Source organism: Glutamicibacter sp. MNS18, assembly GCF_026107515.2.
In the GTDB taxonomy this organism is placed as follows: domain Bacteria; phylum Actinomycetota; class Actinomycetes; order Actinomycetales; family Micrococcaceae; genus Glutamicibacter.
The window spans coordinates 1-57,671 of sequence record NZ_JAPCHW010000009.1 but is presented as its reverse complement, the minus strand read 5'-3'; the positions used below and the strand labels follow the sequence as shown (position 1 = coordinate 57,671).

The following is a 57,671-nucleotide window of genomic DNA, read 5'->3' as shown; positions in this document are numbered from 1 at the left end:
GCCAAGAAACTACCGTTCACACCGATTACGCCGTCCAAGCTCGGGGTCTGACCAAGACCTACGGGCATGATTCAACCCGGGTTGAGGCCCTGAAGGGTGTCGATGTCTCCTTCGCCCGTTCACGCTTCACCGCCATCATGGGCCCTTCGGGATCGGGCAAGTCCACCTTGATGCACTGCCTGGCCGGATTGGACAGCGCGGACTCCGGTGAGATCGTGATCGGGGGCAAGAACCTGATGCAGCTCAGCGATGACCAGCTGACCGAAATGCGCCGTGAACAGATCGGATTCGTGTTCCAGTCCTTCAACCTGGTGCCGACCATCAACGCCCGCGAGAACATCCTGCTCCCGCTGGCGCTGGCCGGAAAGAAGCATGACGAGCAGTGGTTCGAACAGGTGGTCGGGATACTGGGCCTGGGCGATCGCCTGGCCCACAAACCCCATGAGCTCTCCGGCGGCCAACAGCAGCGTGTGGCCGTGGCCCGCGCGCTACTCACCCGTCCCGAGGTGGTCTTCGGTGACGAACCGACCGGCAACCTCGACTCGCGTACCGGAGCCGAAGTCCTTTCCCTGTTGCGCGCCTCCACCCGTGAGATGGGCCAGACCATCATCATGGTCACCCACGATCCGGTGGCCGCTTCCTATGCCGATGAGGTGTTGCTGATGAAGGACGGCCAACTGGTGGGCCGGCTGGCCGAGCCGACCGTCGCCTCGGTCACCGATGCCCTGACCTCCCTGGCCGAGTAGGACACATCATGCTTCATGTCGCATTAGCAAATATCAAGGTGTACGCGCGGCGCTATATCGCCGCGATCCTGGCGGTCGCCATTGGCACCGCGTTCCTCGGCGCCAGCCTGGCCGTGGACACCTCCACCCGCGCCACGCTGAAGAACAGCGTGGGGGAGTACTACAAGACCGCCGACCTCGTGGCCTTCCGTGATTGGAAGAGCAGCGCGTACGGGGAGGACGGCGACCAGCCGCTGACCATGGACGTGCTGGAAGCCGTTCGGGCTCTGCCCGAGGTCAAGACCGCCTACGGGTCCAGCAGTTACGCGGTGAACCTGCGTACCGACAATGACATGTACAACGCGTGGCTGATTCCGATTTCCCCGGAGCACCGCTATTCGGGCGTGAACCTGATTGAGGGACGCGCCCCGATGAGCGAATCGGAAGCCACCATCGACCAGAAGTACGCCGAACAGACCGGGCTGGGCATCGGCGACCAGGTGGCCATCGAGGGGGCTGGCGAGGAAGGCGGCCTGCAGGAGGTGCGCATTGTCGGGCTCAGCGCGGCAACCAACGACCCCTTCAAATCGGCCATGATGCAACTGGGGGTCTCGGAGGGCAGCTGGGAATTCCTGCTCGGTGAAGGCGCGGACCTTGACGAGATCATGGTCAACGGCACCGGTGATACCGCCCAGACCCGCAGCGCCTTGCAGCAACTGCTCGGAGACCAGTCGGTGCGCAGTGCCACCGTACTCACCGCCGATGAGAAGGTCATCGCCGATGTGGCGAACCTGACCAACGGCACCGAACAGCTGACCATGGTCCTGCTGATCTTCGCCTTGGTGGCCCTGGTGGTCACCGGGCTGGTGGTGATGAACACCTTTGCCGTGGTGATCGCCCAGCGTACCCGGGAACTGGCGTTGCTGCGCACCCTGGGCGCCAAACGCAAGCAGATCCGGTCCTCGGTACTGACCGAGGCCCTGCTGATCGGTATCGTCGCCTCGGCCATCGGGGTTGCGGCCGCCGTGGGGCTGATGGCCGGGTTGGTCAAGCTGCTTCAGCTGATGGTCCCGGAGATGTCCTACGCCACCCTGGGCGTGGACTGGAAGGTCGTGGCCATCCCGCTGCTGATCGGCATCCTGATGACCGTGCTGGCCGCCTGGTTGCCGGCACGCCGTGCCATGAAACTTGCGCCATTGGCGGCACTGCGTCCCTTCGATGCCGCCAGTGTGAAGAACCGGTCGGGCAGGATCCGCATCGTCTTTGGGGCATTGCTGGCCATTGCCGGCAGCGCCGGGCTGGTGGCAGGTGCATTGATCGAGTCGCTGCCGGTGGCCTTCCTGGGTGGCTTACTCTCCTTCCCCGGCATCCTGATGCTCGCCTCCCTGTTCGTGCCTTCGACGGTATACGGTATCGGCAAGCTGTTCGCCGGAAACAAGGTGGCCGGGAAACTGGCCGCACTGAACTCCGTGCGCAACCCGGGACGAACCACCGCCACCGCCACCGCCCTGCTGATCGGCGTCACCCTGGTGTCGATGATCATGGTGGGTGGACAAAGCGCCAAGACATCGCTGAACCAGGGGATCAGCGAAGAGTACCCGATTGACCTGATGGTGCAGACAGGGGTGCTGGATGACTCCGAGGTTACCCGGCTGGCGGCGATCGACGGGATCGCGGCCGTGGCCCCCTACGAGGTCACCCAGGCGATGATCAACCTGGATGACGGGGAACTGGACGACTCCTACCTGCTGGTGGTCGACCCGCAGGTGCTGGCTACGGTGATCCAGGACGAGTCCGCGATCCCGCAGGACGGGGAACTGGTGTTCACCAACTGGTCGTACACCGAAAGCGAGACCGCCCAGGTGGCAGGCCATGACTTGCAAGTGAAGGTCTCCACGGCCAGCTACCTGTCGAATATGATCACCCAGAATACCGCCCGGGATCTCGCCTTGCCCACCGATGACCTGAACGGTGGGGCGATGCTCCGCCTGGATGACGCGGTGAGCGCGAACCAGCTGTCGGATATCGTCGAGCGGATCGCCGAGGTCCTGGACGTGGAGAGTGCCTCGATCTTCGGTGGGGCCATGGAAAGCGCGATGTTCTCCCAGATCATTGACGTCCTGCTGATGATCGTCTCCGGCCTGCTGGCAGTGGCGGTTCTGATCGCCCTGATCGGTGTGGCCAATACGCTCAGCCTCTCGGTGCTCGAACGCACCAGGGAGAACGCGTTGCTACGCGCGCTGGGGCTGAAGAAGAAGCAGCTGCGGTCCATGCTGGCCGTGGAGGCGGTCCTGATCGGCGGGGTCGCGGCCCTGCTGGGGCTGGTGCTGGGCACGATCTACGGATTGTTCGGCGCCTACAGCACCCTGGCCCAGATCGGCCAGGTGCGGTTCGACATCCCGTGGCTGCAGCTGGCCCTGGTGATCGGCGTGAGCATCGTTGCCGCCTTGCTGGCATCGCTGGCCCCGTCGCGACGTGCCGCTCGGCTTTCCCCGGTGGAAGGCCTGGCAACCGAATAGTCCGACCGGCAGCGCGACACACCACGAGGGCGCCAACGTCAACGGAACGGTTGACGTTGGCGCCCTCGTGTCTGCGTTCGGCTCAGGAATCCTGGCGCAGGTTGTTCCCGGCGGTCTCGCCGCCGTCGATCGCGATGGCGGCCCCGCTGACAAACCGGGACTCGTCCGAGGCCAGGTAGAGCACCAGTGAGCTGATCTCCTCGGCCTGGGCTGCCCGTCCGGCCGGCACCTGCCCGAAGCCGCGTTTGAGCCCGGCCGTCAGGGGGGTTTCCACGCTTCCCGGGTGGATCGAGTTCACCCGGATGCCATCGGGGCCCAGATCCATGGCCGAGGTCTTGGTCAGTCCCTGGACACCCCATTTGGCTGCTGCATAGGCGGCCCGGTTCTTGAAACCCGTCAAGCCCGCGATCGAGGAGACATTGATGATCGATGAGCTCTGCGCGCGGCGCAGTGCCGGTACCGCGGCCTTCATGCCCAGGAAGGTTCCGGTCAGGTCGATGTCGATGGTCCGGTTCCAGTCCTCGATGGACGCTTCCTCGACATTGCCCGGAGTATAGATTCCGGCGTTGTTCACCAGCACATCCAGTTTCCCGAAGATATCGACGGCGGCGCCAACCGCAGCGGTCCAGTCCTCGAAGCTGGTGACATCCAGCTTCACGAAGTGCGCTGCGGTACGACCCAACGAGTTGTTCAGTTCCCGGGCCAGCGCAGTGCCCGCCTCCTGCTGCAGGTCCCCGATCACCGCCCGGGCCCCGGCTGCGGCCAGTACCCGGGCGTGGGAGGCTCCCATGCCCTGGGCTGCACCGGAGATCAGGACTACCTTGCCAGCGACGCGACCGGAAGTGTTGAATTCAGTGGTATTCATGGTTCACAGGCTAGGCAGCTGGGGCCACCATCTACACGATGTGTTCCGTTCAACGGTATGATGGGGGCCACATGCTCAGGGCAGGAGGAACAACCTATGGCCAACTCGCCATCCGGGGAATCGGTGATTCATCGCGTGGTACGCATCCTTTCGGCTTTCCGGGATGAGAACCCCGCACTGCACTTGAGGGCCCTGGCCCGGCAGGTCGATTTGCCGGTGTCCACGGTGCACCGGCTGGTGGGGGAGCTGGAGGTCGAGGGATTGCTGGTCCGTGATGATTCCGGCCAGCTGCGCCACGGGCATCGCTTGTGGGAACTGGCCTCGAGCGGGTCACGGGCCTCATCACTGCGTGAAGCCGCACTGCCGCCGATGGAGGACCTGGTGCAGCAAACCGGAAGCCACGTCTCACTCGGAGTCGTGGAGGGCACCGATGTGTTGTACCTGGAGCGGCTTGCGGTGGACGACGCCACGGTGAACATCACCAAGGTCGCCGGACGGCTGCCGGTCCACGGTTGCTCGGCAGGGCTGGTGTACATGGCCTTCGCTCCGGCGGACGAACAGGAGCGCTTCCTGCGCCGCAGGCTGGAGAAACTCACCCGCGATACGGTGGTTGACCCGGGGCAGCTGCGTGCCCTGTTGGCCGGGGTGCGGCAGAACGGGTACATCTCGATGGCCGGGATCATCGTTCCCGAATCCAGTGGCATCTCGGTGCCGATTTTTGCCCAGCGGCGCAGGGTCGTGGCCATGCTGACCCTCATCGTGGGCCGTGGTGAGGAGCACTTGCAGGCGAACCTGCCGCAGCTGCAGTTCGCCTCCCGCGCGATCTCCCGGCGGTTGGGCTACGAACTGGAGGGGCGCGATATGACCCGTCACAGTGCGCCGATGGATACCTAGGGGCGAAACCCTCTCCCTAATGTTCTGTTGAACGGAACACCCTATTCGAACGCATTGTGATTGGTGTCACGATCGTTTGCAGTCAACCACCTGCAACCGATCCACGAAGGACCGACCCGATGCGAATTCTCAATCCCGACACCACCACCCCGGACCTCAGCTACGATGTCGCGGTCGTGGGATCCGGTGCCGCCGCGCTGACCACGGCCGCCACCGCCGCCCGTTCGGGCCTGAAGGTGATCGTGCTGGAGAAGAGCCAGCTGCTCGGCGGCACCTCGGCAGTCTCCGGAGGCATGCTCTGGGTGGTGGACAACCACCATGCCCGCGAAGCCGGACGCAGCGATTCCAAGGCGGCGGGACGCGAATACGTCCAGGCCGTCGCCCGTGGCCGTGGACGCACCGAACTGCTCGATGCCGCCCTGGACTACGGGGATACCATGTTGCGGTTCGCCGAGGACGAGCTCGGCGTTAAATTCATCTTCCTGGACAATTTCCCGGACTACCGCCAGGACCTGCCGGGGGCAGTGCTGGGCGGGCGGACCGTGGAGCCGGAACTGTTCAACTACCGTGAAGCGCTGGGCGAGCTGGCCGAATATGTTCGCACCGATGGCCGCCACCCGTACACCATGCAGGAATACGAAAACTGGGGTGCCTTCACCAGGTTCCCGTGGGAGCAGCTGAGCAGCCGCCAGGATGCCGGGTTCGCGGCCAAGGGCCACGCGCTGGTGGCGATGCTGCTCAAGGCCTGCCTGGACAACGGAGTCACCCTGGCCGTGGACGCCCGGGTCGAGAGCCTGGTGAGCACAGCGGACAAGATCGGCGGTGTCATCATGGACGACGGAACCCGGATTGCTGCCGCTACCGGTGTCATGATCGGCGCCGGCGGCTTCGAATGGGACAGGGAACTGGCCGATTCCATGCTCGCCTCGCGCCTGTACACCATGTGCTCGCCACCATCGAACACCGGTGACGGGCTGAAAATGGCCCAGCGAGTCGGGGCCATGACCCGCGGCACCCGCGAGGCCTGGTGGGCACCGATGTCACTGACCGGAACCCTGCGGGACGGCGAACAGGTCGGATCGCTGCTACGCTTCGAACGCCAGGGCCCCGGATCGATCATGGTCAACCGCCACGGGCAGCGTTTCGCCAACGAGGCCCAGAACTACAATGACCTGGCCCGGGTGCTGCAGTCGTGGGACTCGCCGAACAACCAGCCCCTGAACACCCCGGCCCATGTGGTCTTCGACCAGTCCTATCTGGAGCGCTACGGCGTGCTGGATCACCGCGCCGGAGAACCTACCCCCGCGTGGCTGATTGAGGCCGACACCCTTCAGCAGCTGGCCGCAAAGCTCGAGGTCCCGGCCGAAAACCTGGTCGCCACCGTGGAACGCTTCAACACCCACGCGGTGGCGGGCCAGGATCCGGACTTCGGACGTGGCGTGTCCGAATACGACCGGTACTGGGGAGACGCCGACAGCGACTGGCCCAACCCGTCACTCGGCCCGCTGCAGTACGGCCCGTACTACGCGCTGCAAGTCGTCAACGGGGCCTTCGGCACCTGCGGCGGGTTGGCCACCGACGGCAACGGCCAGGTGTTGGACGTGGACGGGAAGCCGATCCCGGGCCTCTTCGCGGCCGGAAACACCACCGAGAACCCGTTTGCGGCAGGCTACCCGGGCGCCGGGGCCACGCTGGGCCCGATCATGACCCTTGCCTACCTGGCCGGACGGGCACTGTCCGGGGCCAGCGCCGATTACCAGGCATCGGCCCTCGAAGGGGCGGGAGCACGCTAGATGATCCGCCACATAGTGATGTTCCGTTTCTCGGCAAGCTTCACCGAAGGGATCCGTGAGCAGTGGATTACCGGCCTGGAAGCCATGAAGGGCAACATTCCCGGAATGCTGAACCTGGAGCACGGGCCCGATGTCATGGGCACCGAGCGCTCCTGGGACCACGTCATCGTGGCTGACTTCGCCACCAAGGACGACATCGCGGTATACAACACGCATCCGCTGCACGAGGCCATCAAGCCGTTCTCGCTACCCAACGTCGAGGACCTGGCCTACGTCGATTTCGAAATGGAAGATCCGGCCGCCGGATCCTCACGCAAAGGATAAGAACCATGCGTCATTCAACCACCTCCGTTGGCACCCCTGCAGGGGCGACGGCCACCGAAGGGCCCAAGCGCACCCCGCGCAAGGCCGCCCTGGCGTCCTTCCTGGGCTCGACCCTGGAGTACTACGACTTCTTCATCTACGGCACCGCCGCAGCCCTGATCTTCCCCCGACTGTTCTTCCCGGAAAGCAATCCTGCCGTTGCCACCATCGGTGCCTTCGCCACCTTCGGTGTGGCCTACGTGGCCCGGCCTCTCGGCGGACTGGTCATGGGTCACTTCGGTGACCGGCTGGGACGCAAGAATGTCCTGCTGTTCACGCTGCTCCTGATGGGGGTGGCCTCCCTGGGCATCGGCCTGCTGCCCACCTATGAACAGATCGGTCTGTGGGCCACCGCGCTGCTGGTGGTCGGGCGGCTGGCCCAGGGATTCTCCGCCGGCGCCGAATCGGCCGGGGCCTCGTCACTGACCCTCGAGCACTCGCCGGACGGGCGCCGCGGGTTCTTCACTTCCTTCGTGATGACCGGGTACGCCTCGGGCATGGTGCTCTCCACCCTGGTGTTCATCCCGGTGGCAGCGCTACCCGAGGAACAGATGCTCAGCTGGGGCTGGCGTGTTCCGTTCCTGCTCTCGGTTTTCGTGCTGGTCCTCGCCTTCTGGGTACGTACCAAACTGGATGAAACCCCGGTCTTCGAAGAGGAAGTTGCCGAGGCCGGTGAAATCAAGAAGCTGCCGGCCACCGAGGTGCTGCGTTACCAGTGGGCCGATGTGCTGCGCGTGGTGCTGATGTCGATCTTCTCGGTCATGCAGACCCTGTTTACCGTCTTCGGGCTGGCCTACGCGGTGGACCAGGGAGGTTTCGAACGCACCCAGATCCTGACCGTCAACGCGGTAGCGATCGGACTGTCCATGGTATTGATGCCGTTGGCGGGACGCCTCTCGGACAAGGTCGGCCGCCGCCCACTGATGCTGACCGCGATGTTCGGCTGCACCATCATGCTCTTCGTCTACTTCCTGGCCCTGGGGACGGGCAACATCTGGCTGGTCTTCGGCGCCAGTTTCCTGTTCATGACGGTGCTCTACTCCGGGTTCAACGGGGTCTGGACCTCGTTCTTCGGTGAACTGTTCGCCGCACCTGTGCGCTACACCGGCATGGCCATGGGCAACCAGCTCGGACTGGTCGTGGCAGGATTCGGCCCACTCATCGGCGGGTTGCTGCTGGCCGAGGGTGCCTTCGGCTGGGTCCCGGTCGCGGTATTCGGTGCGGTCTGCGCACTACTGGCCGCCGGTGCTGCCATCAGTGCCCGGGAAACCGCACACACCCCTGTCAACCAACTTGGCGAACCCTACCTGCGGGCCACCGGCAGGCTCTGAGACATCCCCAACGACAGAAGGACAGCATGAAAAAGAAACGTGAAGACAACACCTACCGTTGCGACCTGTTGATCGTCGGTTCCGGGGTATCCGGCATGGCAGCGGCCATCCGGGCCGCCCACGACGGGCTGAACGTGATCGTTGCCGAGAAGGCGCCGCATTTCGGTGGCACCACCGCCCTGTCCGCCGGCTGGTCCTGGGTGCCGGGTACTACCAAGGGTGCGGCCACGACCGGGGATACCCGTGAGGAGATCGAGACCTACCTCAAGGCCCTGGCCCCGGACACCTACAACAAGGCCGGGGTGGCCGGGTTCCTGGACACCGTACCCGAAGCCGTGGACTTCTTCGAAAACGATACCGACGTGGTCTTCAGCTACCCGGACAAGGCCCCGGACTACCAGATGGATCTGCCCGGCGCGAAGCTGGGCGGCCGGGCGATCCTGCCCGCGGACGCCGATGCGCGGATACTCGGCGAACGCCGCAAGGAACTGCAGCCGTACCTCAGCTCGTACACGGTTTTCGGTTACATGCCCCAGGTCGGCCCGGACCTGGTCCAGTTCCTGCACGCCAACCAGTCGATCAAATCCTTCGGCTACGTGGCCACGAAGCTACTGAAAACCTGGAAGGACATCGCGGTGCACGGCCAGCCGCTCAAACGCACCAACGGGTCGGCCCTCATGGTGCGCATGGTCCGCTCGGCCCTGGACGCCGGGGTACGGGTCTGGACCGGCACGCCGGTCACCGACCTTGTCACCGACGCATCGGGTGCCGTGACCGGCGCAACGCTCGGCGGGAAACAGGCGGGCAACGTGCAAGCCCGGCTCGGTGTCATCCTGGCTGGCGGCGGGTTCTCAGGCAACGAGGCCCTGCGCCGCAAGTACTTCGCCCATGACCGAGCCGGGGGACAGCACTTCACCCCGACCCAGGGCCATGATGGGTCCTCGGCCGAGATGGCGCTGGCCGTGGGCGGGCGGATCTCCACCGATGTCTCCTCGGTCTGCTCCTGGGCTCCGGTCACCGTCTTCAACTCCCTACGCAGCGGCGCCGAGCGGCTCTTCCCGCACCTGCGCCAGATCGGGCTGCCGGGCATGATCACCGTGGACCGCAACGGACGGCGCTTCGGCAACGAGGCGCTAAGCTACCACGATTTCGGCCGGCAGATGATTACCCACCACGAGAACCAGACGGATCTGTTCGCCTGGATCATCGGAGACAAGAAGCTGATGGACAAATACGGGATCGGCTACGCCAAGCCGTGGCCGGTGCCGCGAGGCTTCTTCCACCGCAACGGGTTCCTGCACAAGGGACGCACCGTGGCCGAACTGGCGGCCAGTATCGGTGTGGACGCCGCTGGCCTCGAAGCGACCATACAACGCTTCAACAAGGATGCAATCGCCGGAACCGACACCGAATTCGGTCGTGGTTCCACGGCATACAACCACTTCCGTGGCGACATGGAGCACACCCCGAACCCGAATCTGGCGCCGCTGGACAAGGGCCCCTACTATGCGGCCAAGGTGAGGATGGGGGACCTGGGAACCTTCGCCGGCATCCAAGTCGATGAACGCTCCCGGGTCGTGCGCCGGGACGGATCACTGGTCCCGGGCCTGTACTCGGTGGGTGCCGCGGCGGTCTCCGTCTTCGGCGGCGGATACCCGGGATACGGTTCGCACATCGGACCGGCCCTCGTCTTCGGCTACCGGTTGGGCCGCGACATCGTGGATCTCGCCGCCGAATCGGGCAACAGCGTGGCCCTGGAACGTGCCTTGGAAGTCCATGCATGAGCCTTCAAAAGGCCTCCTTCGCCGGCCGCACCGTCCTGGTGACCGGTGCGGCCGGCGGCATTGGCGAGGCCACCGCCCGCATGTTCGCCTCCCGTGGGGCATGGGTGCTGATCGGGGACGTGAACCCGGCGGCCGAAGCGGTGGCAGCGGATATCACCAAGAACGGTGGCCGGGCGCTGTCCGTACGCTGCGATGTCACCAACGGGGAATCGATGGCCGGATTTATCCGGCAGGCGGTGGATTTCGCCGGCGCGGTGGACGTGTTGGTGGCCAACGCGGGGATCGCCGAACACAAGGGCCCGATCCACGAAATGGACATGGACCACTGGCAGCAGGTGGTGGACATCAACCTGACCGGGGTGGCCTTGAGCATGAAATACGGGCTGAAGCAGATGGTGGACCAGGGGCACGGCTGCGTGGTGGCGCTCGGCTCCATCCTGGGTTTGGTAGGCCAGGCCCAATCGGCAGCCTACAGCGCGTCGAAGGCCGGGGTCACCAACCTGGTGCGCTCGGCCGGGCTGACCTATGCCCGCCAGGGTATCCGGATCAACGCGGTGGCCCCAGGCTACGTGCAGACACCGCTGACGGACGGGCTGGACGACTCGGTGCGCGCCCAGATGCTGGCCAGGCAGCCCATGGGCAGGTTGGGGCATCCCGAGGAGATCGCCGAGGTGATCTGCTTCCTGGCCTCGGATGCGGCCAGTTTCATCACCGGGACCACGGTGTCGGCTGATGGAGGCTATACCGCCCAATAGCTTCGGAAATACACTGGGACCATGAACGTTGAACTGATGCGTTTCAGGGTGTTGCCGGGCAAGGCACCGCTGGTGGATCAATGGCTGGACTTCCTGAACCGGAACATGCCAGCGGTGCTGGAAACCCTGGACGGCGAGAAGATGTACGTGGAGACCATCTTCAGCGAGACGCTGGACGGGGTCGACTACCTGTATTGGTACAGCATCCAGGGGGAGAACGGCATCGATGTGCATGAGTCCGGGCATTGGCTGGACGTCAAGCACCTTGAGTACTGGGAAGCCTGCATCGATCCGGGGTTCACCCCGGTGGTGATCAGCCCGCGCGTGAACATGATTCCCGAGCGTATCAGGGCCCAGATGACCTAGACCGTCCCATGGACCGGTTCGGCACATGCCGGACCGGTCCATGGGCGCTAGTCGCGCAGTGTAATGGTGGTGGCCATGGCCGGGGAACGTCCGGTCGTGACGAAACCGGAAATATTGGACCCGGGGTGCTTGATGATGTCGGTGATCGAGCCCAGATGGCGACTCAGGTCGATCTTATCCTCGGGGGCCGCCAGCACCAGATGGAAACCGAACTCCTGCAGGGCACGTATACCTGCGGCGGCATACTCCGAGTTCGCCTGGATAAACGCCTCGTCGATCATCACCGTGCCATAGGAGGTGAAGCCCGCGGAGGCGAAACCCAGCTGGTATGCCAGGGCAGCACCCATGACGAACGAGGTGAAGCGCTGACCCTCACCACCGGAGAGCGTGCCAGGCTCCAATCCGGTTTCCACTTCACCGTTGGGCTTGTGCTCATCACAGCGGATCTGCACATGGTGACGCACATCCAGTACGGTGGAACGCCAGGCGGCACGACCCGGATCACCCAGGGCCTCGACAATCGACTCCAACGCCGCATAGGAGCGTTGCAACGTACCCTCCTCACGGGTGGTATAGGCCTCGTTCAGGGCTTCCTTCAGCTGGTTGCGGAAGGCGCCAGCCTCAACGGGGATCAGTTGTTCCACCTCGAAGCGCAGGATGGAGCCATGTTCGAACTGCACATCGGCCAGGATCTGATTCAGCGGCTTGATACGTTCGGCGATCATCCGGCGTTCCTCATCCAGCAGCTGTAACAGGTCGCTGAAACGTTCGTAGGAACGGTTGGCGAAGTACTCGCGGAACTGCGCCTCGTGATGCGGCAAACCGTCGGCCACGATCTGCGCATGCAACCTGGCATAGTGTTCGGCAGCTTCCGGGCTGGTCCCATGGGTTTGCGCATGGGAGGTCCCGAACTCGCGGGCGAAGCGCTTGAAGGTCTCGCTCAGTTCGCTGCCAACCATGGTGCGGTCGCTGGTCAGCTTCGAGATCTCGGCGGAAAGCTGCACCCGGGCCTCGGCGAAAGCGGTGGTGATATGTGCCGAGTCAACACCCTGATGTTCGGAGACCGCTTGCAGGATCCCGCGTAATTCCCCCATTGCGGCGAGTTCGTCCGGCAGCCGTTCCAGCCAACGGGAAGGAGCCAGGTGTTCCTGACCGGTTGTGGCCAGTACATGATTGGCCTTGGTGATCTCGCTTTCCAGTGCGTCGATCCTCGAACGGATCAACGCCAGCCGTCCAACGATGTCCTCGGACTCGGCGGTGGCCTTGCTGATGTCACGGCGCAGTTGCGAGGTGTCCCCGGAGCGGGTCAGCGCATCACCGAGCCGCTGCTCGCTGGTACGCAGGGCCTGCAGGGCCTCGGCCGCGTCCAGCTGCCCGAAACTGCGCTCATCGGCGGCCAGGGCCTTGAGCAACCGGACCTTGGAAAGGATTTTCTCCTTGGCTGCGGTGCGTTCATCGGCTCCGCTTTGGGCCACCTGGATCTGCTCGGCCAGCCGAGCCGCCTTGGATTGGAGCTCGGCGATCTTTGACTCGTTGGTGAAGCCCAGCAGGTGCTCGGAGACGGACAGCCCACCGGTATCGCGTTCAAAGACTCCGGCCCCGGTTTTGATGGTACCGGCCGGGGTGATCGCCTTGGCATGCATGTGCAGGGACGCATCATCGGGAACACACACCAGTGGGTAGTCCGAGGTGATCTTGGCACGTAACCAGCTGCCAGCGGCCGAGGACATGAACTCGAGCTTGCTGACCAGATCCGATGGTCCGGCCACGGCTTGTTTCGGAGACTGGGACATATCGATCCAGCGGATCCGTCCCAGGTTGTCCAGCTGATCGATGGCATGGGTGACGGCACCGAGGTGTTCCCCGGGGACCAGGATGGTCCGCGCCAAGGTACGCAGCGACTTTTCCGCCGCAGTGCGCCACCGTGATTCGGAAGATGCCACGTCCATCAGCTCACCGGCAAAGGGCAGGTCTTCTTCGCGCAACCCGCAGCTGGAGATGATCGCCCTACGGGCGGCCACTGCACGGTCATCGATATTCGTCTTGCGGCGCTGGTAGGAGGAAATGTCCTTGTCCAGGGCGGTCGCGCGTTGACGAAGATTCATCAACGTCGCCATGGCCTCGTACTCCACGGTCTGGGCATCCTGGGTGATGGACTCGAGCTGTTGCAAGGTGCGGTGCGCATTGGCCCGCAATTCGTCAAGTCCGGTGGCCGTGAAGTCGAAGGTCAACCCGGCTTCCTCCGCCTGGGACTGCAATTCACGCAGGACCTTTTCCTTCTCGGACAGCGCCTTGCGGGCAGCGTCGGCCTCGCGCTCCAGCAGCATCAATGCCCGGGAGCCGGTCGAATCCTGTGCCTGCTGCAACTGCGCCAGCTCTTCGCCGAGTTGTTCCTTGCGGGCGAGCAGGGTGCTTTGCTCGGCACGTAGGCTGGCCAGCTCTGCCGTATGAAGTTCCAGGTCGTTGCGCAAGAGAACGGCACGCAGGTCCTGTTCGGCCGACCCGAGCTGGGTATTGACCAGATCCTCGGTTTCCCGGATGCGGCTTGCCAGCCGTTCGTATTCGGCGCTTTTGGCAGGAACCTCGAACAGCATGTCACGTTGCCGACGGGCGGTATCCAGTTGTCGATAGATTCCGCGCAGGTGCGCGAAGTCCTCGACCGCGGCGGCCGCGGCCTTCAGCGTGGCCGGTTCCTCCAACACCTCGTGGCGGAAGAACTGGTTGACGCCCTTGGCCAGCCCTTTGCCGTTCTGCAAGGTGCGTAGCAGTGCGAAGGCCTTGTCGTTTTCCACCCCGAGGCGGCGACGCAACCGTTCAACAAAGGCCTTGTGCGTGTCAAAGGCCTCTGCCGGTTCCAATAGTTTCTGTAGGGAGGAAACCGTGAAGCGCCGGGCACCGTGGTGCTCCAGTTCGGAAACCTCCAGATCGCCTTCGCTGAGCAGATAGTGCTTGGACACCTGGTTTTCCAGACCGGCCTCGGGCAGGTCGAAGACCGCGGCGGCGGTAACGGTGTTGCCCATCCCGTCCTCATAGCCCAGGCTGACCGCACTCCAGGTTGCCCCCGGGCGTTGGTAGACGGTTCCGGAGCCGGTCTTGAACTTTCGTCCACGCATATAGGAAAAGGTGGTGCGCCGGTCCTCCCGGGTGGCCGCGTCGTTGGCCGACTCGTTGAGTTTGGGGGTGGCAAAGAAGATGTGGCCCATCGCGTCGAAGAGCGTGGACTTGCCCACCCCGGGGTGGCCGGTGATCAGGGTTCCGGCACGATCCACGGTGAGCGTGTGCAATCCGTGGAAGGTTCCCCAATTGACGATCTGGATCCGCGTCAGCCGGTGCTGGCCTGCGTTGATCGCCTCGCCGAGGGGTAACGTCATTTCAATGCTCATTCGTTTACTCCTGGACCTGGTCAGCTGGATCGTCCAGTTCTGCGTTGGACGATTCCTCGGGCAATACCGGTTGGGCTTCGGTGTTGTCTATGGCCGCGATGTGGGCGGGAATATCCTGGATGCTGGTGATCGGCAAAGCCATGGCCAACGCCGGTGAAATCCTGTACTCGTCCGCCAGCTCGGTGCTGGTGACCAGCCGCAGGGTGTGCAGGCGGGAGATCGCCGCTTCACAGGCTTCGGCGAAGCGCTTGTCATCACGGTCGCTGGATGTCCGGTGTTCGGCCAGGATGTCGTGCATCGCCGAACGCGAGATCACCGCGTCCGTACCGCTGCCGGCATGCTGTTCCAATAACAGCCGCAGCCGCAGGGCGAGCAGAGTCTCATCCCGTTTCAGCCCACGTCGAGGGGCGATGGGTGAGGTGTGGGCCTTCTCCAACTGGACGGGAGTGAGCATCGCGATCTTGCGGTCCTCATCCAGGCTGATGGTCAGGAAGATCTCCGCGACGTAGCGGCTGATGGCCTCACGCTGATCCAACAACAGTTGCCAACCAGCGGCGTCCACCGCGCCATCCAGATACGGACCGCGTAGCAGCTTGACGATCAGCTGGCGCAAGTGAAGGGGGAAGGAACCGCTGTCACCGTCGAAGAGGGGTTCAACGGTCGGGGCGGTGTTGGGCAGGCCGGGACTCATAGCGGCTCCTTGGTAAAGCTCAGTGCGGGCAACAGCGCGGTACGGGTGCTGCCGTCCACCTGGAAGAAATCAACGGGGTGCAGTTCGGCCGGGGCGAGCGATTCACCATTGGTGCGCCCGATTTCCACCAGTGCGCGGATGGTATTCAGGTGCCGGTGCTCCGCGGGCAGCTCCGTGTAGAGCTGGTGCATCGGCACCGGGGAGTTGGCGGTCTGCTCCAATCGGGTCCGCACCGCCTCACGCAGAAAGGCCATATCGGCCTTGGGGGTCACCGGGCTCCGGACGATATCGCTGGCATCGAACCGGGGCGTGTCGGCCAACGGAGGTGGTGCGACGTGATCCGAGGGATCGAAGATCCCCAACCCGGACAGGGTCACGAATTGCGGGGCGTGGAGTTCCACCGGAGCCAGGGTGGAACGCGGTTTCAGGTTCACGGAGCGGTTGATGGCCAGCTCCGCTTCGCGTATAGCTTGTCGCAGCAGCTGCGCCTGCTGGAAATCATCGGATTGCACGAAGTTGTGCAACGACTCGGAGAGCTTGCCGTAGGACTCGTGCACTTCGCTGGCCTGGCGGCGCAGCTCACGCAGCAGGTTGGTCAATGTCTGGCGTTCGGCCGCTTCCAGGCCGTCAACGAAGTCGCGTTCGAGCACCTCGTTGACCGCCACCCGGAAACGCTGCTGCGCTTCGGGGGATCCCAGAAACCGGGTGAAGCCGCTGAAGGTCTCGCCCTCGGCGGTGGAACGCAATTGCTTGTCGGCTTCCAGGACCTGTCCCACCGCGACCCCCTTGGCGGTGGAGGCATCCAGGATCCCTTCGCGCAGGCTGTGCAGCATATCCCGCACCCCGTCGCGCATCCGGCGGAAGTCGGCCGGAAGACTGGAGGCCAGATCCAGCACCGATCGGGTGGCCGACAGGGCGGAGGCGCTACCGAGCACTGCCGGGTCCTTGCCGGAGCGCAGTTCCTCGATCTTGGTCTGGCGTTGGGCGATCTCGGCCTCCAACGCGCGGATGCGCGCCTCGGGATCCGGGTCGGTCTCGTGGGCCAGCGACTCCAGCGAAGTCAACAACGTGTTCAACCGGGACGAGTTCAATCGCGCGTCGTCCGTGGACATCTCATCCAGGAAACGCAACACCCGCAAGGTGGCCGCGCTGGGTTCGTAGACGAAGCGTCCGTCGATCAGCGGCCGGGCGAGGATGCCCTGCCGCACCCATGATTCGGCGAAATCCTCGGCCGAATAGGTGCCCGGAACCTGTTCATCGCTCTGCCTGGCAAGTTTCAGGAAGGATTCCAACGAGGCATGGAACAGTTCCAACGCCACGCGGGGACGATCTGCGGTGAACTCGGCCCGGATAAAAGCCACGGCCCATGGCTGGGCCGATATCAGGCGGTAGGCTGCCGACCTGCGGAAATGCCGGGACTGGTGCCACAAGCGATTCGCGCGGTGCGAGGGCTGCATAAACTTCCTTCGTCGAGGGGCCTGCCTAACCTGTCCATCCTAGTTCATCGGACATCGGGGGAACTGGGAGTTGTGCGGGTGTCTGCCGGAAAACCGCAGACTGACCAGTGAACTACCGGCACGGTGGGGACACGGGGTTGTCCGAAATTACATCGCACGGTGTAACTAACCGATCCAGCTGTGTAGTGTCGGGAACAGGAAAGACGTTTCGGATCGCCAACGGCGCGACCCCGAAGCAGAAGGCAGCATGTCGGAAGGACCCCTAACCGTGAAGCGAACCACGATCCTCTCCTCGGTGGCGATCCTCTCAATGGTACTCGGCGGCTGCAGCGCCGCGGAGCCGGGCCCCACCGAGGCCGAAACCAAGGCCGAGCAGCAAAGGCAACAGGCTGAAGCCCAGGAAACCGAACGCGTCCAGTCGGTCAAGGCGGAGGTGAACCGCCTAGCCGATATGTACGACTTCAATGCGGCTATCAAGCTGGTACAGGATGATGCGAATGAACAACTCTCCTCCATGGTTGCCGGGCTGGAAGAGGAAAAGGCCGCGACCGTTGCCTGGGAATCACCGGACCGCATCCCGCACCTGTTCTTCCACTCGCTGGTAGTGGATACCCGGCGCGCCTTCGACGGGGATGGGCAAGCCCAGGGGTACAAGGACTACATGGTCACCCAGGACGAATTCGCAGCCATCCTCGAAGAACTCCATGAACGCGACTACGTACTGGTCAAACCCACCGACTTCGCCCGCCCGGACAAGAACGGGAACATGAAGTACCGCGACATCATGTTGCCACCGGGCAAAAAGCCGCTGGTACTCTCCATTGACGATGTGAGCTACTACGAGTACATGGACGGGGACGGGTTCGCCGACAAGCTGGTGCTCACCAAGGACGGCGACGTGCGTAATGTCTACACCGACGCCGAAGGCAAGGAACACACCGGTGCATATGACGTGAGCACCATGGTCGATGACTTCGTCGAGGAACATCCGGAGTTCTCCTACCGCGGGGCCAAGGGCCTGCTGGCCATGACCGGCTACAACGGCCTGTTCGGCTACCGCACCTCGGACAGCCAGTACCCGGATAACAAGAACATGAAGCAGGACAAGGAAACCGCAGCCCGAATCGCCGAGGCGATGAAGGAGGACGGCTGGGTTTTCGCTTCCCACTCCTGGGGACATATTGCCACCGGAACCGTCAGCATGGAACGTCTCAAACGCGACACCAAGCTGTGGACCAAGGAAGTGCAGCCGATTCTGGGTGATACCCCCCACCTGATCTACCCCTTCGGATCCGACATCGCCCGGGTGGGCAAGTACTCGGGCGCCAGATACCAGCTGTTCAAGGACGCCGGGTTCCGCTACTTCTACGGCGTGGATGGCACCACCACGGCGTGGATGCAACAAACCGATGACTACCAGCGGCAGATGCGCATCAATGTCGATGGGCTGCAATTCGCGAAGGAACAACGCGGGGACCGGCCGGTTCTGTCGACCTTCTTCGATGTTGACGAGGTGATCGACAAGGCCCGCTAGGCGGTCCGTGCGTAGGTCGGTTATAGGCTCAGGAACGCCCCGAGCTGCGACAGGCTGGTGATGGTTGCCGGCAGGTAGTCGGTCAACCGTGGCGAACGCACGATCACCGCGCGCCACTGGCCGCGGGATATCGCCACATTCACCCGGTTGCGGTTGAGCAGGAAGTCGATACCCCGCGCAGCGTCATCGGCGCTGGAGCACGCCATCGACATCAGTACCACCGGGGCCTCCTGGCCCTGGAACTTATCCACGGTTCCCACCCGGACACCCCCGTAGCCGTGCTGCCCGAGGACTTCATGCAGCAACTGCACCTGCGCGTTGTAGGCCGCCACCACCAGGATGTCCCCCTCCTGCAACGGGCGCGGAGCGCTGCCGGGGGTCGCTACCCAGTCAAGCCCCAGGTGCTCGTGGACCAGTTCCACGATCTGTTCGGCCTCCTCGCGGCTACTGGTCGTATTGCCGCAGTGGCCGACCAGCCGGGTCTCCACCCCGGCGGGCGGGCCGGTGAGCCTGCGCTCGCCGGCTGCCGGGGCGGAGAACAACTTCCCGTCATAGCTCAGCTCCGAGACCTTGGCACACAGTTGCGGGTGCATCCGCCATGAGGCCGCCAGGAAATACCCCAGCTCGGCCGGCAGGATCGGGTGCCCGGCCGAAAGCCATCCCAGCGCCGATTCATCCACCGGCTGCGGGTGCGAGCCCTGGGTTACCTGGGGCAACTGTTGCGGATCGCCCAGCAACAGCAGGTTTCGTGCCGCCACCGACACCGCCAGGGTATTGGCCAGGGAATACTGCCCGGCTTCATCGATGACCAACAGATCCAGGCTTCCGGCCGGAACCTGCTTGCCCGTCAATGTCCAGGCGGTACCGCCAATCAGGCAGCCCTCGTCTCCGGCGAGCAACTCGGTCACAGCGGTCGCCCCGGTCCCCAGCCAGTTCACCGGGCGGTCGTGGTTGGTCTTCTTCGCGACCAGCTGGGCCGGGACCCCTGCGTCCACAGCCTTGGTCAACACGTTCTCGACCACGGCATGGGACTGGGCAACCACACCGATCTTCCAACCGTGCTCCACCAGTGCGGTGATGACATGGGAGGCGACGAAGGTCTTGCCCGTGCCTGGAGGGCCCTGCACGGCCAGGTAGGAATTGTCCAGATCCAGTAGCGCCTTGACCACCGCCTGATCGACCTGGGCCGAACCGTCCACACGCTCCGGGGCCGGGGGAACCTGGAAGGTCTTGAAACGGGGCGGGATGCGCCGCAGGATATCGATTCCGGCGGTCTGCGGCAGGGCCGGGACCATGGAGCCCACCCGGTTGGCGATTTCGGACAGGGCCTGCTCGATGCTGGCGGTGCGGATCGGCTGGTCAGGGGTCAGTGCCATCGGCACCGAACCGTATGCCGGGATCCGGGTAGTGGACTTCTCCTGGATCACCAGGTGGTCCTCGGCCACCTCCAGTACGGTGGTGTTGAACGCCCCGCCACGTGTTGTGTCCTCGGATTCCATGCCCTCGGGTAGTTGGCCGTCGAACATGGCGAAAAAGCCGGTGCCGGGTGAGACGAGTGACCCTTCGGCCAGTGTGCCGTAGACCTTGGTGGTCCGGGCCAGGGTCCGCGAGCGCGCGGTGGGCTTCTCCCAGTCGGTTACCGGTTCCACCTGCTCCACGATGAATACCCCGCGGGTTTCGGACCAGTCCTCGACCGGGGCCGCGAGCCGGTCGAAGTGCTCCCACCAGAATTGCTTCCGTTCTCGTCGGTGGTAGCCGGTGGCGGCAGCCACCATGGCGATCGCCCGGTCGTCGTCGCTCAGCGGCTGCCCCACGGGAAGACCGGCAATGTACTCCTGCAGCCGCTTTTCCTCCGCGGTGGGTTCGGCCACCACCTCCGGCAGCGGGGGTTCCATTACCGGTTCACGCGGTGCGCGCCGGGTGCCCGGAACCAGCGACAGTAGCCAGTCGCGCAACCGCAACGTGGACAGGCAGTCGTATTCGTTGTAGTCGGCAATGGACGCCAGGATCCGTTCGGCCTCATCCCGGTGACCGCTCTGCTGGGCCTGCACATAGTGGGCGTAGGCCACCACCGAGGCGCCGGCATCGGTGACATCGCCGCCACGCAGATGATCACCCATGTAGAGCGGTTCGAGCTTCTTGATGGAGTAGGAACGGGTCGAGAGTACCAGCGAATTGCGTACCGCCTCGTACAGGTCAACCAGCAACCCCTCACGCAACCACGCGTCTATGGCTTCCTCCCCGGTGACATGGGTCTGCGACAGGTTACGCAAGGCGGTCTTCTCATACGGGGCATAGTGGTAGATGCGCATATGCGGGAATCGTCGGCGTCGCTCGTTGACATACTGGATGAACTGCAGGAACGCGCCACGCTCCTGGGCGCGGTTGTGCGCCCAGAAGGGTCGGAACACGGGGGAGCCGGTGTCGATTTCCACGACACCGAACAGGTACTCCAACCCCCAGGAGCCATCGGAAGGCTCCTGGTACATGGGGTCCCCTTCGAAATCGAAGAAAATATCCCCTCGATCCGGCTGCGGGAGGGAGCTGATGGTTTCGGTGGAAGTCTTGAGCTTGTAGGACACCCCGTGAACCGAACCATCGATCTCGCTCAGCCCCAACTGCATCCGGGCCTGTTCCACATGGCGGGCCAGTGAGGTGCCCTCGGGGACGGCAAGCTGTGCCAGCTGATGCATGGTGCGGATGCCGCGTTGGCGCAGTTTGGAACGCTGGACCATGGACATGTTGGCCACCTGCAGTACGTCATCGGTGGCGCTGACCTGTTCGGCACAGTAATCGCAACGTCCGCAGACCTTGATGCTCCCGGAATCCCACTGCACCGGCTGTCCCGATTCCCGATGCCCCGCGGTCAGCTCCAGGAACTTGGCACGCTGGGCCCGGAAAACCGGCAGGATCTCGGTTATGCGGTGTACCGAATGGGTGCCGTCGCCCAGGACCAGGGTGCTGTGCGGATCCACCGTGATCCCCTCGGCCAGCATCTGGTCGGCATAGGCACCAAGCTGGAGTAACGCGCTGACCCGTGCATGACGGGCCAACTTGGTATCCCACACGGCCCAGGAACCATCGGGTTGACGCACCAGGAAATCCGCGAACCCGACAAAGGACCCGTCGTAGAAGGTCGCCTGGAAGACGACGTCGGCCCCGCTGCGCAGGGCCTCGATGGTCCGGCGATGGGCGTTGCCCAAGGCTTCATGGGTCATCTCCGGGCGGTCGGTGAACTGGATGACGCCGCGGCCCGTGGCCGGGTCGTAGTTTCCGAACCGGGCCACCAGGTCGGCCAGGACGCGTTGTTCGTGAACGTCACCGAGCTGTGCGGCGCGTTCGAGCATCTCATCGGTTCCGAAATCGGGGACCGCGCGGCGACCGAGTTTGATATCCAGCAGATACAGCGACTGGTATTCACAAGCAACGGCGATGCTCAGGTCGCTGGCGGAGAAGATGAAGCGCTCCTGGAGGAAAAACACGGGGCGGATGCCTTTCGTTGGCCCGATCTGTCTACCCAGTCAACGTAGCACCCGCCCTCGACTGTTTGGTCCCCTGGACTCACTGTTTGCCGCAGGAGCCGCGACCGCTAGCTACTTCCTGCGGCGCCCGCCAAGGAGCAGGGATGCCAATCCCACACCGGTGCTCACGGTGTTGACCGCAGTCCACGGGCCCACGTTCTTGGCCAGCGGGTGGGACCCTCCGAAGGCCGCCAGATAGGCGAGAGTCAGGACAATCGCCCGTCCGGTACCGGCGTCCTTCCTCCACACCAGGAAGGCCCCGGTGCCCGCTGCCGCGAGTACTGCACCGCCCAGGGGACGGTTGCGGGTGCCCCGGGCCGTGGCGAAACCGCCGGTGAGCCCGCCAACAGCCAAAGCGGTTGAAACAAGACGTGACATGAAAAACTCCTACGGGTCGTGGCCAATGGTCTTCTACCCCCAATCCTATGCCGGGGGGCAGAAATCCTATCCCGCCACCCGATTGAACTGCCGCACCAGCACTCTGGCTACCGGGCAGGCGGCACGCCGGGCGCCAGGCTGGCCGCACCCGGGCAACGGATCGGTGCTGGCCCGAAGCCGATCAACACCGCGATAATCCGCCTCATCCCCGGTACCGGTGCGTAAGCTCGGAACAGGTGCACACCTGGTGCACCGACGTGGGAGATCGGAAGGCATGCAGTGGGCGAAACCCTCAGTGAGCTGTGGCTTCGGCTGAGTCTTCATCAGCCGGTGGAACTTGACGGATGGCAGTGGCTTATCCTGGCTGCTCTGGTGGCACTGCTGGTGCTGCCACGACCGTCCTGGCGGTTGACCGGAATGTACTCCACCCTGGTCCACGAACTGGGGCATGTGATCAGTGCCTTGTTCACCGGACGGTTCGTCACCGGCCTGCGTCTGGGCTGGGACCACTCCGGTGAGGTGGTCAGCCGCGGCCGCGGGAAGATTTCGGTGGTCATCTCCGGCATCTTCGGCTATCCGGCACCCATTTGGTGCGCCGCCGGGTTGCTGGCTGCCGCCGCGGCGGGATATCCCGGAGCGGCGTTGGGGATCTACGCCCTGTTCTTCTGTCTGGCGCTGGTTTTCGTGAGGAATTTTCCGGCGCTCGTGGTCTGCGTGGCCAGCGCGTTGCTGGCTCTTGGCGTGGTCTTTTTCGCCCCGACCGACGCCTTCGTCTATGTGACGATGCTGCTGGCGGGTTTTCTCCTGGTCGCCGGGTTACGTGATTGCCTCAAGCTCTTGTCGGTGCATACCTGGAGGCGAACCGAGATCGGGAGCTCGGACGCCTACCTGATTGCCGCTTCCACCCGAACCTTTGCCAGCCTCTGGTTGCTGGTGATCCTCGCCTTGGCCGGTGGCGGCCTATGGTTGGCGGTCGCGAGCCTGCTGCGGATCATCTGACTTCCGGCCGCCACCGCTATTGGCACGATTGATCGACCAGCGACGTATACCGAACCAGGCTGTGATTCCGGCCGCAATGACCACAACGGTGTTGCGGTTCAGCGTCGATTTGCCTTTCGGATCCGGGGCCGAGGTCGTGGTCAGCAGCGGGTCGCCGCCATGATCGATCCGGATCTGCTGGGCTCCCACCAGATCCTTGAAGTTGCTCAGTTCCTTCTTTGCGAACAGCGAATCGTCGCGGACCGGATATTGCAATTCCTCGTCGGCCGCGATGCCCTGCCGAAGTTGCGCCAGTCGGGCGAACTCGATATCCACGATCGCTCCCATGAGCAGGGCCATATTGCTGATCCAGCATGCGATGACCAGGATGATCACACCGCCAATGGCCCCGTAGGTCGCCGAGAAGGAGGCGAAGCGCGAAATATAGATGGAGAATCCCACCACGGACAGCCCGAGTACCGCCAACGCGCTGATGGTCCCGGCCGAGAACCACTTGAATCTGGGTCGTTTCACATTGGGGGTCAGGTGATACAGCAGCGCAACCACCAGCAGGGCCATCACGAACATGGTGGGGGGTTTAAGCCAATTCAGCAGCACCACGAACTGTTCGCCCATGCCGATCATGTTGCCGATTGCCTGGGCAACCTGGCCCGAGGTGACCAGCAAAGTGAAGGAGACGACCATGACGATCATGATCAGCAACGTAATGCCCATCATCTGTGGACGGCGCTTCCACTGGGGACGTCCTTCCTGCACCTTGTAGAGGCGATTCATGGCCCGGCTGAAGGCATTGACATAGCCAGAGGTACTCCATAGGGCACCGGCTACACCGATCAGGATGGTCAAGGTGGTTCCGTTGGTTTCCGCGGCAAGTCCGGTGAGCAGCTGCTCGGACATACCCAGGATCTGTTGGGCATCCTGGCCCAATTCACCCTCGCCTTGCGGATCGAGTGCCTGGTGCATGACATCAAGGATCCACTGGGTGGCTCCTTGGCTTGCGCCGACCAGGGCGAGCAAGGACACCAGCGCCAGCACCCCGGGAAAGAGGGCGAGCACCATGAAATAGGACAGGGAAGCGGCCGAATCCAAGCCGCTGTTTCTGAAAAATTCGCGGGTGGCACGTGAAAAAGCCTGGAGGATCTCGGACCGCTTGCTCGGTGTTGCCCTAGAGCTCATCTAGACCCCCTTCGATTCAAGTCGGAACGGGGTCCGGCCAGGTACGTTGCTTGAGTTCCAGCCTACCCAAGTATCGGAGTCCAACGGGCGATGGTGCGGGCACGTTGTGCTTGCCGGTAGTGGATGACGGATCCTCCGGTGATTGCGGAAAGCCCAGCAGGAGACTTGGAGGAAACCATCGGATATATCACAGGAATGCGAGCAACGGCCACTCGGAATCGTCGGATCCGGATAACATTTTCATTCCAATACCAGGCAGTTTTCCTCCCCGTGGGGCCCGTTGGGCAAAATTTTTTTCCGGGGTCTGACAGCTGAAAACGTTGATTCTGTGAGGATCCTGAATTGCCAAGGCGGTGTTTCGGCCCCTATCGTCGTCTATAACGTTTCGATAACACTCGCAGTGTTATGGAAAAACAACACACCACCGGGACTTCTATGACGCCCACCCGGGTGGGTGCACGTAATGTCGAAATGCGACGCTGGGCGCAACGCCAAGATGGCTTGGACAGCCTACGCGTGGAAGAGCACTGGAGAACCATGATCCAGCAGAAGAGCAAGAAGAACATCCACCGCGGCGCCGCCGCCCTGGCTGCAGTCGCCGTCGCTGGCGGGGCCCTGGCGATGACCGCTGCCCCGGCTTCGGCTTCAAGCACCTGGGACAAACTGGCCCAGTGCGAATCCAGTGGCAACTGGTCGATCAACACCGGTAACGGCTACTACGGCGGCCTGCAGTTCTCGCTGTCGACCTGGAAGGCATTTGGCGGTTCCGGGATGCCACACCAGGCTTCGAAGGCCGAGCAGATCCGTATCGCCACCAAGGTGCAGCAGGGCCAGGGCTGGGGTGCTTGGCCAGCATGCTCGGCCAAGCTGGGTCTGAGCGGTTCACCTTCCGGAACCCCGACACAGGATACCCAGAAGAAGACCACCACGCAGAAGAAGACGGTCACGCCAACGGAATCAACCCAGAAGAAGCAGGCCACCCAGCAAGCCGCACCAAAGCAGCAGGCGACCAAGGCCAAGTCGGTTGAACGCACGGCAGTGAAGAGCCAGGCAAAGCATGCGGCTCCGGCAACCCAGGCTCCGGTCTACAACGTCAAGGCCACCGACTCGGGTAAGGACTACACCGTCAAGTCCGGTGACACCCTGTTCAAGATCGCCCAGGACCTTGGGCTGGAGGACTGGCGCGCATTGTTCGTCCTGAATGACAACCAGTTGACCAACCCCGACCTGATCTTCGTGGGCCAGACCCTGAACGTCCCCACCAAGTAGTCCGCACCACTTGGAATTCAACCCCGCAACCGCCTTGAGGTGGTTGCGGGGTTGAACGCGTTGAGGATCGATAAAGATCTCATGCCGCTGAGCGGCAGCGGTACAGGTCAGCTACTCTCCGACCCCAGCAGGTGGTCCGCGTAGTCCTGCGCGGCCTGCTGGTGGGCAGCGGACAGCGCGAGGAACAGCTCCCGGCTTCGCTGTCCGGGCCACTCCTTGGGCAACATGGACTCGGGCAACCCGGGATCGAGATAGGGGATGGCACGCCAGGCGTCGATCAACGTGACGTAGCAGCAGTAGGAGTGTGCCGGACTGCCGGATTCGATCCCCAGATGGGCTACCGTAGCGATGAAGTCCTCATGGCGCTTCCCCAGCTTTTGCAGGTCCCACCACGAGCCGGCCGCAGCGGCTGCGGAGTGAGCGAACTCGGGCCTTCCGGTCACGAAGAGGGTCGCGTTCTGGCGTACCTCCAAGGACACCAGCACCTCCAGCACCTCCGCATGCAGGTATTCCGGGAAGATCCACAGCCCGGCGGAGACCTGGCCGCCGCCAAGCTGGGAGAAGTGCTTGCGCAGTTGATGCCGTGCCGGACGCATGGTCTCGGGCAGCGAGTAGGTAACCAATACCCACTGATCGTCGGCGCTCATCTGGCGCGGGGTGAAAATGCGCCGCGTGCCCCGGGCGAACATGGCCAACGCGGGGCTGCTGATCGAGACCATCCCGTCCTGCGGTGTCTGCAGCAACCCGCGGTCGGCCAGCCGGGTAATGGCCGTTTGGGCCGCAGCCTGTCCGACCCCGGCGGATGTTGCCAGGGTCAGGACCCGGGTGCGGCTGACCGGGGAGCTGGCATGGCGCAGGTACAGGCCGGCAATGGTGCGCAGGATCGAGGTGGCGCTGCCGCTCCTGGATTCGAAGTCATCCAGGGTAAATGCATCCAAGGGATTACTTCGTGCCAATTTCTGTCCGTACGGCAAAAAGCTCCGGGAAGAAGGTCAGGTCCAGGGCGCGCTTGAGGAAGGAGACCCCTGAGGACCCGCCGGTGCCGGTCTTGAAGCCGATGGTGCGTTGCACCACCCGCAGGTGGCGGAAGCGCCAGGCTTGGAAGTTGTCTTCCACATCTACCAGGTCCTCGCAGGCCTGGTAGAGGGTCCACGTTGTCTGCTCGGACTCGTAGATCTGCTTGAAGACCGGGACCAGTGCCTCCTGGAACTCCCAGGGCTTGGTGACATCGCGCTCGAGGATGGAAGCCGGGATGTCATAGCCCTGCCGGGCCAGGGCTGCCAGGAACACATCGTAGATCGAGGGCTCGTTCAGCAGGTTCTCCAACATCGCATGGGCGACCGGGTCGGCCTCGTGCACTTTGAGCATGCCGGCGTGCTTGTTGCCCAGGATGAATTCGACACCACGGTACTGGAAGGACTGGAAACCCGAGGAGGAGCCGAGGGAATCGCGGAACTGGGCGTATTCACGCGGCGTGAGCGTGGCCAGTACCGACCACTGTTCGGTCAGTGTCTTCTGGATGTGCTTCACGCGGGCCAGGCACTTCAAGGCCTTGCCGAAGTCGTCCACGGTGAGCAACCGGCGGGCTTCGACCAGCTCATGCAGCATCAGCTTGAGCCACAATTCACTGGTTTGGTGCTGGATGATGAACAACATTTCGTCATGGTGTTCTGGCATGCTGACCGGGTGCTGGGCCGAGAGGATCCTGTCCAGGTCGAGGTAGCTGCCATAGGACATGGTGTTGCGGAAGTCGGTGCGCACGCCGGGCTCGATATCGCGCTGGTTCGGATTCTGCTGCGGTTCTGTGGTCATGGACAAGAGTGTATCAATATCATGGCGATCGTCACAATAATGAAAATCAGGAAGGGTGGCCGGGTTTTGGCCGCTGTCCGGCAAGCGGGGAATGAAAGGCGGTGGTGGGCCGTTATGTATGCAAATGCATGAAACCAGAAGGGAACTCCTCATGAGCAAGTCGATCGTCGTTGTCTCCGGTGGACTCGGTACCCCCTCAAGCTCCGGGCTGCTGGGGCGCCAATTGGGTGGGGCCGTCACCCGGGAGCTGGCCGCAAACGGGGTGCAAGGTGAGCTGAACGTCGTGGAGTTGCGCGATTACGCCATGGATATCACCAGCAACCTGCTCACTGGCTTTGCGCCGCCGAAACTACAGCAGATGGTGGACGCCGTGGTGGCGGCCGACGTGCTGATCGTCGTCACGCCGGTCTTTACCGCTTCCGTGTCGGGGCTGTTCAAGTCGTTTATCGATGTGTTGGATCCGAGATCACTGGAGGGCAAGCCCGTCGTGTTGGCCGCCACCGGTGGAAGTGCCCGTCACCAGTTGGCCATCGACTACGCCATGCGTCCGATTTTCTCCTACCTGCGCGCGGATCTCATGCCCACAACCGTCTTCGCTTCCTCCGAGGACTGGGGAGGGGACCAAGGGGCCGGTGCCCTGTCGGAGCGTGAGACCCGGGTGGCCCACGAGGTGGTGCGGGCATTGTCGGCCGGCCAGGGACTGGGCGCGGATGCGGATCTGGGTGACACCCGTTCCATCGCACCCCGGGTCAGCGAGCACGCCACTGCCCGGGACGAGCTGACCTCGCTGCCCTTCGAGCAGTTGTTGGAGCAGGTGCGTTCGGGGTCCAATAGCCAGGCTTGAGGATGGCGAACGGGGCGGTGCCGGATCTAAGTACGATATGCCAACTGGCGGCAAGCCCGGTAGCATGCCCCTAAAAGCCGTGGAACGATAGGTCCGTCCGGCTAGGTAAGCGAACGCGAAAGGTATCCCCGTCGATGCTCCCCGAGGAAACGATCACGGCCATTGCCGATGAACTGGTACAGGCTGGTGCCACCCGCACCCCCGTGCCCCGACTGACCGCCCGCTACCCGGATATGACGGTGGAAGATTCCTACCGTGTCCAGAACCTGTGGCGCCAAAGATCCGAAGCCAACGGCCGTATCCTTGCCGGACGCAAGATCGGGCTGACCTCCCGGGCCATGCAGATGGCCACCGGCATCACGGAACCGGACTACGGCATCATCTTTGATGACATGGTGCTGGAATCCGGGTGCACCGTGAAGTGGGAGGACTACACCCACCCGCGTATCGAGATGGAGCTGGCCTTCAAGCTCAAGAAGGATATCGAAGGCCCGAACGCCAATATCTTCGATGTGCTAGAAGCGACCGATTACGTGATCCCTGCCTTGGAGATCCTGGATTCGCGCATCGAGATGGAAGGGCGCACCATTGTGGACACCATCAGCGACAATGCCGCCATGGGGGCGATGGTGATCGGCGGCAACCCGGTCAGGCCCGATGCGTTGGACCTGCGCTGGGTCTCCGGAATCCTGTTCAAGAACCAGACAGTGGAGGAAACCGGGGTCGCCGCCGGGGTGCTGAACCACCCGGCTGCCGGCGTGCACTGGCTGGCGAACAAGATCGCACCCCACGGGGACAAGTTGCAGGCCGGGGAAATCATCCTGGCCGGATCCTTCACCCGCCCGATGTGGGTCTACCAGAACGATACAGTCTTCGCGGACTACGGACCGTTGGGAACCGTGACATGTCATTTCGAGTAGCAGCCGACCCCTCCTTCAAGGATTTCCTGACCACCGCCGACCGTTCCCTGCTGGGAATCTGGGTCTGCTCCGGATCGGCGCTGAACGCCGAGATCTGTGCCGGTGCGGGGTTCGATTGGCTGTTCATCGACGCCGAGCATTCACCCAACGACTTATCCAGCATCCTCGCGCAATTGCAGGCCGTGCGCAGCTACCCGGTCGTTCCGGTTGTCCGTCCGCCGTTCAACGACACCGTGCTGATCAAGCAGTACCTGGATCTGGGGGTCCAGTCGCTGATCATCCCGATGGTCAACAACGCCGAGGATGCGCGCAAGGCGGTCGCCGCCTGCCATTACCCGCCATTGGGCGTGCGCGGGGTCGGCTCCGCGCTGGCCCGTTCGGCCCGCTGGAACCGGATCGGGGGCTACCTGCAGAATGCCTCGGAAACCATTACCGTGATGGTGCAGATTGAATCCGCCGAGGCGGTGGCCAATGTGGAGCAGATCGTGGGCACCGACGGAGTGGACGGAATCTTCATCGGCCCTTCCGACCTGGCAGCCTCGATGGGCGTGATCGGCCAGCAGAACCACCCGGACGTGGTGGATGCGGTCACCTCATCCATTCGAGCCGGGCTGGCCGCCGGAAAGTACGTTGGGGTCAATGCCTTCGACAAATCCACCGCGCAAGGCTATATCGAGGCGGGGGCGCATTTCGTCGGCGTGGGGGCCGACGTGGCCTTGCTGGCCCGGGCCAGCGAAGCGCTGGCGATGTCCTTCGCCGGTGAAAAGGGAACGGATACCCCGGCCAGCTACTAGACCGGCGGCAACCCCAGCTGTTGCCATCATTGCGCGTCGCACTGCCGTGTGCGACGCCAATGGTGGCAACATTGTGTTTAATGACCCGCGAAAAGAAACCCATGAAAGCAGTGATGCTTCGCCTGCGCAATGGCTGGCCGATGCCGTTGATGCTCCAAGGGGTATTTGAAATCCTGCAATCGGTGGTGTTTGTCGCCGCCATTCTGCTTGTCCCGATGATCGCCGTGTACTTCAGTGGCGGCTTCAGCGAAGAGTCCTTTGAAGTGATCATGCAATTCGGGGGCATCATCTGGCTGGCCATCCACGGAGTGCCGATCCAGGTGCATAACCTGGGGCCGGTGGCCGACCCGAGTGCGGTCTCCGGGTGGTTCACGTTGATCCCGCTGGGCTTGAGCCTGATCCCGCTCGTTTTCGCCATGCGCGCCGGGCGGCGGATCGCGCGCGCCTCCTACACCGATCAGCTCTGGCAGGGTCTGCTGGGCGCCTTTGCCGCCTATGGGGTGGTGGGCTTGGGAACGGGTTTCCTGGTCAGCAACCAGCATGCCTCGGTCAATGTCGTGGCTGCGGCCCTGGTACCTCTGGTGATCGTCTTCATCGGGCTGATCATCGGGGCACGCCGTGAATCCGGCTCCTGGGGCCGGTTGATCGGAGTGGACACCGCCGCCTATCTGGGCAGCCTTTCACCCCACCGACGGTGGGCTGGATCCTATGTCTGGCATGTGATTGTCGCGGGTTTCGTCGGCTACGTGGCCGCTGTCGGCATCAGCGGGATCGTGCTGTCCGTGGCGGTGGGATCCCATTGGGTGGATGTGGCCAACGTTTACCAGGAACTGCGTCCCGGCGCCATCGGTTCCTTCGCCTTGACCCTGCTGCAACTGGGGTTCATCCCCAACGCGGTGTTCTGGACCCTGTCCTGGATCAGCGGCGGCGGGTTCGCCATCGGCACCGGAAGCACCCTGTCCACCTTGGAAACCACGGTTGGTCCGCTGCCTTCCATCCCGCTCTTTGCCGCGCTGCCCAGCGGTGAGCACGGAACGATGTGGCTGTTCATGCTGTTGCCGGTCCTGGCCGGCATCGCCGCCGGATGGTACTTCCTGCGGGTGGGGGAGAACCACCTGGAGGACTGGTTCAGCCGCCGTATCCCGTACAACTGGCTGGCCCTGTCGGCTTCGACCACCGCGTTGGCGGTGTTCACCGGGCTGGTGGCCGGCCTGTTGAGCTTGGCCGGTGCCTGGCTGTCCTCCGGGTCGCTGGCCATCGGCCGGTTGGCCGAGGTTGGCCCGCATATGTGGTCCAGTGCGGGGTTGCTGGCCTTGCAGGTGGGTTTCGGAACGGCACTTGGCTACCTGATCGCACCGCTATTCGAAAGCGATCCGGTCCTCGAGGGCTAGGATCTAGCCCTTCACATCCCAGAGGTGGTGCACAACGTCATGCCAGGCGTACTGGGCCAGCGAGACGATGGTGAAGGCCGCACCGTTGGAGCGCAGGCCCTTGCGATGGTAGTCATGAGGGGAAATGCCCTGCAACCGGGCAGCGAAGTCGGTGGCGGATTCGCGCAGTTCGGTGGCGGCCTGGTAGGGAGCGAGCAGGTTGTAGTTACCCTTGATGGCATCCTGGTCCTGATCCCAGTTGGGGAAGACCGGATCGTCCTCGGTGAGCATCAGGTTCAACCGATGGACCATAACCTGGAGCATCCGGGCCACATGGACCACATATTCCTGTTCACTCCACCGGGCGGGGTCTAGGCGTTCGCGTGCCGTCGACCGGTCCAGCACGGATAGCAGCCGATCGACCTTCTGCGGAAGTTGCCCAACGATGTCCTCAGGCGTTGCCGAACGAACGTCCTGGGCGCATTCATGGCAGGGCTCCTTGAGCACCACGGTCCAGTCCTTGTCATCGGGAATGATCTGGCTCATTTGTTCCTCCTGGGCGGTGCGGGCTTCGGGATCCCAGTCTAGGCCGAACTCCGGGACGGATCCGAGGCCCGGCCAACGAAATGTCGTGTAAAGGGCGGACGGCTCACCGCAGGGTGGAAGCCACCCATTGGACTTCCTCGGCCAGCAACTGCGCCCCGGTGTCCACCGGCCGGTAGCCCAGTGCGGCGGCCGCGCTGGTATCCAGGACGCAGGGATGGGTCGTGCTCCACGGGTTGGCAACCGTTGCGGCAAGGGCCGGGCCGTTCTCAATGGAACCGGACCAGCCGAGGTGCCCGGCGATGGCCTGGACGATTTGCCGAGCCGTGGGGGTATCGGGATCCGCGCTGTTCAGGATCCTGGCCGCAGGACGGTCGGCGAGCTGGTGGATGAGCGCGGCGATATTGGTGGCCGCGCTCAGGTGGTCGATGCTGTCCCCCTGGGGCAGGATGATATGTTCCGCCCCGGAGCACATGGCCTGCGCGATGTCCCGGGTGCGTGCATTACGCGCCCTACGGCCATGGACCTTGGACGGGCGAAGGATCGTGATGGGCAGACCGCTGTCCAGAGCGGCCTGTTCTACCGCGACCTTGGATGGGGCGTAGCCTGCACGGCTGAAGGGATCCACCCCGTCGATTGCGGCCGCCACGGTAGGCTGGGATTCGGTCAGCGGAATCGGGAAGTGCGGGATTTGTCCGCCATTGAGGTGCCGACCCTGGCCATCGACATACACGGCACGACTGGAAACCACCACCGGGCATTGCACAGCGGCCAGCGCCGGGAACAGGGCGCGCAGCTCCACAGCGCGGTAGGCCAACAGGTCCAGCAGCAAAGTGGTGTCCGCGGCCACCAGCGCGTTGATGGCTCCGTGTTCGGAGCGGTCAAGCCGGTGAAAGCGCACCCCGAGAGCCACCAGCTCAGGCGGCATGGCCTGCGGGTTCCGGCCGGTGACCTCAACCCTCCAACCGGCACGGCCCAGCCGTTGGGCCAGCGCTACTCCCAGCGCTCCGGTGCCACCCAGGATCACGGCTCGCATCCTCTGATATCCCTCCAGATCGTGTTTCCAGCCACCGCCCCGATCCTATACGGGCAGGTGGTGATCTGTTTCTCAGTCGGCCCTCGGCACTGGAGAACGGGCACGCGCTGGCCTAGGCTGGAATCCAAGACATCGCTGATATTCCGGACGGGACGACCCGTTCGTTCATTCGACACGGGGACGACCTCGTGGAATAGGCCCTGTACCCTTGAACACCACCCTGACGCGTTCGATCATTACCCCGACCGCGGTGATCCGCCTTGCCCTGGGCTGGGGCACCTTCCTGTTGCTGGCACTGTCCGGATCCCTTCTTGAACCACCATTACCCGGATGGCTGCTGCTCACCGCCCTGCTGGTCATCATCGCGGTCATCCTGCTCTGCGCCTTCGGCGTGGTCCACGAGGCCGAACAGCTGGCGCGGCGGATGGGAGATCCCTACGGCTCGCTGGTACTGACACTATCGATCGTCATGATCGAGGTCATCCTGATCTCGGCGGTCATGTTGGGTCCCGGGGAGCATGCAACCATTGCCCGCGACTCGGTGATGGCCGTGTCGATGATCATCCTGAACCTGGTCATCGGAATCTCGTTGCTGGCCGGTGGAATGAAGCACGGGGCGATGGCCCCGAACCGGACCGGGACTTCGGCCTACCTGGTGATGTTGCTGGTATTGCTGTCCCTGGCCTTTGCGCTGCCCGGTTTCATCGGCGCGCAGGGCACCTTCACTGCCGGGCAGCGGTGGCCGCTGGTGGTGCTGACCCTGGGGCTGTACGCCTTTTTCCTCTTCCGGCAGATGGGCGCCCAGGCGGGGGACTTCACCGAGGTGCAACCCGTGCGTCCGATGAACCGGGAAGACGCTGGCGGGTCGGGCGGCCCCACCCCGATCAAGCGGATCCTGGCCGAGCACAGGAAGGAAATCGGGTTGCGCCTGGGGTTGTTGGTGATCACCGTGCTGCCCATCGTGCTGCTCTCCCATGACATGGCCAGCCTGCTGGATGACGGTTTGGACAGGGTAGGCGCACCGGTGGCGCTCTCCGGGATCCTGATCGCCATGATCGTGTTCCTGCCCGAGTCGATTACCTCCGTCCGCGCGGCCCTGCAGGGTGAAATCCAGCGGGTTTCCAATCTGTGCCACGGCGCACTGGTCTCCACGGTTGGGCTGACCATCCCCGTGGTTCTGCTGATCGGGGCATTTACCGGGCAAAGCGTGGTCTTGGCCGAGTCACCGGTGAATCTGATGCTGCTGGCGATCACGCTGATGGTGAGCGTGGCCGGGTTCTCCGCCAAAAAGGTCACCGCCATGCACGGGGCGGCCCATCTGGCCCTGTTCGCGGTCTACGGCATGGTCGTCTTCGCGTAGGTGCAAGGGGCCGCGGCGAATACGCCGGAGCACTGCCCACACCCTAGAATAAACACCATGCGTATTGTGGTTTTGGTTTCAGGTACCGGTTCGAACTTGCAGGCGGTCATCGATGCCGTGGCTGCTGGTGAACTGGGGAATGTGCAGATCGTCGCGGTGGGGGCCGACAAGCACGGCACCTACGGGGTGCAGCGCTCCGCGGACGCCGGCATCGAGACCTTCGTGGTCAACTTCAAGGATTACCCCGACCGTGCCGAATGGAACCATGCGCTGACCCGGAAGTGCCTGTCCTATGCCCCGGACTACGTGATCTCCTCCGGATTCATGCGCATCGTGGGCGAGGAATTCATCAACGCCTTCAACGGTACCTACATCAACACCCACCCGGCCCTGCTGCCCTCCTTCCCCGGAGCCCACGGGGTTCGTGATGCCCTGGCCTACGGGGTTAAGGTCACCGGGTGCACCGTGCACATCGCCGACGCGGGCGTGGACACCGGTCCGATCCTGCGCCAGGAAGCCGTCGCGGTGCTCCCCGAGGACACCGAGGACACCCTGCATGAGCGGATCAAGGTGGTCGAGCGCCGGCTGCTGATCGCCACCTTGGCCGACCTGGCCGCCGGGCGCTGAGCAACAGGCATGCCCAGTACACTGGATGCAGATATGACTGAGCATCCCCCTGCGGCCGATCCGGTCGGCGAGAACGAACCCTTCACCGCGGCCGAGCTGGCCACCGCCCTCAAGGTGCTGGGGGTGGTGCACCGGCTGGAAGCCACCGACGAACGGCATATCGCCGTGCGCCGCGCCACGGCGAACATGTTCAAGGCCGCCAAACGGTACCGCAAATCCCAGAAAAGGGCGGCGATCACCGCTGCGGACCGGGCCGTGATCGAGCGCACCGCCACCGGCTCGCCAACCCGGCTGGATGACGAAACCCTGGGGCTGGACCTGTCGACACCCACCGAGGAGCACACCGCAGGCCGCTACCAGCGCCCCCGCGGCTGCTATATCTGCAAGAAGCGCTACACCACCGTGGACGCCTTCCACCACTACCTGTGTCCGGACTGCGCCGCGGCCGGGCGCGAACGCCGCGAGGCCCGAACCGACCTGCACGGCAAACGCGCGCTGCTCACCGGGGGGCGGGCCAAGATCGGCATGCACATCGCGTTGCGGTTGCTGCGCGATGGAGCGCACACCACCATCACCACACGGTTCCCCCGGGACGCCGCCCGCCGGTTCGCGGCCCTTGAGGACGCGCCCGACTGGCTGCACAGGTTGCGCATTGTCGGCATCGACCTGCGCGACCCGTCCCAGGTGATCTCGTTGGCGGACCGGATGGCTGCCGAGGGGCCGCTGGACATCCTGATCAACAACGCGGCGCAGACCGTGCGGCGCACCGCGAACTCCTACCGGCATCTGATCGAATCCGAGAACCACCCGCTACCCGAGGCATTGCAGTTCGCCCGCGGAGGACCCCAGCTGTGGGGTGAGGCCAACCCGCCGGCCGAACATCCCAAGGCGCTGGCCAACGCGTTCAGGCTGGGGGATCTCGCGGTGCCGGTGATCGCGCCCACCGCCGGGTACCAGGCGCAGGCGCTCGCCGAACTGGCGATGACCGCCGGGTCGGCCACCCTGGAGCGTATCGCCGCCGGAACCGCCATCGATGCCGGAGGGCTGGTGCCGGACGTGGTCACCGAGAACTCGTGGACCCAGATCCTGGGGGATGTTGACGCGCTGGAAATGCTGGAAGTCCAGCTGTGCAATGTGACCGCCCCGTTCCTGCTGGCCTCCCGGCTGCGCCCGGCACTGGCCGCCTCCAAGGCACGGCGCAAGTACATTGTGAACGTCTCCGCCATGGAGGGCCAGTTCTCCCGCCGCTACAAGGGTTCCGGACACCCCCATACCAACATGGCCAAGGCCTCGCTGAACATGCTCACCCGCACCAGCGCCCAGGAGATGCTGGATACCGACCGGATCCTGATGACCGCGGTGGACACCGGGTGGATCACCGACGAGCGCCCGCACGAGTCGAAGGTGCGCATGGTCGCCGAGGGCTGGCATGCTCCGCTGGACCTGATCGACGGGGCCGCCCGCGTCTACCAACCCATTGTCGATGGCGAACTCGGCATCGACCTCTATGGGTGCTTCCTCAAGGACTACGAACCCTCGCCCTGGTAGGCTCCGCAGGCCGCTGGGCACGGCGGCGCGCGGGATGTGGCATGGGTGGACCCAGGGAGGCCGGGACGCCGTGGCGGACGGACAGCCGGCCTTGCATCGCTGGGTGGGACTGTGGCGTCAGGCGCCCTGCTCGGGGCGGCCAACACGGCGGTGCGGCTGCATCAGCTCGTGCTCTGGCCGGTCCGTCGACTCGTTCGGCGGATCCGGGTGATGAGTCATCAAGGTTCAGGCCATCGCACCGAATCCTGGGCGCACTGCAGCGGGCCGACCCGGACGGAGCAGGGCCCGTCGGTGGCTAACCCAGTTCGCGGCCCTTGGTTTCCGGGGCGAAGCGCGCCATGACCAGCATGGCGATGACCACCAGGACGGTGGCCGCGGTGAACAAGGTGGTCAGGCCGAGGACCGGCCAGAGTGCGGCAAAGAGCAGCGGGCCGAACCCGGCCGCCAGGCGTGACATGGTCGAGGCCCAGCCGAAACCGGAGGCCCGCAATTCGGTGGGGTAGAGCTCGGAGACATAGGCGTAGAGCACCGGGATGGCGATCTGCACGATCACCCCGAAGCACAATACCCAGCCGATGGCGGCACTGGGGACATCCAGGGTCCGGGCCACGATCACCAGCACCACTCCGGAGAGCGGAGCGGAGATCCCCAATAGCCATTTGCGGCCCACACGTTCGACCAGGACCGCGGCGATGATCACCCCGATCAAACCCATCAGCGCCATCACCGCGGTGGTGAACAGGGCCGCGGACTGTGCCATGCCCGCCTCGGCCAGGATCGAGGGCAACCAGGTCAGGGCGAGGTAGTAGACCAGCAACACGGTGACGAAGAGCAGCCAGCTGGTGGCGGTGAGCGAGGGGGAGTAACGCCACAGGGCCACGACCTGTTGCCACCATGGGGTGGGTTTTTCGGTGACGGCCAGGATCCGGTAGTCGCGTTGGCGCGCCCCGGTGCGCCTGACCAGACCATCGATCACCGCACGGGCCTCGGCATCGCGACCCTGCGAGGCCAGGAACAGCGGGGATTCGGGCACCGAACGGCGGACAAAGTACACCAGCATCGCCGGCAGGATCATGACCACCAGGATCAGCCGCCAATTATCGGTGGTGGCGATGACCGCACCGGAAACGAAGAAGGACAGCGCGGCACCCACCGGCCACCAGCCGTCCATGGCGGTCAGCACCCGGCCGCGCAGTTTGGCCGGGGTGAACTCGCCGACCAGGGCGTAGTCCACGGGGATGCAGCCACCGAGCCCCACCCCTGCCAGGAACCTGAAGGCGACAAAAAAGCCGAAGTTTGGTGACAGGGCCCCGAGTACTGTGAAGATCGAGAACATCAGCAAGGTGGCGGAGAAGGCTTTCTTGCGTCCGTAGCGATCGGCCAAGCCGCCCCATAGGAAAGCGCCGAGCGCCATGCCCACCAGGTTCGAGGTGCCCAACAGGGCCGCGGTGGTCCTTTCCAGGCCCCATTCCTCGGCCACCAACGGGATCAGTGCGCCGTTCAGAGTGACATCCCAGGCATCGAACATGAACCCCAGGCCGCCGATGATGAAGATCGATCCCTGGACGGACCATTTGAACGGAAGTTCCTGGACAACCTGGGTGCCCGTCGGATGGGTGGTGGTGGACACGTGAACAGCCTTTCGATGGCCGGAATGCGGCGGAAGTACCAGAGTGAAGCTTACCGACTCCTTTCCCGGGCCCACACTTCGCTACGCCTATTTTTTCCACACGTCAAGGCCTATCCGTGCGGGGCAGAACGCGGTAATCTCTGGTCATGGGAGTAGATTGGACCGCTCTCGAAGAGGCGCTACGGGTGTCCGCCCTTCGACATGCGGCGGAAATCATAGAGCAGCACCCGAACCACGACTTCTACGCCATTGCCCTGCACGGGGTCAGCAGCGAAGAATCCGACAGTATCGACATGCCCCTGCTGGCCCTGAATTCGGTTCAGGCGCTGGAACGGGACCGGTTGACCGAAACACGTGAGCTGATGGTGGTCCGCGGGGAGGACGTAGACGACGACGAGGACTACGAGGACCGGGCCGATGCCGAGGACTACTCCGGTGCTCCGGAGGACGACCGGGACGACTTCGATGAGGACGTCGAGCCCGAGGACGCGGATTCCGAAGACCTGGATCAGGTGCTCCAAGCCCTGGAAGCTGACCTGGAAGCCGGGGATGACGACGGGTTCTACTCCGACAAGTGGGAACCCAGCGACTGGCACTGGTCATCGATCGAACTCATCGAGGATGTTGCCGCCGAAATCTGGAGCGATGCGCTGCGCGCCCTGGCCGCCCGCGAGGGGTGGAGCCAGACCATCCGCACCTACTACCGCACCATGGTCAAGGTCGCGATCGGACTGCGTGATGAGCTCAACGCGCGGACCAAGGTGGACCTGGTGACCTATGTGGCGGATGACGACCACGCCGAAGCACTGCTGAAACTCTGCCTGACGCCACAACAGCTGACCGAGCATTTCCCCGATATCGTCCAGGATGAATCCCTGTCCGAAACATCCTGAAGGTTCACCGCTCTACGGGGCTAGAATGGACGCGGCGGCCACGAGCCGCCGCCATCCAATCTGTCGCACTCCCGGGAGAGCAATTACGTGAGCAAGACTGCCCTAGATCGTGTAGCGATCCGTCGCGCCCTGATTTCTGTATACGACAAGACCGGGCTGGAGGAACTTGCCACCGGGCTTCACGCCGCCGGGGTGCAACTGGTTTCCACCGGCTCCACGGCCAAGAGGATCGCCGCTGCCGGTATCCCGGTGACCGAGGTAGAGCAGGTCACCGGTTCGCCGGAGATGCTTGATGGCCGGGTGAAGACCCTGCACCCGCGGATCCACGGCGGCATCCTGGCCGACCGCCGCGTTCCCAAGCACATGGACACCCTCTCGGCCATGGAGATCGACGCCATCGACCTGGTCGTGGTTAACCTCTACCCCTTCGTGCAGACCGTCGCCTCCGGTGCTGCCCCGGACGACGTCGTGGAGCAGATCGATATCGGTGGCCCGGCCATGGTTCGTTCCGCGGCGAAGAACCACGCCGCGGTATCCATCGTGGTGGATCCCGGGTTCTACCCGCAGGTCATCGAGGCCGCCGCTTCCGGTGGTTTCGAATTGAAGACCCGCCAGCGCCTGGCTGCCAAGGCCTACGCCCACACCGCGGCCTATGACACCGCCGTTGCCTCCTGGACCGCCAGCCAGTTCCTCGACGAGGACGAAGCCGGGCAGATCAGCTGGCCGGCCTTTGCCGGGGTTTCCCTGGAACGCGACGAGGTGCTGCGCTACGGCGAGAACCCGCACCAGCAGGCCGCGCTGTATACCGATTCGGCGGCGCCTTCGGGTATCGCCCAGGCCAAACAGCTGCACGGCAAGCCGATGAGCTACAACAACTACGTGGATGCCGATGCCGCCCTCCGCGCGGCCTTCGATTTCGACCAGCCGGCCGTGGCCGTCATCAAGCACGCGAATCCGTGCGGTGTAGCAGTGGCCTCCCCGGATGCCGCCGACCCGATCGCCGATGCCCATGCCAAGGCCCACGCCACTGACCCGGTGTCCGCCTTTGGCGGGGTGATCGCCGCCAATCGCACCGTCACCAAGGCCATGGCCGAGACCGTCAAGGGAATCTTCACCGAAGTGGTCATCGCCCCGGACTTCGAAGACGAAGCAGTTGAGATCCTCTCGGCCAAGAAGAACATCCGACTGCTGTCCCTGCCCGAAGGGTACGGTCGCAATGCCAACGAATTCCGCCAGGTTTCCGGTGGCATGCTGGTGCAGGCCGGGGACACCATTAACGCCCAGGGTGATGACCCGGCGAACTGGACCCTGGCTGCGGGCACCGCGGCCGATGAGCAGACCCTGGCCGACCTGGCCTTCGCATGGCGGGCAGTGCGAGCGGCCAAGTCGAACGCCATCCTCGTGGCCAAGGACGGCGCCGCGGTGGGTATCGGCATGGGGCAGGTCAACCGCGTCGATTCCTGCAAGCTGGCCGTGGAACGGGCCAACACCCTGGGTGTCACCGTGGATTCCGGTGCTGACGCCGCCGGTGGAGCGGAGAATGTGGACGGTTCCGCCTCGGCCAAGCGCAGCGCCGGCGCCGTGGCATCCTCGGATGCCTTCTTCCCGTTCGCTGACGGGCTGCAGATCCTGATCGACGCCGGGATCAAGGCCGTAGTCCAGCCGGGTGGGTCGGTGCGAGATGAGGAAGTCATCACGGCGGCGAACGCGGCCGGGATCACCATGTACTTCACCGGGGCCCGCCACTTCTTCCACTAGGCCCCTGCACCATCAGGAGTACCCCGCCTTTCGGATCATCCGAAAGGCGGGGTACTCCTCTTTAACTCCCAGTGGGACAGCGAGCCAAGTGACATATGGCCCAGATGGAATATGCTGCCCACGCAGCACCATGTGCCAGGGGGGCGAATGACGCCCGTGAAGCGAGTGTGACACGAATGTCAACAACTAATATAAATGAGAATCATTCTTATGTAAGATGACTCGTGTGAAACTTATCTTCGTCTCATCCTTGGAATCCCATTGCCGCGGCCTGGCTGTGAAGCACCTACAGGCGCATGAGCCCCGGGCGATAGTGGTGCACCACGACGTGTTGGAGGGGCACCGCGTTGTGCGCCGGGTTTCCGGCTCGGCCCCGCCTGAACGCGCGGCAACCGTGCTGGAACACGGTTGCATCGGCTGCGCGACGCGCTTTGAGATCCTGCCAACGGTGCTGCGCTTGGTTCCCCGACAGGCGGATGGCGTGCTGATCGTTGCCCTGCCGCCGACCTGGCACAGCGATCTGGTGCTCGATATCATCCGACCGGAACTGCAACGGCGTTCCCTGCAAGTCAACAGCGTCGTGCTGGCCCTGGATCCTGCGGCCCTCGAGGACCAGATGTGGGATCGGCACACGTTGTGGGAATCCGGGTACAACACCATGGAACCGGACGAGCGAACAGCAGGCGAGTACTTCTACCGAGAACTCATGCTCGCCGACACGCTGATTCCGACACAGGGTTTGAGCGCCGAACTGCTCGGTGAGCACGCCGCCGAGCTGAGGGAGGGTGGTGTGCAGTTCAATGCCGGGCTCCACCTGGCGGGTCAGCTGGCACCTCATGCGGTGGTTTGCCATCACCCAGCGGATGATCGGCTCGGACGGTACGACGCAGGGGAAGCAGGCCAGCGGGTATTCCCGGGGCACCTTCCAACCGTCCCCATGGTCGACGGACGGGATCCGTCCCATGCCATCGAGCTGAAGGCCGAGCGACCCCTGCATCCGGAACGTTTTCGCGAGGCGCTACCGGGTCTGGCTGTCAGTTGCACCTGCATCAGGGGAACCATCTGGGTCGCCAATGCCCCGGGAACCAGGATCGCACTGGGCGGTGCTGGTCCGCGTATCTGGATGGAATCCACCGGCCCGTGGGCGGGCGAGACGGCCGGTACCCGGTTGCTGCTGATGGGCTCGGAACACGAAGCCGACCAGGTACGCAGCGTTTTGCATTCCTGCCAGTTGAGCGACGCGGAACTGCGCGGTTTCTGGTCCGATTCCACAGCCCGGAATCCGTGAGGAAAACGGGCCTCCGATACCAGGGGAGGAGGTGGGCAATGAAGGTTCGAAACTCACTTAGTGCATTGAAGGCCATGCCCGGCGCGCAAATCGTGCGTCGTCGCGGTCGTGTCTTCGTGATCAATAAGAAGAATCCGAGGATGAAGGCACGTCAGGGTTAGCAGTCCAGACGCCACCGGCAGGGCGCCCCAAGGGCGGCAGGTTGGCAGGACGAAAGCAGACTGTCGGCCCCGTGGACTTCCCGGAAACGGTGATCCTAGCGCATTAACCCGGTGGCGGGCTGGGTAAAGAAGGGCCGAAATCCACCGTATTCCGCTGGGTAGGCCATGGCGCAGATGCCTTCGGGTAATGCGGTGGGATCACCTGGGGGGCCCCGCTAGGCAACGCCGGATGCCAAGCCATAGCTGGTATGCCGACCGGAGCGTTGGGCCGTCAGCGGCCGCGAACGGAGATCGCGGAGCTTTCCGGAAGTGATTCAGGTTCCGTGGTGGCCCGGCGCGCTGCACAACGTTAGGTAACTCTCTTTTCCGGTGAGCGAGTGAACTTCACGGATAGGTAACCGTGCACACTTTAGCGACAAGCCCGAACCGGGAACGGGCAACCCGAAAATGCGGTGGTTGGTACGGGAATCACCGGATCTTCGGGTTGTCTGCCCGGGGCGTCCAGGTCGGGGGAGATGGGGTAAAACTTACTAGGCTTAATGGTTATGGATTTTGATCAATCACGTCCACACCAGGTTTCGGCCGCGTCCGACAAGCCATTTGCCGGCGACAGTCCGAAACAAGGCCCTCAACGAACAGGTAACGTCCAGCGGGTCAAAGACGCGCTGAACAAAGCGCGCCCCACGCCGGACTTCGGAATACACCCCGGACTCATCCCGGGAATCAGCGTCGAGGATACGGGCGCGAATTTCCGCACCCGGCGCAGCGTGTTCATCATCGCGCTACTGGTCTCCCTCGGGGTCCTGGCCTGGGCGATCGTAGCCCCGCAGCACCTGAACACCGTGGGTGTCACGATGCAGGGTTGGGTCGTGACACACTTCGGTTGGCTGTTCAACCTCACGGTGATCGCCATTGCCATCTTCATGCTGGTCATCGGATTCGGGCCGACAGGCCGCATCAGGTTGGGCGCCGATGACAGCACACCGGAGTTCTCCACCAGTTCATGGATCTCGATGTTGTTCGCCGCAGGTTTGGGTATCGGCCTGATCTTCTACGGGCCACTGGAACCCCTGAGCCACTTCACCACCCCACCGCCGTGGACCGACGCCGAAGCCGGGACCGGCGACGCGATCTTGCCGGCGCTGACCGACTCGGTGCTGCACCAGGCATCCTTCGCCTGGTGCATCTACGCACTGGTGGGCGGTGCCCTGGCCTACGCCTCCTACCGGCGCGGGAGACTGCCATTGATCTCCTCGCTGTTCGAACCGGTCTTCCCCGACGGGAACAACCGGGTGCTGGGCAAGATCATCGACATCTTCGCCGTACTGGTGACCCTGTTCGGTACCGCCACCTCGCTGGGGATCGGGGCGCTGCAGATCCGCACCGGGACCTCGATCGTGACCGGGGCTGAACTGGGTAACGGCTACGTGGTGGTTGTCATCAGCGTACTGACCGCAGTCTTCACGATTTCCGCGGTGGCCGGAATCAAGAAGGGCATCCGGTTGCTCTCTAACGTGAACATGACCCTGGTGATTACCCTGGCCGTGTTTGTGCTGGTTGCCGGACCCACGTTCTTCATCCTGGACCTGGTGCCGTCCACAGTGATCAGCTTTGCCGGCAACCTGCCGGATATGCTCGCGGTCTTCGCGAGCCAGGGGCCGGTGCACACCGAATACCTCACCGCCTACACCACCCTGTACTGGGCCTGGTGGATCTCCTGGTCGCCTTTTGTCGGCATGTTCATCGCCAAGATCTCCAAGGGGCGTACTCTGCGTGAATTCGTCACCGTGGTGGTGTTCATTCCGGCCGGGATCTCCACGCTCTGGTTCATCATCTTCGGCGGCAACGCGATCTGGATGAATCTGAACGGCATGGACATGAGCGTGAAGGGGGCCGGGGAAAACGTCATGTTCGATCTCATGGCCAACCTGCCGTTCAGCTCCGTCATGTGGATCGTGTGCCTGGTTGCCATCCTGATCTTCTTCGTCACCGCCGCGGACTCCGCCGCCAACGTGATGGGGTCAATGTCCCAGTCGGGCCGCCCGATCCCGTCCAAACCAGTGACCATTATCTGGGCAGTGGCCTTGGGCTTGATCGCAATGTTCCTGCTGCTGGCCGGTGGACGCAACGCACTGTCCGGGCTGCAATCCATCATGGTCACCTGCGCCTTGCCGTTTGTCTTCATCCTGATCGGAGTGATGGTTTCCTGGGGTATGGAGCTGCGCAGCGACCCGCTCATGATCCGCCGGCGCTATGCCGCGGAAGCCATCCGCAGCGGCGTGCGCCGCGGAATTGACGAGCATGGTGACGACTTCGCCTTCGGCGTCGACGCGGTCCCGGAGGCCCAGGGAGCCGGTGCGGATTTCGAGAGTGACGACCCAGCACTGACCGAGTGGTATACCGACAGTCTGCCGGTCATCACAGCCGAACAGCAAAACAAGCACCTGCCCGCCATGCCGGGTGAGGAGCTGGTGCCGGATCCGCAACCGCGGTTGCGCGACGAGCCCGAGACGGAGAAATCGATGTAGCGTTCGGTGTCCTTCCAACGCTTCGCGTCGATCCAGGTGACGTCCGAATGATGCGGTAAGCCGGTGTGCAGCAGCCTACCGAACCGCCGGGAAGCTGCTTCCACAAGAGGGACCGGTTAGTCGGCGGTGGAGGTGCGGTAGCGCAGCCACTGTCGACTACGGCGATCAGTCCGGCCTTGGCCTGAGCATTGAGGAAGGTTGCTTCAAAGGAATTCCAAGCCAGCATGGCCTGTGCGGCATCGGTGAGGTTGCACTGCTCGACGGCGGCGTTGAGATTCGCATTGAGGTAGCCGCCGAAGTCGGCCCGGCCATCCGAACGGATGGACACTTTCAGGCCCTCGGCCATCATCTGACGCAGTGGATTGTCCGCCAGGACGTTCACGGTGCGAAGCAGTGCATAGGACAGGGGTGCACCGTTAGTGGTACCTGCTCGGCGACCAGCCCCAGAATTTTCATGATGAGGTAAGGTAATCAACCATCTATAACGAGGAAAAGGTGACCTGAACTGGGAAAATAGAGGTGTTGAAACTATATCTACCTGGTTCGAAAGGGTCACCTTTTCAGTGACCAACCTTACCCGCCTTTTCCCTGCCATCCCAACCGTGAGGATCAACCAGAACCTGATCAGCCATGCCGGACTCACGACCCTGACCGGGCTACTGAACAGCGTGGAATTCAAACACCTGAGCGATGACAGGTTCTCCAGGCTCGCGCCGGACACGGCAACACACAGGGAAGGGACAACGATCGCTCACTTGTGTCTGATGCCCCCCGTCTGCGGTCAGTGAATCAGTGGCCTGGACCAGCTACGCACCAACGATGAGATGTTCGGCTCAAGCGTCTCCGAGACACCGCTCAGCCGGTTCTTTGCACGCATCGCCGAGAATCCCGGGGCCTTCGACTACGCGTTCGCCACGATGCCACGCGAAGTCCGCTCCCGGTGTTGGGCCGCCGCTGGCAGCCGTAGCCCGGCCGTGAGGGCCAGTAGGAAGAACCCGCTGGTGATCGATATTGATGCGTTCGTAGTCCATGTGCACTCTGAGAAGGAGAAAGCTGCCGGCACCTACTGGCGCGGGTAGGGGTTCGCACCGATCATCGCGATGATTGATTACGGCAAGGGCTGCGGCACCGGCGAGGTGCTGGCCGTGCGTTTGCGCCCGGGCAACAAGGCACCCAATAGCGCTGATGATCACATCAGCATCCTTCACGAAGCGTTGGCCCAGCTACCCGATCAGCGCTACGACCACCACGGGATGCTGATCGGTGAGAAGATCCTAGTACGCACCGACAGTGCCGGCGCGTCACGACAGTTCCTGCAACACCTGGGTTGACTGGGCCTGCAGTTCTCCACTTCCTACGCCCTACCGGTCATCAACGAACGGTTCATCCGGTGGATCAATGAGAAGAAATTGTGGGAACCGGCACTGACCGCCCACGGTGAACTGCGCCAGGACGCGGGGCATCGACGCATCCAAGGTGATCGGGCGGAAGAACTACCCGCCGGGAACCAGGATCTACCTGCGAGCCGAAATCCTGCACCCCGGGGCGAAAGCCTCGTTGTTCGATACGGACGGGAATCGGATCACCGCGTTCCTGACGAACTCTCCACGCTACAACGCGCAGTTCCTGAATGTACGCCACCGGGCCCGGGGCCGGTGTGAGAACCGGATCGAAACGCTTAAGGCCGCTGGACTGGGTAAGCTGCCGTTCACTTCGTTCGCCTCGAATCAGGCGTGGGCGAATCTTGCGATGTCCACCATGAACCTGGTCGCCTGGCTGCAGATGGCCGTGCTGCCAGCCGGGCACCACGCCGGTAGCTGGGATCTGACACGGTGGCGGCATCGGGGTTGGTCCTTGGCCGGGAAACTGGTGACCAGCAGCCGGCAGACCCGACTGCTGATCAACCACACGGCACCGGAAACCGACCTGGTGTTACTGATCAAATAGAACCTCGTCCCGATGCACCAGCGGTGGCGTGAAGGGCAGCTCGCTGCCTGACACAACTTGCAGTGTCCATCATCAAAACAAGAACAAGCAATACCCCCGGTGCGTGGAGACCGGCGCCCACACCAACGCATGGCGCCACCTATTGCCCCGAGAATATTCAACTCCGCCGGTGCAAGATCTGCTCCTGCGCTGGGCGGGGTACTCCACCACCATGAAAAATCCGGGCCAATGAAGATTTAGGCTAATCGCTCTGCGAGCACGTCCAAAGCACGAGGTCTGCCAAATGTCACATTCGACCCGATTTGAAGATTGTTCAACAACCCATTGCTTTCGATTGTTGAACAATAGTATCGTTGTCCACATCACTTCATGCATTATTCTCACGATGGTGAAGGCAAGAGTTGAACGACCGTCGCTGGCTGCCCAGGGACCTCAACGTTAGGAGTTCGGGTGCAGGAATCTCAGCCGCATCTGGTCGCATTACGCACTTCGCTGACTGACGATCAGCGTGTCATTGAGCGTCAAACCAGAGAGGACTACACCAGTCACGTTGTGCCTAAAAGCGTGCGACAAAGTAAAAGCCAGATCCTCGGAAGTTGGTCGTCCATTACTAGTGCGATGGCATTCGTTTTTTACGGTGCGTTGGCAGCCTCGATGGCAGGTGTACAGCAGGCAGTAATTGGGCTGGCGCTTGTAGTAGTGGCATATTCGCTGCTGGGGCGATTTAGTGTGACGGAAGCGATTAAGTGGGGCCTCAACTCGACTCTTATCTCAAGGCGTTTATTCGGGAATAAGGGCGCAGCAATTGTCCCGTTGCTCGTTGGAATTTCACTGTTCTACTATGCAGTTTTTGAAGCAAGTATTGTTGCAGTCGCCTTACAGTCGTACTTTGACATATGGGATATCAGGGTCTGGTACGGGATTGTGGTTCTCGGCATGCTTCCGTTCATGCTGGGAGGCATTCAAACTTGGCTAAGTAAGCTCAACTGGGTATCTTTGCCGATCTATTTTTTCGGACTCACCGGTGCTGTACTTGTAGCGGCGGTAAATGTCGGCTGGTCTGGTAACTGGGCAGTATTCGATACAGCCGACAGTGATCAGATGCTGATCCCCGGGTGGCTATCGGTGTTCATCCTCTATATGGGAATCTTCGTGCTTTTCCCCGAAACTCAGGATACAGCCCGTTTCGCCAAAGAGGAAGATCGTCGGTTCCATCAAAACGTAACTTTCGGATGGGTTTTTTACGGCATAGCGTTTCTTTTCAACGGACTAGCCGGTATTGCAATAGTAGGATTTTCTGAATCAGGTACAGAGATCTCTGAAAGCGGAGTAGTTCAAGGCATTGTGGACTCATTGGGAATCTTTGGACTGATAGTCATCATCGTTAGTCAAATGCGTATTAACTCGGCGAATTACTATTTTGCAAGCGTGAACCTTGAGCGCTTCATGGCCCATTTTACAACTAAAGGAATTTCCAGAAGGCTTTGGGTAATCCTGTTATCCTTCCTGGTATTTCTAGTCATGCTTACCGATGTTTTCAGTTACATTTCAATCGCTCTCGCGTGGCAGGCAGTACTGATCGTTACCCTGATCGCGATGATGCTAACGCATCGGATGATGAATCCCAAGGAAACCCCGGAGTTCAGGGCGGTCCGACTCAAGAGGTTTGGGCCAGGGTTTTTCATCTGGGTAATTTCATCGGGAATCGGAGTTGTACTTCTCCAGCTACCCGATCAGTTGCCCGCGATGTCCGCATTGGCGCCGCTGATCTCTTTCATCCTCGCTATGGTCCTCTATGCGATTTCCCAGAGTGCAGGCGCAAACTCCCTGCTACGTGCGCAATCGGATTCTGTGCGAGAACGAGTCAAGGATGTGTGGGCCACCCGAATTGAGTGTGACTCATGCAACTTGTCATATGTTGCCGTTGAGATGGATACTTCACCCAGCTCGAATAAGGTGCTTTGCTTGGCTTGCCAGAACGCTGAATAGAAATTGTTTCTGAAAGACATAAGTAAAGTCCGTGGTCGCCAATTATCGACCCGTATATCAACCACTATCCATTCGGACAAAGAAGCGAGATGAATAGCGCTATTGGCTCCGGTGGGGTATCCCATTGTGAAAGGAAGAATTAAATGGCAGAAAAAATCGGTGAGCACAAACTTCCCGAAATCGCAGACGTTGTCGTTATCGGTGCGGGCCCAGCTGGCTCCGTAATGACGAAATCGTTCGCTATGGCGGGAATGTCCGTAGTCTGCTTGGATCAGGGTGATTGGCCGGACTATTCGACTTCCAGAAACGCCGGCGAAGAGTATGAAATTGTTGGTGGAAATGAATGGTCGCCGCTACCGAACGTACGCCGGGGGGTGGGCGACTACCCCATCGACGAGAACGACGCAGACATCAGCGCGCTGTTGTGGAATGGTGTTGGCGGAAGCGCGATGCTCTATGCAGCGCAATGGCAGCGAAACATGCCCTCAGATTTCAGGGTACGGAGCCTGGATGGTGTTGCTGACGATTGGCCTATGTCCTACGAGGAATTGATTCCATATTACAAGCAAGCGGAAAAAGATTTTGCGATCGCAGGACTTAACGGCGACCCAGCGGTACCTGGTACCGACTACCCGATGTCTCCAACCCCGATTGGGAAATCCGGTAGCCTCCTCGCCAAGGCACACAATAACCTGGGCTGGCATTGGTGGCCGGGAGCTAATGGTATTGCAACGCGCGAATATGGGCGGCTCAAGCCGAGTACCCGTCGCGGCGCCAGCTACCTGGGTAACGGGGACCAGGCAAAAAGCACTGTAGACGTTACGCACTGGCCGGATATTGCTCGCCACAGAAACGCATATTTGCTGACACGGTCCACGGTAGCGAGAATTGAGACCGACTCATTTGGCAAGACGTCTGGGGTGATTTATTTTGATGCGGAGGGTACTGAGCGGCGTCAAAAGGCGAAGATTGTCGTGCTCGCTGCAAGCGGTATTGGTACGCCTCGCCTCTTGCTTATGTCGGCGAATGAGCAACATCCGGACGGTCTAGCAAATGCCAGCGGACTCGTAGGCAAACGGCTGATGATGCATCCGTATTCGGCAGTCGTCGGAACTTTTGACCAGGAAATTGGCACGACACAAGGTGCCTATGGCCACACGTTGTATTCGATGGAATTTTACGAATCTGATGAGTCTCGCGGGTTTGTCCGGGGCGCCAAATGGGGGCTGATGCCGACCGGTGGTGCCATGGAGATGACCAAATCATTCCCTTGGGGAGAAAACAGGGACCTATGGGGGGAAAACTTCAACAGTACGCTTCGTGAACGTCTCAACCATTCTGTGACATGGGGCATTATCGCCGAGGATCTGCCTGAGGAAACTAACAGAGTTGAGCTCAGTACTGATCTCGTTGATGCTCATGGACTTCCGGCGCCGAAGATTGTTTATGAAACGTCAGAAAATAGCCGGAAATTACTCGCGTATCATGTGGATCGCGCCACGGAATCTCTACTGGAGGCTGGTGCAAAGAAGATCACGGTTGCTCCACACATACGGAACACTGGTTGGCACCTTTTGGGTACAGCAAAGATGGGAGCATCGGCCGAAGATTCCGTGGTCGATCACAGCGGACGCGCTCATTCGGTGCCGAACCTCTACATCGTAGACGGCAGTACTTGGCCTACATCTGCGGGAGTAAATCCGACCGCGACGGTCGTCGCCATGGCGATGCGAACTGCCGAGATGATCATATCGGGGCGGAACTCCTAATGACTCGTCTATGGAACAAGGGCTTCCGGGAACATGAAAGAACACTTGAAATGACTAAAACTGCTTACCTTACGCAACAGGAACAAGAAATTCTGGTTCGTCTGGGTGATTTGCTCATCCCCGGTGGTGCCGGAATGCCCAAGGCTTCTGCTTCCAACCTGCTGAGCGGTATTCAGAGAATCCTGAATATCAGACCAGATCTTGTCGATGCGGCAACGGAGATGGCTGGCATTCTGGATGGATCCAATTCATGGACCGTGGAAGAGATACGAGCGGTCTATCCGACACGTTTCCTCGAAGTAGCCGAGCTTCTCGCCGGAAGCTACTTTCTGGACGCGAGGGTTACCGGCATCCTGGATTACCTCGATAAGGAAACGATTCCGCTCGATTCTGAGGAGAATAGGAACGCCGAGTTAGAGGTACTTGTAAAGCCCGTTGTAGAACGTGGGAGTGTATTCCGAAAGACCTGTTCATAGGCATCTGGAATGTGCAGCACTGGTAAGACGCTACTTAGACGGCAACAGATGTGCTACTTGACGTGCAAGCAGTCCCGTCTGACCAACTTTTCGAATCGCCCCTTTCCCGGAATCGCGACTAGACCACCAAAATATCGACCCGTACGGAGACCCAGTGGTGAACACAGAAAATCTATCGCCCCCTTCGAGGTACCGAGTTCAGAATCCGAGCAACGGAAAGCTGATCTCCGAGTTTCCTGATGCAACCGACGAGCAAATTCGGGCGGTTATCGATTCGTCTCACGACGGGTTCTTAGCGTGGAAAGAACTCACAATCGAAGCACGTGCCGAGGCGCTGTTGCGGGCAGGTAAGTTGTTTGAGGAGCGCGCTCAGGAACTCGCTGCGTTGGCGACAGAGGAAATGGGTAAGGGTCTGTCCGAAGCCCGGGCGGAAGTATCGCTATGCCACGGAATTTTTGAATACTACGGTGTAGTGGGTCCCGCGTTAGCGGTGCCCGCAGCAGTTGAGAACGTTTCAGGTGGCGAGGCCGAAGTTCAAAAACTTCCGCTTGGCCCCCTTCTGGGGATCATGCCTTGGAACTTCCCTTACTATCAGGTTTTGCGTTTTGCGGTGCCGAACCTGATAGCGGGAAACACCATCCTCATCAAACCAGCTGAGGCTTGCCCGAGCTCCGCTCGTGCTATCCAACAGGTCATGGACGATGCCGGTCTTCCCGAAGGTGTGTACACGACGGTATTCGCTGACTACCAACAGATTGAAACTATTATCGGCGATCCGCGGATCCAAGGAGTTTCGCTGACCGGATCAGAACGTGCTGGACAAGCCGTAGGCGCGGTTGCCGCTAAACACCTGAAGAAAATTGTGCTGGAACTGGGCGGTTCGGATCCATACATTGTCCTGGATTCTGCAGATGTTGAAGCCTCTGCAGCAGCTGCGTGGCAAACGAGAATCTCGAACATGGGTCAGTCTTGCAACTCGAATAAGCGCATGATTGTGAGCGACGAGATTTTTGATGAGTTCGTCGCAGCCCTGGTGGATCGCGCGAGGAATCTCCGTCCTGGCGACCCGCTTCATGAAGAAAAAGGAACCTATAATCCGTTGGTTTCGAAAGAGGCCGCGCAGGGGCTCGCTGAGCAAGTTCGCGATGCTGTTTCGAAGGGAGCTACTCTGCACATTGGCGGAACTGTTGAAGATTCGCAGGGGGCATACTTTGCACCGGCAGTACTAACAGGTGTCACTCCTGGCATGCGGGCATTTGACGAAGAGCTATTCGGTCCGGTGGCTGTTGTCTATCGGGTGTCAAATGACGCTGAAGCCATCGCCTTAGCTAATGACAGCGTGTACGGTCTTGGGGGAGCAGTATTCTCCATGGATCAAGAGCGCGCGAAGGCTGTTGCTTTGCAGCTCAACACCGGGATGACGCATATCAATACCGCGGCTGCTTACGGGGCGCAGCTCCCATTCGGCGGAATTAAGCGTTCTGGCTTCGGCCGTGAGCTTGGTCCTGGGGGCATGGATGAGTTTGTCAATAAGCGTCTCGTTTTCACTGCTAATCCTGCTTCCGCGAAGTAGGGAAGGCCATTGTTGCGAGGCGAGGAGCCGACACTGAAATCAAGAATGCCATGTGCCGCCACACGGCGGATCGGTGTGCAAGCGTAGGCCCGTAGAGATCGCCGTGCATTTGCAGCCTATAGTTGCCCCGAGCCACGTCAGTCGTCATGAAGAAAGCAGAAGGATAATGTTGGATATCAATTTGTTGAGCACGAGCGAGAAGTCCGCTTTGAGCCCAGGGGAAGCACGCGAGCTCTTCCGGACCGGGCAGGTTTCGCCTACCGCTGGAATCAGCGCGGGTTACGCCCAAGCCAATTTGATGATTGTCCCGCGGGATTTAGCCTTTGACGTGTTGCTCTTCGCACAGCGCAACCCGAAGTCCTGTCCGATCCTCGGCGTTCTGGATGCCGGCGAAACCAGCAACGAGCTACTGGACGGAGGAGACATCCGCACCGACGTCCCCAAGTACGTCGTGTACGAGAACGGCGAAAAGATCGCCGAGCCAACGGATCTGGACGAGTACTGGCGTGACGATCTGGTGACCTTCATCGTCGGGTGCTCCTTCACCTTCGAAGCGGCACTCATCGAGGCCGGGATCTCGGTGGCCCACATCGATCAGAACCTCAATGTGCCAATGTACAAGACAACCCGACGCAGCGTCTCGGCAGGATCGATGTCCGGGCCCATGGTGGTCTCGATGAGGCCGATTCCGGCCTCGCAGGTGGCCGACGCCGTGCGCATCACTTCCCGCTACCCTGCGGTGCACGGGGCTCCGGTGCATATCGGCAATCCGGAGGAGTTGGGCATCATGGATTTGGACAAACCCGACTTCGGTGACGCCGTGCAGATTCCGGAAGGCTGCATCCCGGTGTTCTGGGCCTGCGGTGTTACTCCGCAGGCGGCGGTCATGGAATCGCGTCCGGCCCTGGCCATTGGCCACGCAGCCGGGCACATGCTGATCACGGACGTGAAGGATACGTTTTACCAGGTGCCGTAGGCTCCAGATATGCGGTCATGCCGCGGGCGGCGCATCCCGTAGAGATGCGCCGCCCGCGGCATTCGTTTTGAGTCGATCAGTCGACCGGCGCGACGACGTGCTGGGCGGCACGCAGCTTCTCTGCCACTTCAATGGCGTCATTGCTCGGCGCATCGGATTTGGCGTCGGGGCGAGCGGTAAACAGGTAGAGGGCGCCGGTTCCGGCCACCACGGCCAGCCCGATCAACACGATCCAGTCTGCCAGGACATCGCCGCTGGATCCCGGGACCGCGAGCAGCACCATGGCGAAGAGACCGTAGGCCAGAGCTAGGACATTGACCAGGATGCCTGCGGTGCCCAGTGAGAACGGACCTGCCGGCTTCCAACCGCGCAGACGCTGGCGCAGGGCGGCCAACACCACGGACTGGAAAGCGACGTAGATTCCCAGAATGGCGAACCCGGTGATCTGGGTCAGCAGGGTCTCCGGGCCGAAGTAGATGAACACGCACAGCAGTAGCGGGATGCAGCAGGCGACAAGCAACGCATTGGACGGCACCTTGTTTCGCGGGGAGACCTTTGCGAGCCAGCGGTGGCCCGGCAGCATGCCGTCACGGGCGAAGGAATAGATCAGCCGGGATGCGGCGGCCTGTAGCGAGAGCACGCAGGAGAGGAAAGCGGTCAGCGCAACTACCAGGAAGATCTTGGCGCCCACGGCGCCCAGAGACGATTCCAGGATGGCCGGGATGGGATCCACGTCTTCGCCATTGACGATTTCCTGGAGATTCGGGGCCGCCAGCACGTAGCCGGTGAACGAGATCAGTGCGGACACGCCGCCGACCAGAATGGTCATCATCATGGCCTTCGGAATGCGCCGGGCAGGGTTGCTGACCTCTTCGGCTACGTCGCCACAGGCCTCGAAGCCGTAGAAGAGGAACAGGCCGGCCAGCGCCGCGCCCATGAAAGCAACACCATAGCTCCCGTCGCCTTCAACACCCATGGAGTCGAAGAATACGCTGAACGGTTGCTCCCGTTTGAAGACGAGCAGGTAGAAGCCGACGGCGATCACCCCGATCAGCTCGGCGGCCAGGCCGATGCGGGCAAAGCGCGCCAGCATCTTGGTTCCGGAGAAGTTTAGCAGCAGGGCGATGAGCAGCATGGCCGTGGCAAACCAGAACGTGGTGACCTCGGTCAGTTCGACATTGAATGTGCTGGCCACGAACCCGGAGCCGAACTGGGCCACAGAGGTGATGGTGACGATCATGGCCCAGATGTAAATCCAGGCCGCCATCCAGGCATAGCGCTTTCCCCAGAGCCTGCGCGTCCACGGATAGATTCCGCCGTGGATCGGATATTGCGAAACCACTTCGCCGAAGACCAGCGAAACTAGGAACTGGCCTGCGGCCACGATGAGAATCCAGAAGACCGATGGCGGTCCACCGGTGGCCATGGCAAGGGCGAAGAGCGAATAAACACCCACCAACGGAGACAGGTAGGTGAAGCCCAAGGCGAAGTTGGCCCAGAGGGACATGGAGCGGTCAAAGGACTGTTCATAGCCGAGGACGGCTAGATGGTTCCCGTCTTGGAGATTGTGTTTCGAACTCATGGAATCCTCGTTGCGAGCGTACGCAAAAGCTGCGTGTGAAGTGTGACACACCGAGAATAACACTTAAAGATTCTATATAGAAGGTTTAATTTTGGCTGCGTATCACCAGCAAGCTCGTGCCGGTCACAACTTCCGACGTCTCAAGGGAATCAGGGGCAAGCAAGGCACCCAATCCGTGCCGCGGATCAGAGGAAGTGATCACCCGTCCGTGCGCGGAGGCCAGGGCACCTGGCGCCTCCAAGCCCAGTAGTAAACGCTGGAGCGCGGGCTCGACGTCCCTGACCCGAAGATCCAAGCCGACAATGCCTTCGGCGCTGCTGGTGACCGGAATGGTCAGTGTCAGCACGTAGTCGCAGATGCACAAGTGGTCGACGAACGGTCCAGTGATGTGCCGGCGTCCCGATGCCTGGGGGGCTGAATACCATTCCAAACTGCGGTAGTCGCGAACATAGTCCGCGTACTCGCGCTGTTCCAGCTGCAGCCGGTTGATTTCGGAGCCGGCAGCGAACAGTGGGTTGTCCTGCATCGGTGCAAGCCACCATTCGAACCGCATCTGCCCGGTGTTCTCGCCGATATATCCAGCGCCGACGATGCCGTTGGCATCATCCAGAAGCCATGGCCGCACCAGATCCTGGACGGCGCCGCCCAGTTGCTCGGTGGGAAGCTGCGCGATCTTGGTGTGCAGTGCATCCAAACGTTCAAAATACCGCTCGAACCACTCTCCGAGCTCGGCTGCGACGGCCATCAAGCCACCTCCAGTTCTTGTTTGCGGCTGATGAGCCAGGTTGACAGCAGTGTGAAGGATTCCTGGCATGCCGCGTGGCCCGGTGCCGCATCGCGTGATGCCAGGGCATGCACCATGGTGCGGTCAAGTTCTGAGATCCGTCTGGCGAGCGTTTCATCGCGCAGGCCCAGCCACATGAGCTGCCCGTACTGGGCCTGGAAGCCGATTTGCTCGCGTACCAGCCGAGGGGACTGGGACAGCACACACAACTCCAGCAGGAATCCGCCGTGGTCGCGGGCGGCGTTGGCCGGGGTTGAGAAATCGGCGCGGTCTAGCCAATCTTCCAATATTCTCGCTTCTGCGGCCGTGCAGACCTGGCTGGCCCGGTCGAGCGCACCGCTGGTGATGACTTCGAGGTAGACGGCGGCATCGAGCAGTTCGGTGCGGGAAATGCCGCGCAGCCTAGAGGTCATCAACTGCTGGGAGGCATCTCGAGCTTCAGCGCGGACAAAGGAACCGCCTTCGCGGCCGCGGCGGGTTTCCAGCAGCCCTTCCTTGCGCATGTCCGCCAATGCCTCGCGTGCAGTAACAACGGCGACACCGAATTTTTTGGCCAGATCCGTTTCGGTGGGCAGGCGTTCGCCGGGTGCCAGCACCCCCAGCAAGATGGCATCCGTGAGCCGCTGAGCGACCTGCGCGGTGCGGGTGTCGGAGCTTAATGGCGCGAAGACTGCCGTGCGGGATCCCTTGGCCGGTGATGTTTGCTCCGCCATCAGGCAGCCTGTCGCCCGGGGTGGAGGGTGGAGCGGCGCTGGCTGGTCTGCATCATGACTGCTGTGTGCATCTGTCGACCTCTCTGTCGCTGGAATTCGTCTGCTGCCCTGCATTGCGGTAGGAAACGCGTGCAGCTCAGGATTGATCATATCGACAAGCGCCGGGTGGTGGATTGCCAGCTACGCGGCCGGGCGGCGTGGCAGAGCCGTCATGAATCCGCCATGGCGCTGTGAATCATGGCACACTGGCGTGAATGATTGGCAGTAGGCCGCCATCAACATCGTGAACGTGTGAAAGAAACATCAGTCCATGGTAAAAAGGCAAAATATTGGGCCCTTGTGACGTATCCGTGGGTCAGGGTCTCCCCGGCAGCACCGGTCGATGGCCTCCCAGGCTGAGCATGGCCATCGAGATCAATGGGGTCCCGGAACCCGAACGCGGTGCGGGTGATCAACCGGATCTTGGTGTTCATCGATTCGATCCTCCCGTTGGTCAGCCCGTGCTCGATCGAGGCCAGGATCCGGTCCTTGTGCTTCACGATGCGTTGCTGGAGTTTCACGAACGCCGGGATCCGGCACCGCCTGGCCCAGGACACCCACCGGGCCAAGGCCTCGGTCGCTTCGTCCAAACCCATCTGGAAGATCAACCGCAGCCCTTCCTTCAGCAGGTACGCCCGGTACAACCGCGGGTCAGTTTTCTGCACCCACGCCAGCTTCGTGATCTGGTAGTCATTCAGGTTTTCCGGGTTCTTCCATAACGCGTACCGGGTCTTCTTCAGGCCTTTGGCCTTGTCAACAGCCGGGGTACCGGCAGCGTCCTTGGCTGGCCTGCCGCGCCCGCGTTTCGGTTCCTTCCGGGCTTCTTTCCTCGCTTCGTTCCAGGCTTCCTTACGGACCTCGTCCATCGCTTCCATCGCCCACTGCACGATATGGAACGGGTCCGCGCA

The 57,671-nt window shown here is 62.4% G+C and carries 45 protein-coding genes and 2 pseudogenes (1 of these 47 running past the window's edge); 30 read left to right on the top strand and 17 right to left on the bottom strand.

The genetic code is table 11. The annotated features are described in order from the left end of the window. Both OK351_RS13180 and OK351_RS13175 read left to right on the top strand, forming a co-directional pair. On the top strand, positions 1-746 hold the 3' portion of the coding sequence (locus OK351_RS13180) for an ABC transporter ATP-binding protein (RefSeq protein ID WP_265159707.1). The gene continues 4 nt to the left of window position 1, outside the view; the window shows 746 of its 750 coding nt (coding positions 5-750); its start codon lies beyond the left edge, outside the window; its stop codon occupies positions 744-746. 8 nt (positions 747-754) lie between these two features. Next, positions 755-3,244, top strand: coding sequence for an ABC transporter permease (locus OK351_RS13175; RefSeq protein ID WP_265159705.1), 2,490 nt, complete (start codon positions 755-757; stop codon positions 3,242-3,244). Between the two features lie 82 nt (positions 3,245-3,326). Here the strand turns inward: OK351_RS13175 and OK351_RS13170 are convergent, their stop codons facing one another. After that, positions 3,327-4,109, bottom strand: coding sequence for a trans-4-hydroxycyclohexanecarboxylate dehydrogenase (locus OK351_RS13170; RefSeq protein ID WP_265159703.1), 783 nt, complete (start codon positions 4,107-4,109; stop codon positions 3,327-3,329). Between the two features lie 96 nt (positions 4,110-4,205). Here OK351_RS13170 and OK351_RS13165 point away from each other — a divergent pair, with 96 nt between their 5' ends. The 7 genes from OK351_RS13165 to OK351_RS13135 all read left to right on the top strand — a co-directional run bounded on the left by OK351_RS13165 (position 4,206) and on the right by OK351_RS13135 (position 11,395). Further along, positions 4,206-5,003 (top strand): IclR family transcriptional regulator, encoded by a 798-nt coding sequence (locus OK351_RS13165; protein ID WP_265159701.1) that lies wholly within the window; start codon positions 4,206-4,208, stop codon positions 5,001-5,003. Positions 5,004-5,122: 119 nt separating this feature from the next. Beyond that, positions 5,123-6,796: a 4-oxocyclohexanecarboxylate 2-dehydrogenase gene (locus OK351_RS13160; RefSeq protein WP_265159698.1), complete on the top strand. Its 1,674-nt coding sequence runs from the start codon at positions 5,123-5,125 to the stop codon at positions 6,794-6,796. Further along, positions 6,797-7,120, top strand: a complete 324-nt coding sequence (locus OK351_RS13155; protein WP_265159696.1) for a Dabb family protein — start codon at positions 6,797-6,799, stop codon at positions 7,118-7,120. It begins immediately after the preceding gene. 5 nt (positions 7,121-7,125) lie between these two features. Further along, on the top strand, positions 7,126-8,490 hold the full coding sequence (locus tag OK351_RS13150; RefSeq protein ID WP_265159693.1) for an MFS transporter: 1,365 nt from the start codon (positions 7,126-7,128) through the stop codon (positions 8,488-8,490). 26 nt (positions 8,491-8,516) lie between these two features. Further along, positions 8,517-10,274: a 4-oxocyclohex-2-ene-1-carboxylate 5-dehydrogenase gene (locus OK351_RS13145; RefSeq protein WP_265159690.1), complete on the top strand. Its 1,758-nt coding sequence runs from the start codon at positions 8,517-8,519 to the stop codon at positions 10,272-10,274. Further along, positions 10,271-11,029: a cis-4-hydroxycyclohexanecarboxylate dehydrogenase gene (locus OK351_RS13140; RefSeq protein WP_265159688.1), complete on the top strand. Its 759-nt coding sequence runs from the start codon at positions 10,271-10,273 to the stop codon at positions 11,027-11,029. The genes OK351_RS13145 and OK351_RS13140 overlap by 4 nt, the downstream gene beginning before the upstream one ends. A 21-nt stretch (positions 11,030-11,050) precedes the next feature. After that, entirely contained in the window at positions 11,051-11,395 is a 345-nt protein-coding gene (locus OK351_RS13135) for a DUF6176 family protein (RefSeq protein WP_265159685.1), read from the top strand. Between the two features lie 47 nt (positions 11,396-11,442). Here OK351_RS13135 and OK351_RS13130 read toward each other — a convergent pair whose 3' ends face one another. Genes OK351_RS13130 through OK351_RS13120 form a run of 3 tightly spaced genes read right to left on the bottom strand, consistent with a single transcriptional unit; the run spans position 11,443 to position 16,926 of the window. Continuing rightward, positions 11,443-14,778: an ATP-binding protein gene (locus OK351_RS13130; protein WP_265159682.1), complete on the bottom strand. Its 3,336-nt coding sequence runs from the start codon at positions 14,776-14,778 to the stop codon at positions 11,443-11,445. Between the two features lie 4 nt (positions 14,779-14,782). Then, positions 14,783-15,469 (bottom strand): DUF4194 domain-containing protein, encoded by a 687-nt coding sequence (locus tag OK351_RS13125; RefSeq protein ID WP_265159680.1) that lies wholly within the window; start codon positions 15,467-15,469, stop codon positions 14,783-14,785. Continuing rightward, the gene (locus OK351_RS13120; protein WP_265159677.1) at positions 15,466-16,926 is read right to left on the bottom strand and encodes a DUF3375 domain-containing protein; all 1,461 of its coding nucleotides are present in this window, start codon (positions 16,924-16,926) and stop codon (positions 15,466-15,468) included. The genes OK351_RS13125 and OK351_RS13120 overlap by 4 nt, the downstream gene beginning before the upstream one ends. A gap of 268 nt (positions 16,927-17,194) precedes the next feature. On the opposite strand from OK351_RS13120, the gene OK351_RS13115 reads away from it, so the two are divergent. Further along, the gene (locus OK351_RS13115) at positions 17,195-18,460 is read left to right on the top strand and encodes a polysaccharide deacetylase family protein (RefSeq protein WP_265159675.1); all 1,266 of its coding nucleotides are present in this window, start codon (positions 17,195-17,197) and stop codon (positions 18,458-18,460) included. Positions 18,461-18,480: 20 nt separating this feature from the next. Here OK351_RS13115 and OK351_RS13110 read toward each other — a convergent pair whose 3' ends face one another. Then, the gene (locus tag OK351_RS13110) at positions 18,481-21,942 is read right to left on the bottom strand and encodes a TM0106 family RecB-like putative nuclease (protein ID WP_265159673.1); all 3,462 of its coding nucleotides are present in this window, start codon (positions 21,940-21,942) and stop codon (positions 18,481-18,483) included. A 111-nt stretch (positions 21,943-22,053) separates the two neighbouring features. Next, a complete protein-coding gene (locus tag OK351_RS13105; protein WP_265159670.1) occupies positions 22,054-22,359 on the bottom strand; it encodes a hypothetical protein in 306 nt (101 codons plus the stop codon). A gap of 279 nt (positions 22,360-22,638) precedes the next feature. On the opposite strand from OK351_RS13105, the gene OK351_RS13100 reads away from it, so the two are divergent. Next, on the top strand, positions 22,639-23,358 hold the full coding sequence (locus OK351_RS13100) for a M50 family metallopeptidase (RefSeq protein WP_265159667.1): 720 nt from the start codon (positions 22,639-22,641) through the stop codon (positions 23,356-23,358). On the opposite strand, the gene OK351_RS13095 is transcribed toward OK351_RS13100, so the two are convergent. Continuing rightward, entirely contained in the window at positions 23,320-24,534 is a 1,215-nt protein-coding gene (locus tag OK351_RS13095) for a YihY/virulence factor BrkB family protein (RefSeq protein WP_265159663.1), read from the bottom strand. The genes OK351_RS13100 and OK351_RS13095 overlap by 39 nt on opposite strands. Before the next feature lie 537 nt (positions 24,535-25,071). Here OK351_RS13095 and OK351_RS13090 point away from each other — a divergent pair. Then, positions 25,072-25,803, top strand: coding sequence for a transglycosylase family protein (locus OK351_RS13090; protein ID WP_265159660.1), 732 nt, complete (start codon positions 25,072-25,074; stop codon positions 25,801-25,803). Positions 25,804-25,910: 107 nt separating this feature from the next. Here the strand turns inward: OK351_RS13090 and OK351_RS13085 are convergent, their stop codons facing one another. Together OK351_RS13085 and kynA are read right to left on the bottom strand one after the other, a co-directional pair. Continuing rightward, positions 25,911-26,741 (bottom strand): PaaX family transcriptional regulator, encoded by an 831-nt coding sequence (locus tag OK351_RS13085; RefSeq protein WP_265159657.1) that lies wholly within the window; start codon positions 26,739-26,741, stop codon positions 25,911-25,913. Between the two features lie 4 nt (positions 26,742-26,745). Continuing rightward, positions 26,746-27,615: a tryptophan 2,3-dioxygenase gene (gene kynA / locus OK351_RS13080; protein ID WP_265159656.1), complete on the bottom strand. Its 870-nt coding sequence runs from the start codon at positions 27,613-27,615 to the stop codon at positions 26,746-26,748. A 151-nt stretch (positions 27,616-27,766) separates the two neighbouring features. Between kynA and OK351_RS13075 the strand changes: the two genes are divergently transcribed. The 4 genes from OK351_RS13075 to OK351_RS13060 all read left to right on the top strand — a co-directional run bounded on the left by OK351_RS13075 (position 27,767) and on the right by OK351_RS13060 (position 31,564). Beyond that, positions 27,767-28,459, top strand: coding sequence for a CE1759 family FMN reductase (locus tag OK351_RS13075; RefSeq protein ID WP_265159653.1), 693 nt, complete (start codon positions 27,767-27,769; stop codon positions 28,457-28,459). 134 nt (positions 28,460-28,593) lie between these two features. Next, positions 28,594-29,379, top strand: coding sequence for a 2-oxo-hept-4-ene-1,7-dioate hydratase (hpaH, locus tag OK351_RS13070; RefSeq protein ID WP_265159650.1), 786 nt, complete (start codon positions 28,594-28,596; stop codon positions 29,377-29,379). After that, the gene (locus tag OK351_RS13065; protein WP_265159647.1) at positions 29,364-30,173 is read left to right on the top strand and encodes an aldolase/citrate lyase family protein; all 810 of its coding nucleotides are present in this window, start codon (positions 29,364-29,366) and stop codon (positions 30,171-30,173) included. Before hpaH ends, OK351_RS13065 begins: the two co-directional genes overlap by 16 nt. Before the next feature lie 80 nt (positions 30,174-30,253). Beyond that, positions 30,254-31,564: a cell division protein PerM gene (locus OK351_RS13060; protein ID WP_265159645.1), complete on the top strand. Its 1,311-nt coding sequence runs from the start codon at positions 30,254-30,256 to the stop codon at positions 31,562-31,564. A gap of 3 nt (positions 31,565-31,567) precedes the next feature. On the opposite strand, the gene OK351_RS13055 is transcribed toward OK351_RS13060, so the two are convergent. Both OK351_RS13055 and OK351_RS13050 read right to left on the bottom strand, forming a co-directional pair. Beyond that, a complete protein-coding gene (locus OK351_RS13055) occupies positions 31,568-32,089 on the bottom strand; it encodes a DinB family protein (RefSeq protein WP_265159642.1) in 522 nt (173 codons plus the stop codon). A 103-nt stretch (positions 32,090-32,192) separates the two neighbouring features. Further along, positions 32,193-33,122 (bottom strand): NAD-dependent epimerase/dehydratase family protein, encoded by a 930-nt coding sequence (locus OK351_RS13050; RefSeq protein ID WP_265159640.1) that lies wholly within the window; start codon positions 33,120-33,122, stop codon positions 32,193-32,195. A gap of 208 nt (positions 33,123-33,330) precedes the next feature. Here OK351_RS13050 and OK351_RS13045 point away from each other — a divergent pair, with 208 nt between their 5' ends. Genes OK351_RS13045 through OK351_RS13035 form a run of 3 tightly spaced genes read left to right on the top strand, consistent with a single transcriptional unit; the run spans position 33,331 to position 36,657 of the window. After that, positions 33,331-34,482 carry a calcium:cation antiporter gene (locus tag OK351_RS13045; protein ID WP_265159638.1) on the top strand — a complete coding sequence of 384 codons (1,152 nt, stop codon included), beginning with the start codon at positions 33,331-33,333 and terminating at the stop codon, positions 34,480-34,482. 57 nt (positions 34,483-34,539) lie between these two features. After that, on the top strand, positions 34,540-35,109 hold the full coding sequence (purN, locus tag OK351_RS13040; RefSeq protein WP_265159636.1) for a phosphoribosylglycinamide formyltransferase: 570 nt from the start codon (positions 34,540-34,542) through the stop codon (positions 35,107-35,109). A 33-nt stretch (positions 35,110-35,142) separates the two neighbouring features. Continuing rightward, positions 35,143-36,657 (top strand): SDR family NAD(P)-dependent oxidoreductase, encoded by a 1,515-nt coding sequence (locus OK351_RS13035; RefSeq protein ID WP_265159634.1) that lies wholly within the window; start codon positions 35,143-35,145, stop codon positions 36,655-36,657. Between the two features lie 295 nt (positions 36,658-36,952). Here the strand turns inward: OK351_RS13035 and OK351_RS13030 are convergent, their stop codons facing one another. Next, the gene (locus OK351_RS13030; protein ID WP_265159631.1) at positions 36,953-38,287 is read right to left on the bottom strand and encodes an MFS transporter; all 1,335 of its coding nucleotides are present in this window, start codon (positions 38,285-38,287) and stop codon (positions 36,953-36,955) included. Positions 38,288-38,433: 146 nt separating this feature from the next. On the opposite strand from OK351_RS13030, the gene OK351_RS13025 reads away from it, so the two are divergent. The 5 genes from OK351_RS13025 to OK351_RS13005 all read left to right on the top strand — a co-directional run bounded on the left by OK351_RS13025 (position 38,434) and on the right by OK351_RS13005 (position 44,915). Then, positions 38,434-39,180 carry a DUF4303 domain-containing protein gene (locus OK351_RS13025; protein WP_265159629.1) on the top strand — a complete coding sequence of 249 codons (747 nt, stop codon included), beginning with the start codon at positions 38,434-38,436 and terminating at the stop codon, positions 39,178-39,180. Positions 39,181-39,267: 87 nt separating this feature from the next. Continuing rightward, positions 39,268-40,938: a bifunctional phosphoribosylaminoimidazolecarboxamide formyltransferase/IMP cyclohydrolase gene (gene purH / locus OK351_RS13020; RefSeq protein WP_265159627.1), complete on the top strand. Its 1,671-nt coding sequence runs from the start codon at positions 39,268-39,270 to the stop codon at positions 40,936-40,938. A gap of 226 nt (positions 40,939-41,164) precedes the next feature. Continuing rightward, complete coding sequence (locus OK351_RS13015) at positions 41,165-42,226, top strand: GTP-binding protein (protein WP_265159625.1); 1,062 nt, start codon at positions 41,165-41,167, stop codon at positions 42,224-42,226. A 38-nt stretch (positions 42,227-42,264) separates the two neighbouring features. Next, positions 42,265-42,387, top strand: coding sequence for a type B 50S ribosomal protein L36 (ykgO, locus tag OK351_RS13010; RefSeq protein ID WP_265159623.1), 123 nt, complete (start codon positions 42,265-42,267; stop codon positions 42,385-42,387). Between the two features lie 545 nt (positions 42,388-42,932). Continuing rightward, positions 42,933-44,915, top strand: coding sequence for a BCCT family transporter (locus tag OK351_RS13005; RefSeq protein ID WP_265159621.1), 1,983 nt, complete (start codon positions 42,933-42,935; stop codon positions 44,913-44,915). On the opposite strand, the gene OK351_RS17960 is transcribed toward OK351_RS13005, so the two are convergent. Then, positions 44,806-45,510 (bottom strand): hypothetical protein, encoded by a 705-nt coding sequence (locus OK351_RS17960; RefSeq protein ID WP_371931446.1) that lies wholly within the window; start codon positions 45,508-45,510, stop codon positions 44,806-44,808. The two genes, OK351_RS13005 and OK351_RS17960, sit on opposite strands and share 110 nt — an antisense overlap. On the opposite strand from OK351_RS17960, the pseudogene OK351_RS13000 reads away from it, so the two are divergent. The 6 genes and pseudogenes from OK351_RS13000 (at position 45,479) to OK351_RS12975 (ending at position 53,645) form a co-directional block, all read left to right on the top strand. Further along, positions 45,479-46,862: pseudogene (locus OK351_RS13000) on the top strand (IS1380 family transposase). The gene OK351_RS17960 and the pseudogene OK351_RS13000 overlap by 32 nt on opposite strands. 450 nt (positions 46,863-47,312) lie before the next feature. Continuing rightward, complete coding sequence (locus tag OK351_RS12995) at positions 47,313-48,851, top strand: purine-cytosine permease family protein (RefSeq protein WP_265159619.1); 1,539 nt, start codon at positions 47,313-47,315, stop codon at positions 48,849-48,851. A 143-nt stretch (positions 48,852-48,994) separates the two neighbouring features. Further along, the gene (locus OK351_RS12990) at positions 48,995-50,620 is read left to right on the top strand and encodes a GMC family oxidoreductase (protein WP_265159616.1); all 1,626 of its coding nucleotides are present in this window, start codon (positions 48,995-48,997) and stop codon (positions 50,618-50,620) included. Next, a complete protein-coding gene (locus tag OK351_RS12985) occupies positions 50,620-51,096 on the top strand; it encodes a hypothetical protein (RefSeq protein ID WP_265159613.1) in 477 nt (158 codons plus the stop codon). Before OK351_RS12990 ends, OK351_RS12985 begins: the two co-directional genes overlap by 1 nt. A gap of 154 nt (positions 51,097-51,250) precedes the next feature. Then, the gene (locus tag OK351_RS12980) at positions 51,251-52,669 is read left to right on the top strand and encodes an NAD-dependent succinate-semialdehyde dehydrogenase (RefSeq protein WP_265159611.1); all 1,419 of its coding nucleotides are present in this window, start codon (positions 51,251-51,253) and stop codon (positions 52,667-52,669) included. Between the two features lie 166 nt (positions 52,670-52,835). After that, positions 52,836-53,645 (top strand): putative hydro-lyase, encoded by an 810-nt coding sequence (locus tag OK351_RS12975; protein WP_265159609.1) that lies wholly within the window; start codon positions 52,836-52,838, stop codon positions 53,643-53,645. A gap of 76 nt (positions 53,646-53,721) precedes the next feature. On the opposite strand, the gene OK351_RS12970 is transcribed toward OK351_RS12975, so the two are convergent. The 4 genes and pseudogenes from OK351_RS12970 to OK351_RS12955 all read right to left on the bottom strand — a co-directional run. Further along, positions 53,722-55,227 carry an APC family permease gene (locus OK351_RS12970; protein ID WP_265159607.1) on the bottom strand — a complete coding sequence of 502 codons (1,506 nt, stop codon included), beginning with the start codon at positions 55,225-55,227 and terminating at the stop codon, positions 53,722-53,724. Positions 55,228-55,312: 85 nt separating this feature from the next. Continuing rightward, the gene (locus OK351_RS12965) at positions 55,313-55,972 is read right to left on the bottom strand and encodes a PDC sensor domain-containing protein (RefSeq protein ID WP_265159605.1); all 660 of its coding nucleotides are present in this window, start codon (positions 55,970-55,972) and stop codon (positions 55,313-55,315) included. After that, on the bottom strand, positions 55,972-56,724 hold the full coding sequence (locus tag OK351_RS12960) for a FadR/GntR family transcriptional regulator (protein ID WP_265159603.1): 753 nt from the start codon (positions 56,722-56,724) through the stop codon (positions 55,972-55,974). The genes OK351_RS12965 and OK351_RS12960 overlap by 1 nt, the downstream gene beginning before the upstream one ends. A 355-nt stretch (positions 56,725-57,079) precedes the next feature. Continuing rightward, positions 57,080-57,671, bottom strand: a pseudogene (locus OK351_RS12955) (transposase); the annotation flags it as partial.

What these genes read in the sequence shown, in the direction of transcription:
- OK351_RS13060 (WP_265159645.1), top strand. Translation starts at nt 30,254, where the DNA reads ATGACCCGCGAAAAGAAACCCATGAAAGCAGTGATGCTTCGCCTGCGC.
- OK351_RS13175 (WP_265159705.1), top strand. Translation starts at nt 755, where the DNA reads ATGCTTCATGTCGCATTAGCAAATATCAAGGTGTACGCGCGGCGCTAT.
- OK351_RS13055 (WP_265159642.1), bottom strand. Translation starts at nt 32,089, where the DNA reads ATGAGCCAGATCATTCCCGATGACAAGGACTGGACCGTGGTGCTCAAG.
- OK351_RS12965 (WP_265159605.1), bottom strand. Translation starts at nt 55,972, where the DNA reads ATGGCCGTCGCAGCCGAGCTCGGAGAGTGGTTCGAGCGGTATTTTGAA.
- OK351_RS13005 (WP_265159621.1), top strand. Translation starts at nt 42,933, where the DNA reads ATGGATTTTGATCAATCACGTCCACACCAGGTTTCGGCCGCGTCCGAC.
- OK351_RS13145 (WP_265159690.1), top strand. Translation starts at nt 8,517, where the DNA reads ATGAAAAAGAAACGTGAAGACAACACCTACCGTTGCGACCTGTTGATC.
- OK351_RS17960 (WP_371931446.1), bottom strand. Translation starts at nt 45,510, where the DNA reads ATGGCAGGGAAAAGGCGGGTAAGGTTGGTCACTGAAAAGGTGACCCTT.
- OK351_RS12960 (WP_265159603.1), bottom strand. Translation starts at nt 56,724, where the DNA reads ATGGCGGAGCAAACATCACCGGCCAAGGGATCCCGCACGGCAGTCTTC.
- OK351_RS13065 (WP_265159647.1), top strand. Translation starts at nt 29,364, where the DNA reads ATGTCATTTCGAGTAGCAGCCGACCCCTCCTTCAAGGATTTCCTGACC.
- OK351_RS13130 (WP_265159682.1), bottom strand. Translation starts at nt 14,778, where the DNA reads ATGAGCATTGAAATGACGTTACCCCTCGGCGAGGCGATCAACGCAGGC.
- OK351_RS13075 (WP_265159653.1), top strand. Translation starts at nt 27,767, where the DNA reads ATGAGCAAGTCGATCGTCGTTGTCTCCGGTGGACTCGGTACCCCCTCA.
- hpaH (WP_265159650.1), top strand. Translation starts at nt 28,594, where the DNA reads ATGCTCCCCGAGGAAACGATCACGGCCATTGCCGATGAACTGGTACAG.
- OK351_RS12990 (WP_265159616.1), top strand. Translation starts at nt 48,995, where the DNA reads ATGGCAGAAAAAATCGGTGAGCACAAACTTCCCGAAATCGCAGACGTT.
- OK351_RS13155 (WP_265159696.1), top strand. Translation starts at nt 6,797, where the DNA reads ATGATCCGCCACATAGTGATGTTCCGTTTCTCGGCAAGCTTCACCGAA.
- OK351_RS13160 (WP_265159698.1), top strand. Translation starts at nt 5,123, where the DNA reads ATGCGAATTCTCAATCCCGACACCACCACCCCGGACCTCAGCTACGAT.
- OK351_RS13170 (WP_265159703.1), bottom strand. Translation starts at nt 4,109, where the DNA reads ATGAATACCACTGAATTCAACACTTCCGGTCGCGTCGCTGGCAAGGTA.
- OK351_RS13025 (WP_265159629.1), top strand. Translation starts at nt 38,434, where the DNA reads ATGGGAGTAGATTGGACCGCTCTCGAAGAGGCGCTACGGGTGTCCGCC.
- ykgO (WP_265159623.1), top strand. Translation starts at nt 42,265, where the DNA reads ATGAAGGTTCGAAACTCACTTAGTGCATTGAAGGCCATGCCCGGCGCG.
- OK351_RS13095 (WP_265159663.1), bottom strand. Translation starts at nt 24,534, where the DNA reads ATGAGCTCTAGGGCAACACCGAGCAAGCGGTCCGAGATCCTCCAGGCT.
- OK351_RS13135 (WP_265159685.1), top strand. Translation starts at nt 11,051, where the DNA reads ATGAACGTTGAACTGATGCGTTTCAGGGTGTTGCCGGGCAAGGCACCG.
- OK351_RS13035 (WP_265159634.1), top strand. Translation starts at nt 35,143, where the DNA reads ATGACTGAGCATCCCCCTGCGGCCGATCCGGTCGGCGAGAACGAACCC.
- OK351_RS13165 (WP_265159701.1), top strand. Translation starts at nt 4,206, where the DNA reads ATGGCCAACTCGCCATCCGGGGAATCGGTGATTCATCGCGTGGTACGC.
- OK351_RS13050 (WP_265159640.1), bottom strand. Translation starts at nt 33,122, where the DNA reads ATGCGAGCCGTGATCCTGGGTGGCACCGGAGCGCTGGGAGTAGCGCTG.
- purN (WP_265159636.1), top strand. Translation starts at nt 34,540, where the DNA reads ATGCGTATTGTGGTTTTGGTTTCAGGTACCGGTTCGAACTTGCAGGCG.
- OK351_RS12970 (WP_265159607.1), bottom strand. Translation starts at nt 55,227, where the DNA reads ATGAGTTCGAAACACAATCTCCAAGACGGGAACCATCTAGCCGTCCTC.
- OK351_RS13120 (WP_265159677.1), bottom strand. Translation starts at nt 16,926, where the DNA reads ATGCAGCCCTCGCACCGCGCGAATCGCTTGTGGCACCAGTCCCGGCAT.
- OK351_RS13105 (WP_265159670.1), bottom strand. Translation starts at nt 22,359, where the DNA reads ATGTCACGTCTTGTTTCAACCGCTTTGGCTGTTGGCGGGCTCACCGGC.
- OK351_RS12985 (WP_265159613.1), top strand. Translation starts at nt 50,620, where the DNA reads ATGACTCGTCTATGGAACAAGGGCTTCCGGGAACATGAAAGAACACTT.
- OK351_RS12975 (WP_265159609.1), top strand. Translation starts at nt 52,836, where the DNA reads ATGTTGGATATCAATTTGTTGAGCACGAGCGAGAAGTCCGCTTTGAGC.
- kynA (WP_265159656.1), bottom strand. Translation starts at nt 27,615, where the DNA reads ATGACCACAGAACCGCAGCAGAATCCGAACCAGCGCGATATCGAGCCC.
- OK351_RS13140 (WP_265159688.1), top strand. Translation starts at nt 10,271, where the DNA reads ATGAGCCTTCAAAAGGCCTCCTTCGCCGGCCGCACCGTCCTGGTGACC.
- OK351_RS13125 (WP_265159680.1), bottom strand. Translation starts at nt 15,469, where the DNA reads ATGAGTCCCGGCCTGCCCAACACCGCCCCGACCGTTGAACCCCTCTTC.
- OK351_RS13150 (WP_265159693.1), top strand. Translation starts at nt 7,126, where the DNA reads ATGCGTCATTCAACCACCTCCGTTGGCACCCCTGCAGGGGCGACGGCC.
- OK351_RS13090 (WP_265159660.1), top strand. Translation starts at nt 25,072, where the DNA reads ATGATCCAGCAGAAGAGCAAGAAGAACATCCACCGCGGCGCCGCCGCC.